Origin of the sequence: Collimonas sp. (assembly GCF_035566375.1) — a bacterium.
Classification (GTDB): Bacteria; Pseudomonadota; Gammaproteobacteria; order Burkholderiales; family Burkholderiaceae_D; genus Collimonas.
Window position 1 is genome coordinate 1 of the sequence record NZ_DATMRK010000035.1, and the last position, 57,671, is coordinate 57,671.

Genomic DNA, 57,671 nt, shown 5'->3' on the forward strand with positions numbered 1-57,671 from the left:
CTTCATCGCGAAACTTGACTCTGACCCCACATGACGGATTCGGAGAAAGGCAGAGCGCCCCAGGTGGTTTTGTTCTTTTTTAACGATAAGGCAGCTACTCCGTGGCCCGCTAAGTGGGGTCAGAGTGAAGTTTCTGCAAAAGGCGCGCAGAAAGTTCACTCTGACCCCAGTTAGCTCCGACCCCAGTTAGCTGCGTTTATTTAGTGCGGTGCGAAAAAGCTTTTGTCGGCCAGCAGGCTAAGATTGCCGCCTAGCTGCGGATTGCGGAACGGCGCTTGCGCCATCAATGGTTCCGACAGCGGAACCAGGGCCGGATCGGCTTTTCGGTAAAACGCTATCCAGCCAAGAATGCTTCCTTTCGGTATTTCCTGCTGCGCTCCGGTTTTTTCGGCGAACCAGCTTGGATCGGCGATGCCGCTCAAGACCCGGTGCGCCAGCTTCTCCAGGCGTGCGTTGCGGCGCTGATACCAGTTGTCGTGATTCAGGTAGGCCAGTTGCGCCATCATCACCAGCGGCGCCAGCGCGTAGTTGTGATAGGACAGCGCGCGGCCGGCGCGATTCAGCTCCAGCGGCAATGTACCGTCGTCGCTGATGTCGTTCAACGCGGCGTCGTAAATGCGGCTGGCGGCGTTGATATATTTCTGTTCGCCGGTGGCCATGCCGGTCGCCATCACTGCCAGGCCAACCCAGTAATAATGGTTATTGCGCGGCTGGTGGCCGTTATCTGCAAACGCCAGTGCGGCGTCCGCCAGTTGCGGCAGCCATGCTTCGATGTGTTCACGTTGCGCCGGCTCGGCTTGCGGCCGCAGTTTGAGATAGGCCAGCGCGACCCCGGCCAGCGTCCATTTGCGCTCGTATTGGGCCTGGCTGGTGACGACCTTCCCCAGCATTGCGCCATCCACCGCCCAACGGTCCAGCCAGCTCAGCGCACATTGCGCCGCCGCAGTATCGCCGCTGGCGATGTAGCGATCGGCATTGGCGCTGACTGCGCTCAGGTAATCGCTGAACGGTTTCACCGCCGCCTCTTCCTTGGCCTTCAACACCGGGTCTATGACCGAATAATGGGTGTCGGTGTAATAACCGTTGGCGTCGATATCGCGCAAACCGGCCGGCGCAGGCGGACAGGCCGCCAGTGCGCTGCCGCTGCATGCACAAAGTGTCAGGAACAACTTGGATAGATGGCGCTGCATTCGATTTCCTCCGAAGGATTGGCTCAATTAGTCTGTGCGCTGTCGGCGTTGTTCATGCAAGCCCGGCGCAGCGTTGTAATTTAAGCATGGTTATTCGAGGGAAACCAGCCAGTGAATCTTTTTGTTGCAATTTTCTACCAGGGCGTCATGCCGGCGCAGGATTGGGCATCTGCCTTTGCTCGGTTTACCTGCACGCATTTTGCGTATAGGCCCTTGCTGTTTTACTATTTGAGCTCTACATTGATAGCAACGAACATTCGGTACAACCATCCGGTACAAACGATATGCCTGCAGCAACCCTTACCCGCGACGAAGTCGTCGAACGCATTCTGGCCGCTTTCCGCCGCTATGGTTATGAAGGCAGCAGCCTGTCGCGCCTGTCGGAAGCCACCGGCCTGGGCCGCTCCAGCCTTTATCATTATTTCCCAAACGGCAAGGAGGACATGGCGAGTGCGGCAATGGCTGCGGTCGGCGCCTGGTTTACCCAGCATGTGCTGTCGACGCTGAATGGCCACGAGGCAGCCGCCATCCGCTTGCAGCGCTTTGCCGGCAAATTGACGGAATATTATTCCAATGGCATGGCGCCTTGCCTGATGGATGTGTTCACCATCGGCGAGGCCGGTTCGCTGTTCCAGCAACATCTGGGCGGCCGCATGCGGGCGCTGATGGCCTTGCTGGCGGCGGTGGCGGAAGAGGCCGGCGTCGATAAGGTGGAGGCGGCCATGCGTGCGGAAAATGCCGTGGTGGCGATCCAGGGATCGCTGATTGTTTCGCGTGCTTTGGATAGCAACGGCCCCTTTTTGCGCATGATTGAAAGTTTTCCCGCCATCCTGCTTGGCTCTCAAGCAGCCGAATAAATACCCTGGATTTCCCGTTTTTACTTGACAGGGTGGTTTTGCCTTTGTATTGTACCGATTGTTCGGTACAGAACTGCGTAATTTTCCTTGTGCATTATTTACGATGCATTTTATTCAAGCCAAACAGGAGCTCCGCCATGTCATTCAGCCGCCCAGTCCAAGCAATTCGTCTTTACCGCGCCGCCTTGTCCGGCCATGCTCATCGGGTTCAATTGTTTCTGTCTTTGCTGGATTTGCCGTTTGAAATGATCGATATCGATCTGCGCGCAGGCGAACAAAGAAAACCTGAGTTCCTGGCGAAAAATCCGTTTGGCCAGGTGCCGGTGATCGAAGACGGCGACATCACGCTGGCCGATTCGAATGCGATCCTGGTCTATCTGGCTAGCAAATATGGCGCGGCCAGCTGGCTGCCGCGCGATCCTCTGGCAGCGGCAACCGTGCAGCGCTTTTTGTCGCTGGCGGCAGGTGAAATCTTCCGCGGCCCGGCCAGCGCCCGCCTGGTGACCTTGTTCGGCATGCCGCTGGACCATGCAGCGGCCTGCGCCACCGCTGAACAGCTGTTCGCGATTCTGGAACCCCATCTGGCCAGCCAGGCGTTCCTGACAGGCCCGCAAGTGACGATTGCCGATGTGGCGGCATACAGCTATATAGCGCATGCTCCGGAGGGCGGCGTTGCGCTGGACGCTTACCCGAATATCCGCGCCTGGCTGGGCCGGGTCGAAGCCTTGCCTGGTTTTGTTGCCATGCAGGCCAGCCGGCCGGCGTTGGCCGCTTAAGAGCACGCTCCGATCGGTGCGCCGATTGGAGCGTTCATCAAGGAGACAAGACATGTCCAATCTTGAAATCACGGCAGCCAGCTCTGCGGACACTTTCGCAGATACCCCCTTCCACAGCGGTGAACGCGCAGTCCAGCAACGCGTCGGCGTGCTTGAAAAGATGGCTACCCGCGGCCAACTGATCCGCAGTTTCATGCCGGACCAGCATCGCGATTTTTTTCAGCAGCTGCCGTTCATGATCGTCGGCAGCGTCGATCGCCGGCAACAGCCGTGGGCGTCGATCGTGACAGGCGCACCCGGTTTCGTGACGTCGCCGGACGCCGGACATCTGGCGATACACGCGCCTCTGTTGCCAGCCGATCCCTTGCAACAAACCCTGGTTGAACATGCTGCGATCGGCCTGTTGGGCATCGAACCGCATACGCGCCGCCGCAATCGCATGAACGGCAAGGTCGAAAAATCAGACGCGGCAGGATGGACGCTGAAAGTCGAGCAAAGCTTTGGCAACTGTCCGAAATACATCCAGGCGCGCCGCCCCAGTCTGGTCGAAGACGCTGACGCAGCGGCGCCGGTGGTCCATCGGAGCGGACAACTCGATAGCGCGATGCAAAAGCTGATCGCGGCGTCAGACACTTTTTTCATTGCGACTGCGTATTTTGGAAAACCCGTGGATGAATCTGCGGTTGCCAGCACAGCCAACAATCGCCAGCACGGAGTCGACGTCTCCCATCGCGGCGGTAAACCCGGCTTTGTCCGCATCGACGATGAAAAGACGCTGACGGTGCCTGATTTCGTCGGCAATTTTTTCTTCAACACCATCGGCAATCTGGTTGAACATCCCCGCGCCGGTTTGCTGTTCATCGATTTCGTCAGCGGCGATCTGTTGTATCTGGCAGTCAGCGCCGAGCTGATCTGGGATGGCCCTGAAGTCGCCGCCTTCAAAGGCGCCGAACGTTTGCTGCGCTTTCATGTGGAGCAGGCGATACGGGTCGAAGCTTCATTGCCGCTGCGCTGGAGCGAGGCGGAATTGTCGCCGGCGCTGGCGCCTATGGGTTCCTGGCAAGCATGAAAAAAAGCCGGCTGCTTTTTCCAAAGCAGCCGGCTCTCTTGGTTTCCTGACTGAGCGCCGCTCCATGACAGAAGCGGCGCTCTGCCAGCGAATTACTCTTGCGGGACAGGTGTCAATGCACCAGTCAAATCACCCATTGGCTTGCCACCGTTGGCCACCAGCGCCTTGTCGCGCGCGGTGATGCCAGGCAGTACCGGCAACGCATAACGCTTGGTGATGAAGCGCAGGATGGAAGCGGTATCGTACTGGGTGTGATCGACACTTCCTTTCTTCACATACGGCGACACCAGGATAGCCGGCAGACGCGTGCCCGGGCCCCAACGGTCGCCTTTCGGCGGCGCTACGTGATCCCAGAAACCGCCGTTTTCATCGTAGGTCACCACGATCAGCATGTGCTTCCACTGCGGGCTGGCTTGCAACTTGGCGATGACATCGGCGATATGCGCATCGCCATCGGTCACGTTGGCATAACCGGGATGCTGATTCAAATTGCCTTGCGGTTTGTAGAACGCCACAGCAGGCAGGGCGCCGGCCGCGGCATCTTGCAGGAACGAAGCGTCGAAATCCTTCAGATGGCTGGCGCGCTCGGCGGCGCCGGTGCTGGTGGCTGGATCGAAGCGGCTGTAATAGTTGAACGGCTGGTGATGCGGCTGGAACTGGATCTTGCCGGAATAGATCACGCTGCGGCTGGCGTTCGGTGCATCCGCCACGGCGGCATTCCAGGCGCCGGCATACCAAGCCCAGTTGACGCCCTTGGCGGTCAGCTGGTCGCCGATGGTGGCCTGGGTCTGAACCGGCAGGGTAGTGGCCTTGCTTGGGTCGGCATAGCCTGGCACCGTGGCGACGGCGTTACCGCTAGGCTGATACGGCGGCTGCATGGTGTTGACCGCGTAGAACATGCCGGAGGCGTCTTTCGGCGTGATGGTGCTGTCCTTCAGATAAACCGGGGCGCCGTTCAATACCGAAGTCGGCATGCCGGTGCCGGCGGTCAGGCCGATCAGGTTGCCGTTAGCGTCGAGATCGACGGCCGAAATATTGTTCTTGGCAGGCGAAGTAGCGGCGTCGGCGTTCGGATAGGTCGGGGCGCAGGCGCAGATCAGGTATTGATGGGTCAGGAACGAGCCGCCGAAAGTGCCCATGAAAAAATTATCGGCCAGTGCGTATTGCTTGGCGATGTTCCACAGCTTCATCTTGCTGCCGTCGTAATAACCCATGCTGAGGCCGCCGGCGTCCGAGTAAGCGGTGAATTTATCGTTCTTGCCGCCGTTGATCTGCATCTGGTTATTGTAGAAACGATGCACCAGATCGCGGGTAATCACCGCCGACGGCATATAGATCGGGCTGTTGACATCGTCGATCTGGAACGGCTTGTTCGGCAGATTGGCCGACTGCGCCTGAGTGATGACAGTGCTCTGGCCAGCCAGGGTCATACCGCCCCAGGTCGGTGGCAAGACTGGCAAGGTGCTGCCGTCGAAGTCTTTTTGCGGCACGTAGCTGGAGGCGGAAGTCGGATTGACGCCAGGGATGCCGTTAGCGCCGGGGAACAAACCATACAGATTGTCGAAGCCGCGGTTTTCAGCAAAGATCACCACTACGTTCTGGATTTTTTTCCGCGCCAACGCGCCGTTCAAGGCCCGGCCGAAATCATCGTCGCCGCCTTGGGCCACAGCATCTGCAATGGCGTCGTTGATTTCCGCCGCTTCTGCCTTCAGCTTGGCCTGGTCAGCGCCGCTGAGTTTGTTGATGTCAGCCAGCAGGTTGGCTTCGGCGGTGCCGATCTTGGCTGCCAGCTTCTTGCTGGCGTCGGCGAAATCGCCGCCGTTGGCGTCCATTGCGGCTGCCAGTTCGGTCGAGATGGCGCTGACAAAAGCGCTGCGTCCGGCAGGTGCGCGGAATACCAGTTTCTGCGTCACGGCGCTGCCTATGTCGCCTAGCGCTTCATGACGCACCACGCTGGTATCGATGGTGGCCACTACCGCGCCCTCGCCTTTAAGTGAATACGAACCGTCGGCGCTGGTCTTGACTAGCGGCGATGCGGTATCGCACGTGGCTTTCTTGATCTTGTCTTCGAAACAGACTTGCGCATTTTCATAGTAACTGCCGGTCACCTGGCCGCGAGTCACCACGCCGCCGATATCGTTGGAGGCGCCACCGCCACCGCCGCCGCATGCAGTCAAGCCCGCCGCTAATGTTACCGTTGCTGCCGTCACCGGCAGCCATTGCATGGTCCGTTTCATAAGCCCTCCCCAGGCGATAAAAAGCGCAATCGTATGCCTCGAATATTTCAACTGTGTGAAATGGCAGCCGCTAAGCAATCTTTATTTTTTACCAAAGGGCGTGTCATCGTTCTGTCACAGAGCGGTGCTAGTCTTTGCTCCCGTTCCTTGTCCAGCGTGCTATGCAACACTGCGCTCGCCACCAGCCGTTTTATCTAATTCTATGAAACCAGCGGTCATTGCATTCCTCAGCGTTACAGTCGCGCTTCTCGTGAACGGCTGCGGCCAGCAGCGCGCAGGCGCCGAGGTAGCAGCCGCCAAACCAGCCACTGCGGTCACTCCGGCCTACGTCGGCGCCACCTATGCGCCGACGCTGAAAAAGCAGCCGTCAGTGGCTGCCATGACCGCGCTCGGCCGCACCATGTTTTCCGATCCGTCACTCTCGGCTTCGGGCAAGATGTCTTGCGCTAGCTGCCATAGTCCCGACCATGCATTCGGCCCGCCGAACAATCTGGCGGTCCAGCTCGGCGGCAAGGAAATGAAAACGCTCGGCACGCGTGCAGTGCCTTCATTGCGCTATATACAGAATGTACCGGCCTTCACCGAACATTTTTTCGACGACGACGGCGACGACAGCATCGACGCCGGCCCCACCGGCGGCCACAACTGGGACGGCCGGGCGCCGTCCACTCACGACCAGGCGCGGATCCCGCTGTTGTCGGCGCACGAAATGGGTAACGCGAACGCCGCCGAGGTGGTGGAAAAATTGAAGAAGACCAGCTACGTCGCGCAATTCCGCGCAACCTTTGGCGAGGATATTTTCGACAATCAGGAGCAAGCCTTCAAATGGGCGCTGATGGCGCTCGAAGTATTCCAGGAAAGCCCGACCGAGTTTTATCCGTACAACAGCAAGTACGACGCCTTTTTGCGCCAGCAGGCCCAGCTCAGCAAGCAGGAGTTGAACGGCTTGCGCCTGTTCAACGATCCGGCCAAAGGCAACTGCGCTTCATGTCATATCAGCGAAATCTCGGCCAGCGGGGCGTTTCCGCAATTTACCGATTACGGCCTGATCGCCATCGGCGTGCCGCGCAACAAACATATCGCGGCCAACGCCGATCCAAAATATTTCGATATGGGCTTATGCGGCCCGGACCGCACCGATCTCAAGGACAAGACCGAGTATTGCGGCAGGTTCAAGACGCCCTCTTTGCGTAACGTCGCCACGCGCCAGGTGTTTTTCCATAACGGCGGGTTCACCAGCCTGGAACAGGTGATGAAATTTTATGTGCAGCGCGATACCCAGCCGCAGAAATGGTATCCGCGCGACGCAGACGGTAGCGTGCGCAAGTACGACGATCTGCCCAAGGAATATCGCGGCAACGTCAATCTCGAAGCGCCGTTTGATCGCAAACCCGGCGACCAGCCGGCGCTGACAGATGGCGAGATCAAGGATGTCATCGCCTTTCTGAAAACCTTGAACGACGGTTATAAACCTTAAGACCGGACCTTAAGACCGGACCTTAAGATCGGCCCTTAAGACCGGCCGCCAGCTTTCTCAAATTGCTCATGGTATTCCAACGCCAGTTTGCGAATCGCCTTGCCGATGTTGGCATAGTCGTATTCGTTCAGATTGGCCAGCGAAACCCGGGCCGACGGGTGCGCCGTGCCAAAGCCGCGGCCTGGCAGCAGGATGACGCCGGTTTCTTGCGCCAGCCGGAACAGCGCTTCGTTCGGTTTCAAACGCTGCACCATCCACTGGGCGAAATCGGCGCTGTACATCTGCGTCGCCAGCGTTTCCATATCGAGCAGGTGGTAATAGCTGACCGAATCGGCATCGACCGGCAGCGGCAGGCCCAGCGCCCGGTACAACGCCTCCTTGCGGCGCAAGACGATGCGCTTCATCGACTGCTTGTAATTCTCCGGCTCGTCCATCAGCGAATACAGAGAGAACAGCGTCATCTGCGCCTGCACCGGGGTCGATAAGCCGGCGGTATGGTTGAGCGCCACGGTGCGGCTGTCGGCCACCAGGCGGTCGATGAATTTCAGGGCGCGCGGTTCGGTGGTGATCGAGTTGTAGCGCTGATCCAGTTCCTTGCGGCGCGCCTCCGGCAGGGCGGCGATCTTGTCGTCCAGGATATTCTTTTCGTGGGTGGCGATCACTCCCATGCGCCAGCCGGTGGCGCCGAAATATTTGGAGAACGAATACACCAGGATGGTGTTGTACGGGCAAATCGCAAACAGGGAGACGAAATTGTCGGCAAAGGTGCCGTAAACATCGTCCGTAAGAATGATCAGGTCAGGGCGTTGCTTGATGATCTCGGCGATATATGCCAGCGTCTCGTCATTGATCTTGACCGACGGCGGATTGCTCGGATTGACCAGGAAAAACGCCTTGACCTTGGGATCGAGCAGCTTGTCGAGCTCGGTCTTGGTGAACTGCCAGTTGTTCTCCGGCGGCGCATCGATCAAAAGCTCGACCAGCTGGTAATCGTTCAAATGCGGGATTTCGATATACGGCGTGAAGATCGGCATGCCGAGCGCGATGGTGTCGCCGGCCTTGAGCAGATGGTTTTCGCGCAGGCTGTTGAAGATGTAAGTCATGGCAGCGGTGCCGCCTTCGACTGCATACATATCGAAATTGCCAACGAATGGCTGCTCGCCGATCATCTCGCGGCGGATGTACTGGCCGACGATCTGCTCGCTCAGGCGCAGCATGCGGTCTGGCACCGGGTAGTTGCAGCCGAGGATGGCTTCGCACATTTCGTAGATGAAAGCGCCCGCCGACAAGCCCAGCTGGTCGCGCACATAGGAGACGGCGGCTTCGATGAAACGAATCCCGCTGACGCCGGCATTGGCCTTGGTGAAAATCTCGAAACGCGCCTCGATGCCGTCCCGTTGCGGGAAGCCGCCGACGCCATCCATATAGATATAGGAACGCTCGGCTTCGCTCATGGCAAACAGGCCGAACTGGAAAAAACCGTGACGCGGCGTGGTCGCCAGGAAATTCGGATTGCCGCGGCCGGCGTTGAGCATGGCGCGGTCGGCGTTCGAGGCCACCTGGATCAAGGCGTCTTTCAATTCAAACGGGCTAAGCAGGGCGAGTTTGTCAGGGTTGCTAAAGTCCATGCTGGTACTCCTTATTCGATAGATGGATCCGCCGCAGCGGATCGGGACATTGAAATTTTGACGATGCTGAATAAATCAGACCAGGGCCACCACCAGCGGCCCCAATAAGGTCAGAAACACATTGGCCAAGGCATAGGTGATCGCAAACGGCACGGTAGGAATCGCGTTTTCCGCTTTATCCAACACTTCGCCGAAAGCCGGATTGGCGCTGCGCGAACCGCTGAGAGCGCCGGCGAACACCGCCGTATTGTCGTAGCGCAGGATGTAACGCCCGATCAGCATGGTCAGGATCATCGGCAGGATGGTGACCACCACGCCGACCCCAAAGATGGTGAAACCCTGTTGCCTGACGGTCTGCACCGCCTGCAAACCGGAAGACAAGCCGACCACCACCACGAAACCGGCCAGGCCAAGGTCTTTCAGGATTTGCACCGCGCCGGCAGGCATGGCGCCGAAAGACTGGTGCTTGGAGCGGAACCAGCCAAACAGCAGGCCGGAGAGCAAGGCGCCGCCGCCGCTGCCCAGCGTCAGCGGAATCGAGCCGACCTTGGCCACCAGCAGCCCCACCAGCAAACCCACCACCAGGCCCGCGCCGAGATAGACGAAGTCGGTCTTGGCGCTCGGCACGATCACATAACCGACGACATCGGCAACCCGCTTGACGTCTTGTTCGGCGCCGTAGATAGACACCACATCACCCAGTTGCACGATGGTTTCAGGCAGGATCGGCAGCACCTGTCCCATGCGGCTGATCTGCACCACGTAGATGCCGTGGCGCACGCCGCCCGCGGTCTGGGCGCGGATATCGGCCACGCTTTTGTTCTGGAATTCCTTGTTGGTCAGCACCACCTCCCGATGCTGCATGGTGAGTTCCATGCCTTCCACCGCATACACTTCCCTGCCCAGGAAACCGGAAGTGCTGACCACCGCTTCACGGCGGCCAACCACCAGCACGATGTCATGCGGCAGCAGCAGCAATTGCGGGCTGACCTGAATCACCTGGCCGCCGCGCTTGACGCGCTCGATGGTGATGGTGGTATCGGGGTCCAGATTTTCCACTTCATCGACCGAGATCTTGCCTTGGGTGATTTCATACAAGCGGCCGACCAGTTCCGGCAACGCTGCTTGCTGTTCCGGCCCCAGCACCTTGACCCCGGTTTGCAGTGCCGTCTCGGCCTTGATCGCATCTTCGCGGATGGTGCGGCCCATCAGCTTCGGCAGGATATTCACGCAAACGATGATCGCCCCGAAAGAGCCGAAGACATAGGTCACTGCATAACCCACCGCAACATTGCCCTGCAAGCGCGCCACCTCGGCCGCATCCAGCCCCAGCTTGGTGATGGCGTCGCCAGCAGTGCCGATGATCGCCGATTGCGTCAGGCCGCCGGCGGCAACGCCTGCCGCCAGACCCTTGTCGAGACCGAACAGCTTGGCCATCACCACCACCGTCGCCAGGCCGGTCAGCGCCAGCACCGCCGCCAGGACGATTTCGCGGATCGACTGCTTGCCTAGCGAGTTGAAGAATTGCGGGCCGCTTTCGTAGCCGACCGCATAAATGAAGAGGGCGAACAACACTGCCTTGACGCCCGGATCAACATGCACCCCGACCTGGCTGACCAGCACCGCCACCAGCAAAGAGCCGGCGACACCGCCAAGCTGGAACTTGCCGAACTTGATCTTGCCGACGCCATAGCCGATTGCCAACGATAAAAATAGCGCTATTTCTGGAGATCTCTTGAATAAGTCGTGCAGCCATTCCATAGGGGAAATCCTTTCACGATGAAAATACAGATTGCTCTGCCACAGACGTCGCCGCCAGAGCATCCAATGCAAGTTGAAACCCGGATAGGTTGCAAAAAAGTATTTTCATGATAGCAGATCGCTATTTCCAAAAAGAAATAGCGATTGCTTTAGCCGGCAGGAAAGGACAATGAGGGCAGTGAGGACGGTGAGCGGATAACTCTGAGCAGGGCGATGAAAAACGGGGGGAGGTGGGTAATGCCCAGCGCCGGCTTGCAGCCTTGGCGGCTGCTTGCCGGTTTTACATGATTTCAGGTCACCATGAGTTCTTCTTCAAGCGTAGTCTGGCGCCACGCATCAAGTTCTTGCACACGGCTGAACCAGGCTTGCAAATTAGCGTACTGCTGCAACGGCACACGGCCCGGCTCGGCCGCCATCAGGGGCGCGGCAATTGCCAGGTCGGCCAGCGTCAGGCCGCTTCCGGATACCCATCGTCGCTGCGCCAGATGGCCATCCAGCACGCCGGCAAACCTCTCCAGATCGGCAAGCCCGCGCCGCAGTTCGACCGGATCGGGCCGTCCCGCGCCGATCAGCCCTTTGATGAAATTTTCCCAGTAAAAAATACTTATCGCCGGCGCAAAGTGTTGTGCCGACCAAAACATCCAGCGATTGACATCGGCCCTGGCGCGCAACTCGGTTGGGTAAACCGTCTGGCCCGGCGTCTTGTCCGCCAGGTATTGCATGATTGCGCAGGATTCCCACAGGATGAAATCACCATCCACCAGTACCGGGATTTTCTCGTTCGGATTAAGCGCCAGCAAATGCTTGCGCTGCTCGCCGCTGGAGAGGTCTAGCAATACCAGGTCAAGCGGCAGCTGGAGATGGTGCGCAGTCATGACGACCCGCCGTGCATTGGATGAAATTGGATGATGATAGAGGCGCATGACGACGATCTCCCAGAGGTTGTTGATGCAATGCGTGCATCTTAGTCCCGAGCTACTGACAGTCTGTGTCAGTAGTCTTTAAGGAAGAAAAAATTGCGGAAATCGTCAGGCGTTAGCGGCGTGGACAGGCTATTGCATCAGGCTGTTGCAGCAGATAGTTACAGCAGGCTTTACATCTGCCGGTAGGCGTAGCTGTGGCCATTTAAAAATTCCGTGCGTGCACGCGTCCTTAGTTCCAGATGCGCCGGTTTAAGATCCTCGCCACTCAGCAATTTGAGTCGCGGCGGATTGGCATTGATAGCGCCGACAGCCTGATCAAGGGCGATTGAACTTGGCTGGTAGCCCCGCAGGACAAATATCTGCATGATTTCGCTGCGCATGTAGGCGAACCTGTCGTGCCATTGGAAATCGTATTCCGACCAGACCGATATGTGCGATTCGGTATGCGCAAAATTATTTGCAGCGGTATCGTAGTAGGAAAATTCAGGCGCTACCACGATGATATATCCGCTGCGATACGTCAAAAAATTCAGCAGATCCAAACCACGTGACTTTGGCATGTGCTCGATACAGTCGCCGATCAGCACGCAGTCGAATAATTCGTTGCGCGCCTCTGGCAGATAGGGCAGATCGCCGGCGTCGCCAATCCGCACCTCACTGTACTTATTGCGCAGGTCGAATTGATCCACATACGTGGGATCGATTTCGAGTGCGACTGTGTACGCGTTCAGTTCGGCCTGCGCCATCAAGGCCGCATATTTTCCCTGTCCCGGCCCAATGTCCAACACGCGCTTGGGTTGAATCAGCTTAAGCAGCTGGATAATCATTTCGTCGTAGACGTTGGCAGACATTCCGGACATAAAATATGGCCCCTGGTTAGTGGCGGATTGAAAATAAGATTAAAAATAAGATTAAAAATAAGCGCGTACAAATATCCAGCGTCCGACAGACATATTTTTAAAACGGGTAACCAACCTCGCGCTTGATCTGATCCAACGGCGTCGCCGCTATCCAGTGTGCGTAGTGATTGATCTTGCTGCGGTCAAGGGTTCTAAGATCCGTATTCTGATACGCGCCTTGCCGATACTGGCTCTTTGAAAAATGTTCGTCGGTAGGCACTGCATGGATGTGCATCACCAGGCTATCGATCGGGTAGGGCAGCATGCTTTCCATATCCAGGATGCGATGATAGGCATAGCGCAGATAGGTATCGTAATTTTCGTTGGCGGCAATTTCAGCCGCATACATCGTGATCACGCCGGCAAACCAGCCGGGCCAGGTGCCTGGGCCGTACTCCTTGAAGTGATCTTGCAGTTTCTCGCTCCAGAACAACTGGCGTCGGAGCAGGTGCAGCACCAGCTCGGATTTTGCCATGAGCGAACTGCCGCAGCCGAACACGCCGCCATGCCGGACGCCGTTGGCCGCACAGAATTCCGCCATTTTTGTCCATACCTCAGAACCTTCCGGATGGGCATAATTACCCCGTCCTTGCACTACTACGGATGGCCGGAAGTTGACCAGGTTGGCAGTCAGGAAAACATCGGCGTCGGTTCTCAACAGCCAGGTGTATTTGCCGACCAGGGCGTCGGTATGAGGGCCGGACAAGCAGCCGATTGAATTGATGAATTTATAACCCTCCCAGCGGCTGCCAGGCACAGCCATCGGCTCGGCCACCATTTTGACGAGACCGGGATCGTTCGAGGGAAGCTTGTCGATCGCATCTGGATGGCAAACTGCAATCAGGTCCGAAGTACGCCAGTTCCCCGAATAGATCCAGCTTTTGTATATCCAATCGAACTCTTGATACATGGTTGAATTGTCATCGATGTAGATCAGTATGCCGAGGTCTATCATGGGGATTTCTCAGTAAAGTCGTATCTGATTGAATGATTGTTGCCAGATCGTGGTCATTCGGAGAATGGATTTTCGCGCCGCCAGTTTTGTAGCAGTATTTGACGCTGCGCCGGATAACGAATCTTGCTAGCCGTCAGCTGAGTAATCCGATCGCTACGGAAATGCCGAAAACCGTCGCGCAGTTCGCACCAGGCCACCACCAGCCGCGTGCCCTCGAAGAACGCCAGGGCGATCGGCCAGATCAGCCTTTCGCTGGTTTTGCCATGCTCGTCCGTGTAGCAGATGTTGAGCTTATGCTGGCGCCGGATAGCTTCGCGGATCAGCCCCAGAGCAGGGCCGGATGGTTTTTGATCGCCGGCGGCCCACAAGCCCGTGTTCTCCATGCTGTCGCGCAAATCGGTCGGCGCCGCCGTGGCAATCTTGCTGATGGCGTTCGCCGCCGCCAGCGCCAAAGCATCGTCGCCCTGGCGCTGCACCCAACGGGCGCCTAGCACCAGCGCTTCCAGCTCGTCTTCGTTGAACATCAGCGGCGGTAGGAAAAAGCCGCTGCGCAGCACGTAACCAAGGCCGGCTTCGCCTGCCACCGGCGCACCCAGCTCGATCAGGGTTTGCATGTCGCGGTAGATGGTGCGCACCGAGACCGACATATCCTCGGCCAGCCGAGCCGCGGTGACCGGCCGCCGATGGCTGCGCAAGGCGTCCATCAGCATGAATAATCGTCCGGTACGGCTTGCTGCTTGCGCCAACCCTGTCTCCTTAGTAAGCGGCAGTGCTTGCCAGAGCTGACTTGCCGCTTCTTCTCATGCGGCTAGCGCCAACTCCATAGGCTGTGTGGAGATCTTACTTCGTCAATGTCAGCAAAGTCTGCTCGCCCTTCCTGAACGTATAAATCGATAGCGTGCCGTTCTTGATATCGCCTTTATCGTCAAAGGCGATCTTGCCGGTGACGCCGGTGTACTGGATCTTGCTCAGTGCCGGCAGATATTTTTTAGGATCGACCGAGTTAGCCTGTTGCATGGCTTTGGCGAAGATCATCACGGCGTCGTAGGTATACGGCGCGTACTGGACGATGTCGGCATTGTATTTTTTCTTGTAAGCCGCCTTGAATGCATCCAGCGGCCCCGTGTCTTCGACCCCGCCCGCGATCGCGCAATAGACCTTGTCGTCGATCAAGCCTTCGCCGGCCAGACGCGGCAAGGCTCCGGTGCAGATCGCATCGCCGCCCATGAAATTGGCGGTGATGCCCAGTTGCCGCATCTGACGCAGCATGGCGCCGGCGCTGGCGTCAATCCCGCCGAAGAAAATCAGGTCCGGCTGCTTGGCCTTGACGGCAGTCAGGATGGCGCTGAAGTCGGTAGCTCTATCGCTGGTGTACTGGGTGGCGACAATCTCGACGCCGCTGGCCTTGGCGTCTTTCAGGAACTCCGTGGCCAGCCCCTGGCCGTAGGCGGTGCGGTCATCGATCACCGCGATCTTTTTTGCGTGCAAGGTATTTGCCGCGTAACGTCCCATCGCAGCACCGAGCTGAGAATCGTTGGCCACTACACGGAAGGTGGTATTGAAACCCTGTTCGGTATATTTGGCGCTGGTCGCGGAAGGGGAGATTTGCGGGATGCCGGCGTCGAAATAGATTTTCGAAGCGGGAATCGAGGTGCCGGATTGCAAATGGCCGACCACCCCCGCCACTTTGGCGTCGACCAGCTTCTGGGCAACGCTGGTGGCTTGTTTCGGATCGCTGGCGTCGTCTTCCGCCTGCAATACGAATCTGATCTTCTTGCCGCCGATGACCAGATGCCTGGCGTTCAAATCGTCAATCGCCATGCGCGCGCCGTTTTCATTGTCCTTGCCGACGTGGGCAACCGGGCCGGTGATCGGGCCGACGTGCGCAATCCTCACCACTTGTTCCTGGGCCTGCGCGGTGCCGGCCAAGGTCAAGGCAATGGCGGCAGCGGTAGTGAACAACGTCGTTTTGGCATGGTTCTGCATCTGTTCTCCCCTTGGTTTGAATTTGGCTGAAGTGCGGCAATTATCCCAGCCTCTTGGCAACTGATCCACGCTTACGTGGATTTATCTTGCAGCTGCTGATTTTGCCCGACTATAGGCTAAAAAGGCGCCCCGGAGAGTCATTGGCCTAATTGGCCTTTCACGCCGACGGCAATGCCGTTCCAGGAAGTGCCGCGGCATTTACCGGTCTGACTCAGCAACCAGCCCTGTAACTGCTTGCCGACCACCACCGGACTGCTGCTGAAACACTCGCCTTGAGGCGGTACTTGCATCTGCCGGACCGATACGAACAGCGGCCCCTTCGGTTCGATAATCGGCTCGCTGCCACGCACTTTCCCAGTCCCCAGTTCGGCGTTGCAATCGTAACGGCGGCCTGAAGTGTCGGCGGTGACGATGCCCACCATGCCGCGGTTCATCGGATAGACGTTTTCAACAAAAATACTCCCGCCTTTCGGATGTTTCAGCAGGCAGGCATTGACGGCTTGCATGACATCCTTGTCACCCAGCATGTCGCCGATAGACATCGGCATATCGTCCGCCAACACCAGGTCGGAGACCAGCAACGCGCCAAACAACAAGGGAATCACGGACATTTTCATGGCTAGCTCAGCTTTTATTTTCCGAACGCAACACACTAAATCATGCGGCGCAATGGATGCCGCACTCTAAACGATTCGTTGTTTTTCAGCAAACTTCACATTTCTGACATCCGGCAGTCACATTTCCTTGTGACAATAGAAAATTGCTCAGATGCATGCTCGTTTGCCTGAATCGACAGCCTTTGCTCTGACAACCCTGACTCCAACAATCACTAACAAACAGGATAATTTCATGAAACCTCGTTCCCTGGCGCTGGCATGCGCAACGCTAGTCTATCTAAGCGGCTGCAGCGGCGGCGGCAATTCGTCTGCCATAGGCGGCGCCACGGTAAGCGGCGTCGCTGCGAGCGGTAAAGCCTTGGCAGGCGTCACCGTCACCATCACCGACAGCAGCGGCCAGAACGTACAGACCACGCTGACCGACGCCAACGGCAATTTCAGCCTGACGCTCATAGGCAGTGCGCCCTTCATCCTGACCGCGCCATTTAACGACGCCGACGGCAGCGCCGCCACCCTGTCCTCCGTCATCAATCCGAGTTCCGCCGGCAGCACGGTGCGCGCCAATCTGAATCCGCTGACCTCGCTGATCACCCAGCGCGTACTCGGCCTGATCCCGAACGGCAGCCCGAGCGCGGCGCAAATCAGCGCCGCCAAAATCAGCGCCGCCAGCATCTCGCAGGCAGTCAACGACGTCTCCTCGCCGCTGCAACCCTTGTTCACTGCGCTCGGCGTTCCTGCCAGTGAAACCAGCGATCCGATCGGCAACACGGTATACCAGGCCAGCGCCAGCGATCCGCTCGACAACCTGTTCGACCTGGCCCGCTTCACCGTGCATACCGGCCAGATCGCGGTCGGCGCCGACGCCAACCGGGCGCTGCTGACGATTCCGGTCAGTGGCAATATCAGCGGCACGCTGCCGGCCAGCGCGATCCAGTCGCTAGTAGCGCTGAACAATGGCCCGACCACCACTCCGATCCAGAACGTCATCGTGGTGGTCGGTGAAAACCAGACCTTCGATGCAGTATTTGGCGCGTACCAGCCGCCACAAGGGCAGACAGTGAAGAATTTGCTGTCCCAAGGCATCATCAACGCCGATGGCACGCCCGGCCCGAACTTCAGCCTGGCGCTGCAAAACCAGGGCGCAACCCAGACTACCTATACCATCAACCCGGCCCGCGCCGGCGCCTACGCCACGCTGCCGCAACCGACCGCGATCGGCGAACTCACGCCGCCCACCTTCCAGGATCCGGGCGGCGTGCCGGATACCCGCTTCCCCGGGAATCTGCCGAGCGGGCCGTTCCAGCTCACCAAATATGTTCCTTACGGCACTGCCAACAGCGCCCAGACCGGCGATCCGGTGCACCGTTTCTTCCAGATGTGGCAGCAGACCGGCGGCGATAATTCCAAGCTCGATCTGTTTACCTGGGTTGCCGCCAGCGTCGGCATGGGCGGCGACACCAAAGGCGTCACGCCCGCCAATCCTGGCCAGGGCGGCGAGCTGATGGGCTTCCTCAATATGGCCAGCGGCGATGCGCCGTTCTTCAAATCGCTGGCGCAGCAATATGCCTTGAGCGATAACTACCATCAAGGCATCATGGGCGGCACCGGCGCCAATTTCTTCACCATCGCCACCGGCGATCTGCCGTACTTCAATAGCGGCGGCGCGGCGGGCGTACCGCCGGCGAACCAGATCGAGAACCCGAATCCGCTGGCGCAAACCCCGAATTTCTATATCCAGGACGGCTATCAGGGCGGGTCTTACGTCAACTGTTCCGACGCCGGCCAGCCTGGCGTTGGCGCTATCTTGAATTTCCTCGGCGCTAAAAAGGTCAAGAGCAATTGCGACGCCGGCAAATATTACCTCGTCAATAATTACAATCCCGGCTACGACATGAACGGCGCGCCGCAGCCGATCGGCCCTAACAATTACAATTACCCGCCGCAAACCGTGCCCACCATCGGCGAAGGATTGGCCAAGAAAAACGTCGGCTGGAAATGGTATACCGGTGGCCGCGACATAGCCGACGTGACGGCAGACGCCGCCGCTCTTGGCTTCTCGGCCGCGGTTGCCCAAGCCGTGCAATACAACGCCATCGGCGATCCGTTGGTAGCCTCCAGCAATGTCATGAACGGCAGCCTGAAATCGAATCTGGCCGGCCTGACTACGTTCTATGGCGACGTCGCCAAAGGCACTTTGCCGGCGGTATCGTTTGTGGTGCCGAAAAACCTCGACAGCGGCCATCCCGGCTATTCCGCACCAGCCCGCTATGAAGCGTTCCTGCAAGACCTGATCGCCAAGGTCAAGGCCAATCCGACGCTATGGGCGCATACCGCGATCCTGGTCACCACCGATGAAGGCGGCGGCCACTTCGATAGCGGCTACATCCAGAACGTCGATTTCTTCGGCGACGGCCCGCGCATTCCGTTCCTGCTGGTATCGCCTTACGCCCGCAGCGGCTTCGTCGATCACACTTACTACGATCACTCGTCCGTGTTGAAATTCATCGAACGCAACTGGCGCCTGCCACCGCTCTCGCCGCGCAGCCGCGACAACCTGCCCAACCCGGTCAGCCTCGCCGCCGATCAATACCGCCCGGTCAACACCACCGCCATCGGCGACCTGATGGCGATGTTCAACTTCTAAGCACCCATCAATTGGGGTCAGAGTCGAATAAATAAGCAAATTAATTTGACTCTGACCCCAATTGAATTATTGAAATGGATTGAAAGTTTTGAGTAGCAATCTTGGTTGGCTGGTTGGTAAACACTGGCGTGCCGGTGTGGCGCTGTTGGCGGCTGCGCTGCTGGGCGGCTGTCACGACGCCGAAACGCCGGCGCGGGTTACGCATGCGGATGCTGCCGTAGCGGCGCCCGCTGCAGCGCCGGCGACGGTAAAACCGTCCTTGAAAAGGTGGGTGCGTTACCCTGAGCCGCCGGCTGCCTTGAGCGCGGCGGCGAGCCTGGGGAAACAACTATTTTTCGATGCTTCGTTGTCGGCTTCGGGCAAAATGTCTTGCGCCACCTGCCATAGTCCCGATCATGCTTACGGTCCGCCCAACGGCCTGGCGGTGCAACTGGGCGGCGCCGACATGCAACGGCAAGGCACACGCGCCGTGCCATCCTTGCGCTACCTGGGCTTCACTCCCAAGTTCACGCGCCACTACTATGTGCCGGGGCCGGACGAGACCGAGGACGAAGGCCCTACCGGCGGCTTTACCCACGATGGCGCGGTTGATTCGCTGCATGAGCAGGCGCTGATTCCGCTGCTCAACGTCAATGAAATGGCCATGCCAAATCCGGCTGCGGTGGTCGCCAGATTGCAGAAGGCGGCCTATGCCGAACAGTTCCGGCAAGTCTATGGCGTCGACATTTTCGAGCATCCTGCGGCAGCGCTGCAACAGGCGACGCTGGCGCTGGAGGCGTTCCAGACCGAGGACCCGAGCTTCCATCCCTACACCAGCAAATTCGATGCGGCGATGGCCGGCAACGCCGACTTCACGCCCGCCGAATTGCGCGGTTACGGTTTGTTCAATAATCCCAACAAGGGCAATTGCGCCAAGTGTCATATCGATACGCCGGGGCCGGGAGGGCGGCCGGCGCAATTTACCGATTTCGGTTTCCAGGCGCTGGGCGTGCCGCGCAACCCGGAGATCGCTGCAAACCGCAATCCGAAGCACGCCGATCTCGGCATCTGCGGCCCTGACCGCAAGGACATGGCGCAGGAAGCGGAGTTCTGCGGCATGTTCAAATCACCCACCTTGCGCAATGTGGCGACGCGCGAAGTGTTCTTCCATAACGGCCGTTTCCACACGCTGCAAGACATGCTGCATTTTTATGTGGAACGCGATACCGATCCCGCCAAGTGGTATCCGAAAGTGAAAGGCAAGGTCATCAAATTCGACGATCTGCCACCGCGTTATCGCGCCAACATCGATAGCCTGGACGCGCCGCTGAACCGCAAGGCAGGCGACGCGCCGGCCCTGAACGAGGAAGAAATCGGCGATCTGATCGCTTTCCTGAAAACCCTCAACGACGGTTATTCGGCCAGGTCTGGCGCTGCACGCAGCGAGTGACGCCGTCAGGGATGCTGCGCGGGCGCCAGCGGATACGGTGGTTTGCTGTCACCCGGCCGGCGCAGGTTAACGATCACTCGCTCCACATCGGGTTCGGTCCGGACAAAGGCTTCCAGCGCGGCGGCATCGATAACCCGATCCGCGCTGCAACCCTCGACCCAGACGAAGCGGCGCTGGAACGTCAGCCACAGGCTGCTGTTACGGGCGAATCCCGGCTCGGCGGCAAAATGCGCCTGTACCGAGCGGGCAATCGGCGCATCGTATAGATAGGAGTTAGGTTTGCCGCATTTGCCGGCCAGCCAGCAGGTGGTGCCGCGTTCAGTGCGCCAATGCGATTCTTTACGCGCTTCTTCTGCGCTGACCAGCGGCCCCAGCGGCTGTGGACAATCCGGTACGGCGCTGCGCACCTGGATGAAGGGATCGTTGAACCAGTTTTTCAGGATTTCGCTGTTGGCCGACGTCGTCGTCGCCATCATGCCGGCCGCCGCCAGCCATATCGGCAAGCCGTATCGCAAGCGAAGCGGTCGTGACATACCGGGCCTCCTGAAAATCATGACATCGCTACGGCAAGAGTCATCTGGGGTCAGAGTCGACTTTCGCAGTGTTTCATCGCGAAACTCGACTCTGACCCCACATGACGGATTCGGAGAAAAACAGAGCGCACTACGCGGTTTTGTTCTTTTTAACGATGAGTCAGTACTCCGTGGCCCGCTAAGTGGGGTCAGAGTGAAGTTTCTGCAAAAAGCGCGCAGAAATTTCACTCTGACCCCAGTTAGCTGCGTTTGTTAAGCGCAATCGGGCTAGGGCGTTGTCATGCGCATTGTCATGTTTCATGAAATTCTCATTAAGCCGCAAACTTGTCCGTCGCCAGAATCAGCTGATGCAGAATACCCGGTTCACTATACGCGTGCCCGGCGTCCGCCACCATGTGCAGTTCCGCCTCAGGCCAGGCTTTGTGCAAGGCCCATGCGGTGCTCGGCGTGCAGCAGACGTCGTAGCGTCCTTGCACGATGACGCCAGGAATGTTGCGCAGTTGCGCCACATCGCGCAGCAACTGGCCGTCTTCAAAAAAGCAGCCGTGGGTGAAATAGTGATTTTCGATGCGGGCAAAGGCGATCGCAAATTCCGGTTCGTCGTGGGCCTCGGCCAGCGCCGGATCGGGGATCAGCTTGACCGTGCTGCCTTCCCACACGCTCCAGGCTTTTGCCGCTGCCAGCTTGGCGATTTCATCAGTGCCGGTCAGGCGGCGGCTGTAGGCGGCCACCATGTCATGCCGCTCAGCCGGCGGAATCGGCGCCAGGAAATCTTCCCACTTGTCCGGGAACTGGCGCGATGCGCCGTCCTGGTAATACCACTGCACTTCTGCATGGGTGCCGGTAAATATGCCGCGCAACACCAGTTCGCTGACATGCTGCGGATGCTTCTCGGCGTAGGCCAGAGCCAAAGTGCTACCCCAGGAACCGCCGAACACCAGCCATTTTTCAACGCCAAGCATCTCGCGCAAGCGCTCGATATCGGCCACCAGATCCCAGGTTGTGTTGGCTTCCAGATTAGCGTGCGGCGTCGAACGCCCGCAACCGCGTTGATCGAACAACATGACGCAATATTTTTCCGGATTGAACAGACGCCGATGATCGGCGTTGCAGCCGCCGCCAGGGCCGCCATGCAGGAAGACCGCAGGCTTGCCGTCCGGGTTGCCGCACAATTCCCAATAAACACTATGGCCGTCGCCAACTTCCAGCAAGCCGGATTTGAATGGTTCCAGCGGCGGATAAAGACCGCGTAATGGGGAAGCAACGGGGGCCTCAACGGGAGATGGCACGGCAGGCTGCGCAGCGGATAGGCTGTTGGTCATGGCATTGTTTCCTTTTGGGAGAGAAATGACTGCTTGTAAAACGATGATCATAAGCAAGTCTGGCGTTGCCGTCCAGCCGGGTGCTGCGGTACAGCGGAATCAGGCGCTTGCTGTCTGCGTACAGAGCTGGCGCCAGCGATTTCGATAACGATCCCATCCGGAGATGGCAAGCGGCGCAACCGGCTGCCGCACCACCTCGCGCTGCCGGCCCCAGTGACGCAACAGCCAGCCGCCATAGGTGGTGCCGCTGCTGTCGTCGGATACGAACACTGTCTGCTGCGGCCGCAGCCCCGCTAGCAAAGCGGCGAAATGCGGATTACCGGTAAAGCTGCCTTCGATCACCAGCGCGCCTTCGGCATGCAGGACGTCCAGACAGTAATCGGTCATCAAGACGCAATATAAAGTGGCCAGCGCGTAACGCTGGCGGGGTGTCTGCGGCGTCTTGCCGACGATGCTGCCGCTGCGGCCATAAAACGGCCCGCCGGCGCTGGCGAAACAAGGCAGGGCCAAGCTGCCTTGATCGATCAGCAACTGCAAATCGGCGATCGTGCAAATCTCGGCAACCGCAGCGGCGCCGGCCAGCTCGGCAAACTCGCGGCCGCCCATGAAACGCATGCACGCCACCGCTTGTCCCAGCACGTCGACGTTGGCCAGCATGTCGGCCGACTCTTGCAACAGGCCCAGATCGCCATCGAGCGCGGCGGCGATGACCCAGGTGCCGGTTGACAGCACGGTGCGCGGCGTATTGCGGCCTAAGTCAGGGTTGCAGAGCGGCCTGTTGACCGGGTTGCACACGTACTGCAGCAAGGAGGCGTTGCTATCGTGGATGCCGCACAGAATCTGGCATTCCGGCCTCACACCGGTCGCTGCCGCCAGCGCTGGATGCACCGTGCCAAGCGCCGCCCAGGCCGGATATTGCGGCGGCAGCAGGGCGTTCCATTGCAGGCGATCGACCAGGCTGGAAGGGCGTCCGGCCAATGGCTGCCAGAGATCGGTGTGACAGCCCATCGAAGTCACCTCGGTCGCCGCCACCCCGCACAAACGCCAGGCCCAGTACTGTGGATAGGCCAGGATATGGCGGGCGCGGGCGAACTCGGCGGGATAAGTGCGCGCCAGCCAATATAGTTGCCGCCCCAGGTTCAAGCCGGTCGGCAACGAGGGCGAATAGGTTTCGGCGAAAGGCGGGCGTAGCGCTTCATAATCCGCATCCAGCTGCGGATCGAGTGCGAACTCATAATCCAGCACCGGCAATACCAGCCCGTGCTCATCCACCAGCGCGGCGGTAGCGCCGTGGGTAATCGGCACGATGACTGTGATACCCGCCAGCGTTGAAAAATCACGCAGGGTGGCCAGCAGCCAGGCCCAGATACCATCCACATCGTGCCGCGCATACCGATAGGGGCCGCCATGCAGCGGCTGATTGGGCCGCCGCCGCTCCGCCAGAGTATTGCCGGCGGCGTCCAGCAGGCTCAGTTTGAGATTGGTCTTGCCGATGTCCAGAACTGCCAGTGCGTCTTGCATATTGTGATTCAATCAATCCAGGTGAAACATGGGCGTCAAAGGCAGGCTGAGCGGCGCCGAATCCAGCCCGGGACCGGTTTCCATCAGGTCGGCCATGCTGTCCCACCAGCGCCGCATCAGCGGATGGCTGGGCAAGTCGTCCATGCGATGATTTTCGGTGCGGCGCAATACCGCAAACAGCGCGCCACTCTGCGGTTCCAGGAAAATGCTGTAATCGCGGATTCCTGCATCCCGCAGCAGGGCGCTCAGCTCAGGCCAGATAGCATCGTGCCTGGCTTTGTAGGCGTCGATATGGCCTGGCTTGAGTTGCATTTTGAAAGCGATTTGTTGCATGCCTGACCTTAGTGAAAATGTGATCGTGGGTTCAAACTACCTGCACCGTTTCCATTCCGAGCAAGGCGCCCAGTTTCTTGATGCGGTCAGCTAAATGGCCGACGCCAATCGCGCAGTGATGCGCCGGGCCTTGTGCGTTCCAGTCTTCGACAAAACGACGCGCGCCGCAGGCAAAACGATAGCGCGTATTGGTATTGCCGATGGCCAGGGTCGGCCCCGGCACCGCTTCGGCTTGCGCGCATAACAGCATCAGCTTGCCGCCGCTTTGTTCCAGCACCGACAACAATGTCACCGGGCCGTAGCGCAACTGCATCTCGACGCTCAAGCCGGCGCCAACCTTGCCGTGATACACCTGCAGCGGCCTGACCTTGGTCTTGCCCTCGGCAATGCGGCTGTGACCGGGGCCGTCATGCCCCATCAGCACCACGTCATCCTTGAAATCGATGGCAAAAAATTCGGTGAACGAGCCGCCGGCGCCGAAAGCGTCCATGATTTTCATCGCCTGCACATTCTTGACTTCGTATTCGCCGGCGATCGCGACGCCGCCGGAGGTCAGCAACGACGCTCCCAATATCATCGAGGTGATGACATCTTCATGTTCGTGGCCCGGCAGCGATTCGTAGTAATACGCCATCGAGCCCAGCTGATGCTGCTCGACCAGCCGCTCCAGCGCCACCGAGGTCCTGGCGGCGCGCGCCAGCTCCAGCGGATCGCAATCGTGCTGGATCTCGAACTCTTCGGCAAACAGCGTCAGCCGCTGCTGCACATCCGCCGCCGTCACCTGCCGCCGCAGCGCCGCCAGCTGGTCGATCTCCAGCATCTCGATATGGCCGCCGAAGGTAGTGCATTGCAAGGTCAGGTCGCTATAGATATCCAGCATGCCGTTGTAATAGCGCCCCATCAGGCCGAGCCGGTTGTGCGCCATGCAGTGGGCGACGCCGGCTGCCGCCAGCCAAGCGTCGACTTCCAGCCAGACTTGCGGATCACCGTTCAGCACGCCGGTGATCTGGTGAAAGGGCAGCCCGGCGCGCTTGAAAACATTGGCCAGCTCCGGCACCGGGCAGGCGCCGCAATAGGCCAGCCATTCGCCGGTCATCTGGCGTCGATCCATGCGATTCAAACGGTCGTAATCGAGCGCCGCCTCGGGCTGCAGGTTCAGGATCACGACCGGCGCCCCGGCCCGCTGCACCACAGGCAGCACGGTCGACGACAATGCGTAGGTGGTGGCGTAGAGGAAAATCAGGTCGACATCGGCCTGCCTGAAAGCATGTCCTGCGACCAGCGCCTTGTCCGGGTTGTCGATCATGCCGAGATTGACCACCTCTACCTCGGGCCGGCTCAGTTGCTGCTGCACCTGATCGATATAGCCAATCAGGCGCTGCTCCAGCCCGTCGAACTGCGGCCAGTAAGTGGCGTGGCCGATGCCGAACAAGCCGATTTTCAAGCGTTGTTTTTGCATGAGCGTCAGTAGTTGAATTCGTCGATATTCGCCGTCGTAAACGTGGTCGGCAAACCGAGGATCACTTCACCATTGACGCCTATCGTGTACTTGCCCAGTTTACCGGCTGTGAAAGTCTCACCCTGCTTGCCGCTGATATTGCCCGAGGCCAGTTGCGCCGCGGCATAGGCGGCCAGGTAACCGAGGTCTTTCGGATTCCATAACTGAAAGGCCTGGACGGTGCCGTTCTTGATGAACTCGCGCATTTGATTCGGCGTACCGAGGCCGGTGATAATCACCTTGCCCTTGGATGGCGAGGTCGACAAATAGCGCGCTGCGGCCGAGATGCCAACCGTGGTCGGTGAGATGATGGCTTTCAGATCGGGATAAGCTTGCAGCAAGCCCTGGGTCTCGACGAAGGATTTTTGATCGTCGTCATTGCCGTAGGCAACCTTCACCAGCTGCATGTCCTTGTATTCCGGTTTTTTCAACTCCACTTCCATCCACTTGATCCAGGTGTTTTGGTTGGTAGCGTTGGGCGTCGCCGACAGGATTGCGAATTTACCCTTGCCGCCCATCAGCTTGGCCAGCAACTGCACCTGCGAACGGCCGATGCCCTCGCTATCGGCCTGGTTGATGAACATCGCCCGGCCCTCGACACCGACATCGGAATCAACGGCAACCACCTTGATGCCTTGCGCAGCGGCTTTTTTCAGATAGGGCAGTATGGCGTTGGGATCGTTGGCCGAGATCACAATCGCATTTTGTTTTTGCGTGATCAGGGTATTGATGTAAGACACTTGCGAAGACGCGCCGGCGTCGGAGGCGCCGACCATCTTGCCGCTGCCCTTGAATTCCTTGACGCCCTCGGTCACGCCGCTGCCGGTAATCACGCTGTAAGGGTTATTGATCTGCTTGGGCAGAAAAGCGACTTTCAAGCCGGGCTTGATTTCTTGCGCCTGCACTGTCAACCCCGCCATGCATAGGACTGCCATGCCGAAAATGAGCGCTACCGTTTTCAAATTGCATTTCATGATTGATGTCTCCTTTGGTTTTTTGAACTTTTTTTACTGATGAGGCTGATAGCCTTGCCGCTTGCGCTATCAGGTAATGACCGCCGCTGCAGTTTTGCGGCGTGATTCTTTCCAGCGTGAGATCAGATTCGGTAACAGCACCGATGACAGCAACAGCAAACCGGTAACGATGGTGAGGATTTCGTTGGAGACGTCGTATAGGGTCAAGGCGTTGTTCAAGACACCCATGATCAGCAAGGCCAGCAGCACCCCGGTGACACTGCCGCGACCGCCGAAAATACTGACGCCGCCGAACAGCACCGCCGCCACCACGCTCAACTCGAAGCCCATGCCGTTATCCGCGCGGGCGCTGGAAAAGCGCAGGGTGTAGACAATCCCGGCCAGCGCACTCATGGCTCCCGACAAGACAAACAGCCAGAACTTGCTGCGCGCAACGTTGATGCCGGAAAATTCGACAGCGGTGTGGTTAGCCCCGATTGCGTACACCATGCGGCCGAAGCCGCTGTGATGCAGCAGCAGGATGAACGCCAGCGCCAGCGGGATGATCAGGAAAACATAAGTCAGCGGCAGGAATGTGCCATCCCAGTTATTCATGGCGAACTCGGTATAAGCCTGCGGAAAACTGGCGACCGCCTGATCACCCAGCATGATGTAGGTAATGCCACGGAACAGCGCCATGGTGCCGATCGTCACCGCCAGCGACGGCAGCCGCAAACGCGTCACCAGCAAGCCGTTGAAAGCACCGGCGGCAATCCCCATCAGCATCACCAGCAACAGCGTCAGCGGCATCGGCACGCCGGCCTGCCACAACACGCCGAGCAAGCCGCTGGCCATGCCGAGTATCGACGCCACCGACAGATCGATTTCGGCCGCCACCACCAGCAATGTCAGGCCCAGCGCCATGAGTGCGTATTCGGAAATCCCGGCTAGCAGATTGCCAAGATTATCGTTGCTGAGAAACGCCGGCGACAGCGCATGGCCGAAGATCAGGCTGAGCGCCAGCATCAGCACTAGCATGCGGTCCCATGAAAGAGAGAAACGCCGCTTACCGGGTTTATCGGATTTGATGCCAGGCAGCGCACTAGACATGATTATTCCTCCGCACGGTTTGCCGGGCCAACATGCGCGACAACAGGGTATCGCCGGTAATCGCCAGCAGGATCAGCGCGCCCTGGATCGCCAGCTGCCAAAATCCCGACACATGCAAGATCACCAGGGCGCTGGCGATCACCGCCAGCAGCAAGGCCCCCAGCGCCGCCCCCAGCACACTGCCAGAACCGCCGGCAATCGAAACGCTGCCAACCACCGCCGCTGCCACCACCTGCAATTCGATACCGTTACCGCTGCTGGCGTTCACCGAACCGAAGCGCGCCAGCCACAGCACACCGGCTAGACCTGCGATGGCGCCGCACAACAGGAAGCCGGAAAATTCGCGATAGGCGACATTGATCCCGGCCAGGCGCGCGCCTTCATGATTGGAGCCGATTGCATAAAACTCGCGGCCGCCACGGAAATTTTTCAAGTAATACGCCAGCAACAGCAACAGGCCAAACGCGATCATCGCCATATACGGCAAACCCAGAAAACTGCCGGAGCCGAGCACGGCAAAATTTTCGGGCAGGACGGTGGCGTTGATCTCGCGGCCGCCGACCCAGGCATAATCGATGCCGCGAAAAATGTACAAGGTGCTGAGCGTCGCCACCAGTGATGGCACCCGGCCCCAGGTCACCAGCAAACCGTTGACGGCGCCGGCCAGCAAGCCGATCAAGACGCCGATAGCGATCGCCGCCGCCACCGGCACATGGGGGAAACGGCTAAACAGATCGCCGACCAGGAAGGCGCTCAAACCGAGCGTCGAGCCGATCGACAGATCGATATGGCGCATCAGCATCACCACCGTCAGGCCGACCGTCAGCAAGGCGATGATGGAGACATTCAAGATGATGTCCTTGATACTTTGCGCGCTGAGGAAATTGGGGTGCACCAGTGAGGTACCAAGCACGATAACCAACAGCACCGCGCTCAGGCTGGCTTCGCGGTGGCGCAGCAGCCAGCCCAGCCAACGCTGTGATTGCGCTGGTTGCGGCGGCTTGACCGGCAAACTCAATATGTTTTCCATAGTCATACGACACTTTCCTCTTGTCCCAAGGCGGCTGCCATGATGGTTTCCTCGTTCATCTGATCGCGGCTCAGTTGCGCCGCGATCCGGCCTTCATTGAGCACGATCACGCGGTGCGCCATGCCCAGCACTTCCGGCAGCTCGGACGAAATCATCAGTACCGCCAGGCCTTGCTCCAGCAATTGCGCGATGGTGTGATACACCTCGGCCTTGGCGCCGACGTCGATGCCGCGCGTCGGTTCGTCGATGATCAGTACACTGGGGCCGGTTGCCAGCCATTTGGCCAACACCACTTTTTGCTGATTGCCGCCGGACAGCGTAGCGACGTTAGCGCCGTAGTCATGCGCCTTGAGCTTGAGCTTTTTACCCCACTCGGCGGAGGTCTGCATTTCATCGGCGACCCGCATAAAGCCGCAGTGCGACAGACGTCGGATCATGGTCAAGGTCGCATTGCGGGCGATCGACGCGGTCATCACCAAGCCTTGCTGACGCCGGTCTTCCGGCACCAGCGCCAGGCCGGCATCCACCGCTGCGCCCGGATGGCCGAGATTAAGCGGCAAGCCATTGATCCAGACCTCACCGGCATCGGCCGCATCGATGCCGAAAATCGCCCGCGCCACTTCCGAGCGGCCGGCGCCGACCAGGCCGGCCAGCGCCACGATCTCGCCCTTGCGCACTTCGAAGCTGATGTCCTTGAATACGCCGCGCCGGCTCAAACCCTTAACCTTCAACGCTACCGCGCCGGGAACGGTATCCGGGCGCGGATAATAATTGCCGAGATCGCGGCCGACCATATGCCGCACGATCAGCTCCGCATCCATCTGCGCAGTCAGGCCGGTCATTACAAAAGCACCGTCGCGCATGATGGTCAGGCGCTGGGTCAAAGCAAACACTTCTTCCAGCCGATGGGTGATGAACAGCAGCGCCACACCCTGTTCGCGCAAACGACGGACGATGGCGAACAGGCGTTCGACTTCCAGCTTGGAGAGCGCCGCGGTGGGCTCGTCCATGATCAGGATATGTGCCTGCTGCGAGAGCGCCTTGGCGATTTCAACCACCTGCTGATCGGCAATCGACAAGCCTTGCACGATGCGCGCCGGGTCCAGGCTCACGCCCATCCGCTGCAATAACTTCTCAACCTCGGCGCTCATGGCGCGATGCTGCAGGCGGCCGAAGCGGTCGGTCAACTGCCGCCCCATGTAAATGTTTTCGGTGATCGACAATGCCCCGAACAGCGTCGGTTCCTGGTAAATCACGGCGATGCCGGCTCGCCGCGCATCAGCCGGAGTCTTGAAACTGACCGCTCTGCCGTCAACCTTCAGCACGCCAGCGTCAGGTGCATGGACACCGGCCAGGATTTTGACGATAGTCGATTTGCCGGCGCCGTTTTCACCCAGCAAGGCATGCACCTCGCCCGGCAGCATGTGCAGCCGGGCGTCGCGCAGCGCCGCCACCGCACCGAACGATTTACGCGCGGCCAGCAATTCCAGAGCCGGCGCGAGATTTGGCGTCAATGCGGTTGACGCCGCAATTGCTTGCATCATTGCTTGCTTCCTCAAATAGGGAGATGATCGATGGAATCAGCTCAGCGCATGCGCCAGCTCATGTGCCACATCGGGCGCAACACCGCGATCCGGCATCACGGTAATCACCTTGACGCCGGACTGCTCCAGCATCTGCACCGCGCCATCCGTCACATTGGTATCGGTAATCAAACAAGAAACCTGGCCCAAACCGCACAGTATCAAGCCGGCTTTCTTTGAAAATTTCGAGCTATCCATCAATACGATCAGTTGCTCGGCCTGGCTCAGCAAGCGCTTCTCCGCCTGGATCAGGAGCGGATCGGCTTCCATCAAACCCAGCGACGACAAACCGTACACGCCCATGAACATTTTGCCGGCGTAGTGATGCTGGGTGATGTCGTTGTCGAAAGGGCTAAGGATGACGTTTTGTTCGCGATAAATCTGACCGCCGGGAACGATGATTTCATTCTCGCTGGTGGTCAGCAGACGTTCCGCCATCAGGAAGGAATTGGTCAGGATTTTCAGACGTTTCTCAGCCAGGAATTCCGCCATCATGAAGGTAGTTGTACCGCCATTGATGATGATGGTTTCGCCATCGGCGCACAGACTGGCGGCACAGCGCGCGATGGCGCGCTTTTGTTCGGGGAAACGCTTGAGACTATTCTGAAACGTATCACCCGACAGCGAGAAATTGTTCTTCTTCGGCTGCAACAGTTCGGCGCCGCCGCGCACCCGGTTCAGCAACTTGCGTTCCGCCAGCCAGGCGATGTCGCGCCGCACGGTGGCGGGCGAGGCATTCAGCCAGCCGCCCAACTGTTCGACACTGGCGCTGCTGTGCTCGGCCAGTAAGCCCAGCAAGCCTTTGCGCCGCTTGTGATTGATCATTTGTCGGTCTCCATGAAGCTATCGCAGTACGCTCTCGGCAGAGCATTTCATGCTTTGTATTTATGACTCAAGGCTAAGCACTCATCAAAAACAAGTCAACGCTCAATCAATCAACTTGATGATTATTTGAGTTTCGCTCAGCAAGTTGATTGGAGATCGATTGACACTGATTTTCAGCTGCTTTCTACTGGAGACTCTGCAATTGCATGCGCGCTTGATCGATGCAAGCGCGAGCAATCCACCTTTTTCACGCCTCTTTCATTGACTAATCAAAACCTGGAGATCCATATGAGCCTGTCGCCGACACCACAACCGCTTGTTTCCGATTGGGACGACAGCTACGCCGCCCAGCTTAGCGAGCCGGAATTGCTGCTGTACCGCTCCAATCTGCTGGGCGCCGACAAGGCCATCACCAACTTCGGCGGCGGCAACACCTCGGCCAAGATCGTGATGACCGATCCGCTCACGGGCGCCACAGCGGAAGTGTTGTGGGTCAAGGGCTCCGGCGGCGATCTGGGCAGCATCAGGCTGGATGGTTTTTCCACCTTGTACATGGATAAATTACAGGCCCTCAAAGCGCGCTATCGCGGCCTCGAACATGAGGATGAGATGGTTGGCTATCTGCCGCATTGCACTTTCGATCTGAATCCGCGCGCGGCCAGTATCGACACCCCTTTGCACGCTTATATCCCGCAGCGCCACGTCGATCACATGCACCCCGACGCCCTGATCGCGATTGCCGCCTGCAAGAACAGCCAGGCGCTCACGCAAAACATTTTTGAAGGCGAACTGGGCTGGTTGCCTTGGCAACGTCCCGGCTATGATCTTGGCTTGAAACTCGAACAACTGGCACAAGCTCAGCCGCAACTGAAAGGTATCGTGCTGGAAGGCCACGGCTTGTTTACCTGGGGCGATTCCGCCAAATCCTGTTACCTGACCACGCTCGCCATCATCCGCCGCGCCACTGCCTGGCTGGCCGCCAACAGCAAAGCGCCAGCCTTCGGCGGCAGCAGCTGCGAACCGCTGACAGCACCGCAACGCAGCGCACTGGCGGCGCGCCTGATGCCTGTGTTGCGCGGCAAGATCGGCCAGCAGGAAGGAAAACTCGGCCATTTCGACGATAGCGCCGCCGTGCTGGAATTCGTTTGCAGCCGCCAATTGCTGCCGCTGGCAGCGCTCGGCACCTCCTGCCCGGATCATTTCCTTCGCACCAAGATCAAGCCGCTGGTGCTCGATTTCGATCCAAAGGAACAGGATTTCGAGCGTCTGTTGCAGGGACTCGTGCAGGGACTCGATAATGCTCTCGACGCCTACCGCGCCGACTACAGCGCCTATTACCAACGCTGCAAACGCGCCAACAGTCCGGCCATGCGCGACGCCAATCCGGTGATTTACCTGATCCCCGGAGTCGGCATGCTGTCCTTCGCCAAGGACAAGGCGACGGCGCGCATCGCCGGCGAGTTTTATGTCAATGCGATCAACGTCATGCGCGGCGCCAGCGCGGTCGACACCTATGTCGGCTTACCCGAACAAGAAGCTTTCGATATCGAATACTGGTTGCTGGAAGAAGCCAAACTGCAACGCATGCCGAAGCCGAAAAGCCTGGCAGGACGCATCGCCCTGGTCACCGGCGGCGCCGGCGGCATCGGCCAGGCAGTAGCGCGCCAGTTGCTGCAAGAGGGCGCTTGCGTAATGCTGACCGATATCGACAGCGCCGCGCTGGAAGCCGCGCAGCAGGATTTGTGCAAGCAGGCCGGCCCCGACAACCTGGCCGTGATACGCGGCGACATCACCAGCGAAGCCGAAGTGGAACAAGTGTTGAACGCGGTGACGCAGCGCTTCGGTGGCATCGATTTGCTGGTATCGAACGCCGGCATCGCCTCCGCCGCACCACTGGAAGACACCAGTCTGGAACTCTGGCAACGCAATTTGTCGGTGCTGGCGACCGGTTATTTCCTGGTCAGCCGTGCCGCCTTCCGCTTGATGAGCCAGCAAAAACTGGGCGGCAGCATGGTGTTCGTCGCCAGCAAGAATGGGCTGGTGGCGTCGGCCGGCGCTTCCGCCTACTGCACCGCCAAGGCTGCCGAAATCCACCTGGCGCGCTGCGTTGCGCTGGAAGGCGCGCCGCACGGGATACGCGTCAATGTCGTCAATCCGGATGCGGTGATTCGCGGCTCGCGCATCTGGGATGGCAAGTGGAAAGAAGAACGTGCTGCTTCCAATAAAATCGAAACGGAAAATATCGAAGATTTCTATCGTCAGCGCAGCATGTTGAAGCGCAGCGTTTTACCGGAAGATATTGCCGAGGCGGTGTATTTTTTCGCCAGCGATAAATCTGCGAAATCCACCGGAAATATTCTGAATGTGGATGCAGGGAATGCGGCTGCATTCACACGTTAACCTCGCACGCTAACCTCACACGTTGAAAATACATCCAGATAGATAACGATCAAAGAACAGGAGACCTCATGTCGTACGCCATCAATCAAAATTTCATCGCCGAACACAACGCCAAGCACGCCGCGGAGGTTCAAGCTGACTACGACGCCTTAGCGACATCGTTGGCGCGGCGCGGCCAGGATATCGAAGCGCTGACAGCATTGGCGCAGACTTTCGCCGTCGCCTTGCCGAGCTGGGGCGTCGGCACCGGCGGCACCCGTTTCGCCCGTTTTCCCGGCGTCGGCGAACCGCGCAATGTCTTTGAAAAGCTCGAAGATTGCGCCACCATCCATCAATTGACACGCGCCACGCCGGCCATCTCACTGCATTTCCCTTGGGATAGCACCAGCGATCCACGTGCATTGCGCGAACTGGCCGACGGTTACGGTTTGCACTTCGATGCGGTCAATTCCAACACCTTCCAGAACCAGCCCGGGCAAACCCATTCCTACAAATTCGGCAGCCTGACCGCCACCAGCGCCGTGGTACGCGAGCAAGCGGTCACGCATAACATCGCCTGCATAGAATTGGGCCGGGCGCTAGGTTCGAAGGCGTTGACCGTCTGGGTCGGCGACGGCGCCAACTTCCCGGGCCAGCACAATCTGCGCCAGACGCTGGAACGCTATCTCGACAGCATGCGCCACATTTATGCTGCGCTGCCACCGGACTGGCAAGTGTTGATCGAACACAAATTGTTTGAACCGGCCTTCTACGCCACCACGATTGCCGACTGGGGCACCAGCTTCGCTTGCGCCACCGAGCTTGGGCCGCAGGCAAAATGCCTGGTCGATCTCGGCCATCACGCACCGAATACCAATATCGAAATGATCGTGGCGCGCCTGGCGCAATTCGGCAAACTGGGCGGCTTCCATTTCAACGACAGCAAATACGGCGACGACGATCTCGACGCCGGCAGCATCGATCCGTTTCAGTTATTCCTGGTATTCAATGAACTGGCTGACGCCCATGTGCGTGCCGGCGACAGCTTCCGGCCGGCGTACATGCTGGATCAATCGCACAATGTCACCGACCCGGTGGAAAGCCTGATCAACAGCGCGATCGAAGTGCAACGGGCGTTTGTCCAGGCAGCCCTGACCGATCGTCAGGCGCTGGCTTTCCATCAAGAGAGCAACGATGCGCTGATGGCGGCGCAAACCCTGAAGCAAGCGTTCCGCACCGACGTCGGGCCGATACTGGCGATGGCTCGCCTGCGCAGCGGCGCGGCGCTTGATCCGATTGCCTGCTACCGGCAGAGCGCTTATCGCGATAACAAACGGGAAGAGCGGCCGGCGAAGGCGGAGGCTAGCAGCAGCGGGATTGTTTGACCGATGGCGGCGGCCGGTTTCTACAACGCCGCCGCCAGTTCCGCGCCTTCGCGTATCGCCCGCTTGGCATCCAGTTCACTAGCGAACGAAGCACCGCCGATCAGGTGGTAGCGTGAACCGCCATCCGAACCACTACCATTTCGCAGCGCTTGAGTCTTGACCGGCTGGCCCGCTTTGCCGGGCGCGATGGCGGCGGCCGGGACCAGTTCGTACAGCGACTCCTGGCCAGCGCAAATCACCACGTTATCCACTGCCAGCAAACGGCTTTCGCCGCCGACGCTGATATGCAAGCCCTGATCGTCGATCCGCTGATAATCAACGCCGGCCAGCATCTGCACCCGATTACGCTGCATCACGCTGCGATGCACCCAGCCAGAAGTTTTGCCGAGGCCGGCACCGACTTTGCTTTGCTTGCGCTGCAATAGATGGATTTCGCGCAGCGGCGTGGCCGGCTCGGGCCGGCGCAAACCGCCGGACTCTGCGGCCAGCGGATCAACACCCCATTCATCCATCCAGTCCGCAATCGATATGGGCAACGGCAGTTGCGGATCATGCAGCAAAAATTCACAGAGATCGAAACCGATGCCGCCGGCGCCGATCACAGCGACCCGCTTACCAACCGCGACCTTGCCTTGCAACACGTCGAGATAGGACAGCACCATCGGATGCTCGATGCCAGGGATGCGTAGCTTGCGCGGCGAGACGCCGGTGGCGACGATGACATCGTCGAAACCGAGCGCTTCCAGCTGCTCCCGGGTGACGCGCTGATTGAGTTTGACTTCGACCCCGGTGCGTTGCAAGCGGTGCTTGAAATAGCGGACGGTTTCGCGGAATTCTTCCTTGCCGGGAATCCGCATGGCGATATTGAACTGGCCGCCGATTTGTTCAGCAGCTTCGAACAAGGTGACTTGATGGCCGCGTTCAGCGGCGACGGTAGCTGCAGACAAGCCGGCCGGACCAGCGCCGATCACCGCCACTCGCCGCACTTTTACGCTAGGCCGATAAACGAGCTCGGTTTCATGGCAGGCTTGCGGATTGACCAGGCAGCTGGCGCGCTGATTCTTGAAAGTGTGATCGAGGCAAGCTTGATTGCAGGCGATGCAGGTATTGATTTCATCGGCGCGATTTTGCTGCGCCTTGAGCACGAATTCCGGATCGGCCAGGAACGGCCGCGCCATCGATACCATGTCGGCGTCGCCCTCGGCCAGGAGCTGTTCCGCCACTTCCGGCGTATTGATGCGATTGGAAGCGATCACCGGGATCTTGATAGCGCGCTTGAGGCGCGCCGTCGCTTCACGAAAGGCGCCGCGCGGTACCGAGGTAACGATAGTAGGAATGCGCGCCTCATGCCAGCCGACGCCGGTATTGATCAAGGTCACGCCGGCTTGCTCCAGCGCCTGCGCCACCGCCACCACTTCGGCGCCGGTATTGCCGCCTTCCACCAGATCCAGCAAGGACAAGCGGTACATGATGATAAAGCGCTCGCCGACCGCCTCGCGCATGCGCCGCACGATTTCCAGCGCCAGCCGCATCCGATTGTCGATGCTGCCGCCCCAGCGATCCTGGCGATGATTAGTGCGCGGCGACAGGAACTGATTGAGCAGATAACCTTCGCTGCCCATGATTTCCACGCCGTCGTAATTGGCGCGTTGCGCCAGCACGGCGCTGCGCACGTAGGCCGCGATGGTGGACTGGATGCCGCGCTCGCTCAATGTGCGTGGCTTGAACGGGGAAATCGGTGATTTGATGGCCGAGGCCGAGACCACGAACGGCTGATAGCCGTAGCGTCCCGCATGCAGGATCTGCATCACGATCTTGCCGTCTTCTTCGTGCACGGCGCTGGTGAGCCGCTTGTGGTTATGGATATCGCCGATGCTGTTCATGGTGCCGCCGAACGGCAGCAGCCAACCCTGCCTGCTGGGTGAAATGCCGCCGGTGACGATCAGGCCGACACCGCCTTTGGCGCGCGCCCTGAAATATTCCGCCAGCTTGGCATAGTGAAAGAAACGATCTTCCAGGCCGGTGTGCATGGAGCCCATCACCACCCGGTTTTTCAGTGTGGTGAAGCCGAGATCGAGCTCGGCCAGCAGATGTGGGTAGACAGGATGGGGAGCGGAATAGGGAACGGAATGAGACATAGGTTTTTCCAGGAGGCCGTGGCAATTATCGAGCACAGGCCGGAATCTACCTGAAAAATGCCGGCTGATCGCTGAAATCGCCCTGTTTTAGCGGCGATTAGAGCTTCTAACCTATTTCGGCGCATCCTTGCCGGTCAGTACACGAAGATCGATTGCCTCCGCCATGGCGCGGTAACCGCGGTCGCCGGGATGCAGGTGATCGCCGGAATCGTAGGCCGGCAGGAAGCGCTGGGGATGCTGGGGATCGCGTAGCGCGGCGTCGAAATCGATGACTGCGTCGAACTCGCCGCTGCTGCGTATCCATTGATTCACCGCTTGCCGCATCTGTTCCTTGGCGGCGGAATAGTAACCGCCCAGATCCGTGTCTTGCAGCGCGCCGCCGAACGGCGTCAGGGTCGCGCCGACTATCCGCACATGGCGCACATGCGCGCGCGCTATCAATTGCCGATAGCCGGCAATCAGTTGCTCCACGCTGGGCGCCGGGTCGTGCGGGCCGAGGCTGCTGCCGGGCCAGCCGATATCGTTGATGCCGATCAGCACAATCACCGTGTCCAGATTAGGCTGGTTCAGGACATCGCGGTCGAAGCGGGCCAGGGCGTTGACGCCCATCTTGTCGCTCAATAACCTGGCGCCGGAAATACCGGCGTTGATCACCGCGACCTGTTGCTTGACCAGCCGTTGCGCCAGCAGATCGGGCCAGCGTTGATTGCTGTTCGAAGTGGAGCCGGCGCCGTCGGTAATCGAATCGCCAAAGGCCGCCACCACCCGCGGGGGCGGGGTGAGCGGTGCGTCCACCAGGATCGCGCTGAGGAACAGCCGTGCTTCTAGCGTGGTGCCGGTCTTGATCTGAGAAGCTGCCCCCCGGTTGCCCGGCGCGATGTAAGCGCTCTGTTTGCCGTCCCAATGGAAGGTGGTAAGCGGCGTCATCTTCGGCAGGAAAATACTGACCGCCACCTGCGCCAGCGGCGCCAGCTCCAGATCGATCGGATCGCTGACAGCCGGTGCGCCCGCTGCGATCGTTACCTCGCTACGACCGCCGAAGGTGAGGCCGCGATCCGAAGCAGCGACGATTGCCGAGCCGCCGGCGGCCAGCGCGATGTGCGCCGCGCCTATCGTCAACGGCGTTGTACCGTATTCGTTGGACAACACCACCCTGGCGTGCTTGCCGCCGATGCTAAGCCTGGCGATCTGGCGCACGGTCTGGTTCGACAAGCTGGCCGGGATATTGGTCGGCAAGGCAAAACCGGCTTCCCAGATTGGCTGCGGAGCGGCGGTCCAGCTGGCGTTCCAGTGCTGTGTAGCGGTCGGCACTGCGGGGGCAGGGCCGGCTTCAGCCGCCTGCGTTGCGGCGGCAGGCACACTCAAGAACGACAGCAAGCTTAGCGTCGCGGCGATTTTCGAATAGCGTATCGGGAAACCCATGCAATGACTCCTTGGTTAATCAAGAATGTGGCGCAAATGAATCTGACGCAAGTACGCGATGCAAGTCAGCGATGCGGTCAGCCATGCAGCCAAGATATACCCTTCCCAATACGCATGGTAGAAGCCATAATTGACTATTACTTATTCCAAAATGGAATGACATGGATCACATCAAGGCAATGCGTAGTTTCGTGCGGACGGTTGAACTGGGCAGCTTGTCGGCGGTTGCGCGCGAGCAGCGCAGCACTCAACCGACCGTCAGCAAAACCATCGCCGCTCTGGAACAGGAACTCGGGGTGCGTTTGCTGGAACGCAGCACCACCAGCCTGACCACCACCGAACAGGGCAAGCGTTTCTACGAACGCGCCAAACGGGTGCTGGAGGAATTCAACGAAGCGGTCAGCGATGCCCGCGGCTTAACCGGGAAACCGACCGGCCTGTTGCGCGTCAACGCCCCGCTCGGGCTTGGCCAGTTGCGGCTTAACGCGCTGGTGCTGGAGTTCCTGGAGCTGTATCCGGAGATAGAGGTGGAGTTGATACTGAACGACCGCTTTGTCGATCTGGTGGAAGATGGCGTCGATGTGGCGCTGCGGCTTGCCGGCGCGCTGCCGCCGAATATGATTGCGCGCAAAATCGCTAGCGCACAACGCTATCTGGTGGCCGCGCCGGCCTATCTGGCGCGCTACCCGCAGATCCGGCGCCCTGAAGATCTGGCAAAGCACCGCTATATCGGCTTTGCACGGCCCGCCAACGGTGAAATAAGCCAGCTCAGCGGCCCTGGCGGTACGATCGAGATTGCCACTCGCAGCCGTTACCAGGTTAACAGCTCGTTGGCGATACGTGAGAGTTTCGTCGCCGGCGCCGGCCTTGGCATATGTCCATCCTGGCTGGTGCACGATTTGCTCGAATCGGGCCGGTTGCAGCGCGTTCTTCCTGAGTGGAGCGCGCCGGGACAGGAAGCTTCTTTGCTGTATCCATCGCGCCGCTATCAATCCTTGCGCGCCACGATTTTCATGGAATTCATGACGCAGCGGATTCCGCAGCTGCCTGGTTTCGCCGCGCCCAGCTTCGGACGCTGACGGAATATTCCAGAATCTTATTTTTTTGCAGTTGCGGCAGTTGCCATCGTTGCCGCAGCCGCCTTCTTGGCTTGATTGAATACCGGCCCCCATAGCGGGTGGCCCTTTTCGCCAGGCGTCAGATCAAAGTTGGCGTCGAGTTTCAGTGCTTTTTCAAATTGCTGTCTGCACAGCTTCTTCCTGGATGTCACGCAATAGCTGAACGCCATATATTTCAGGGCTTCGGTCTGGAACGAAGTCTCGGCCGACCAGATTTCCGGCGCATTGGCAAGACGCTTGATCGCTGCACTATAGCTGCCCTTGTTGTACAAGGAAATGCCATCGTTCAAGGCGGTTGGCGGCGCCGGCGTTTCAGGCGCAACAGACGCCGCCGCAACCGGGGTTGATGCGCTTGGCGTCGGATCGGCCGTGACCGACTTTTTTATGGCTTCGAAACTGTCGCAGCCGCCAAGCATGACGGCTGCAGCGAGCAGGGCGGCGCTGCCGATACGGTGAAAAGAAGTGGTCAAACAAATGGACATAAGGCGTTCTTGGCTGAAATAGTTTTAGTGGGACGAAAAATCGTAGTCGATATTACGCGATTTTTTCGAGTTGACATCGATCTCGAAAACGCGATCGGGAAAACTCGGATTGACCACTTTGATCTGATGCTTTCCTTCCGCCAGAACCAGTTTTTTCAAAGGCGGACTGACGCCCTTCATACTGCCGTCGACCAGCACGTTGCCCCACGGTTTGATGGTCAGCAAGACGACGCCGGTCGGATCGACTGCCTTTACATCGGCGGCCTTGTTCTCAGCTGGCTTGGCGGTAGCGGTTGCCACTGCGGTCGCGGGTGCATTGTGTTCCGGGCTCTTGCTCTGCAATTCCGCCAATCTGACCCGCGCCGCTTCCGCATGCGGGCTGTTCGGGTACTTCTGCAAGAAAGCGCTGATCTGCTGCGGCGTCACATTGTTCAGCTGTTTCAGGGTTTCCCAGCTGATGGTTTCTTCATCAAGGATTTGCTCGGAGGCGGCAGCGGCAACTTTTGGCGCAGGCGCGAGCACGGCAGTTGCGGCTTTAGCCGGGGCCGCATGCGCGTGGTTCGAAACCGCCGTCGGCGGCGTCGCCGGCAGGTGCGCCGGCTTGAGCCATAGATAGGATCCCAGCGCCAGCACTGCAACGCTGGCGCTAGCCACTATCCACCAGGCCCGGGGCGTCAAAGGCGTGTCCAACAGCTTGGATGGCGGCGCGCTACGTTTGTGGCTGGCGTGCTTGCCACCGGCAGCCTCTGCCTGCGTCTCCTCCGACCTTTTGCCCGGCTTGTGACTGGCGAGGCGAAACGCGATGGGGCCTGCGGCGTCATTGTCCGGCATCGGCATTGGCACCGACAACTCCAGATCCAGCAACTTGCGGAATTCTTCTATCGATTGCGGCCGCTCATCCGGCTTGACCGCCAGCCCTTTGTCGATGGCAGCCAGGAATTCTTTGCTGAAACCGCTGTGCTGACCGTCTTGCAAAGGTACGATCGGATCCGTGATCATGCGCGCCACCGAAGTCGGCGGCGCGCTCTTGACGATCGCAAAATAGATCACCGCCGACAGCGAATAAATATCGGTCCACGGTCCCTGCTTCATCTGAGCGTCATCGGCGTACTGTTCGATGGGCGCGTAACCCGGTTTCAAAATCACCGTCAACGAATGCGTCATGTCGCCGATAATCTGGCGCGCCGCGCCGAAATCCAGCAATACCGCTTCGCCGCTTTTCTGGATCATGATGTTGTCGGGCGAGATATCACGATGCAGTATCTGTACCCGGTACATGGCGTCGAGCGCTTCCAGCATCGGCTTCAGCATGCTTTTCAGCCAGGCTTCGGTGATCTGGGCGGGAGAATTCTGCACCACGCTTTTGAGAGTGCGGCCTTCGTAATAGCGCATCGCCATATAGGCGGTATTGTTTTGTTCCCAGAACCGGTAAACCTTGATCAACGCCGGGTGGTCGAATTGCGCCAGCAGGCGCGCTTCCTTGATAAAACTCTTGAGGCCGATGGTGAAGGTCTCGCGGTGCCGCTGTGAGCGCACCACGACTTTTTTATCCGGTCCACGTCCGGCAAACGCGCCCGGCATGTATTCTTTGATAGCTACCATGCGCCGCAACGACCTGTCGAAAGCAAAGTAGACAATCCCAAAACCGCCTTCGCCAATCACGCCGATGATTTCAAAATCGGCCAGGCGAGTACCTTTAGGCAAGCAGTTTTCGACAGCCGTTGCTGATATTTCATGCTGATCAATCGGCTTGGCGTTTTGCATATTCAATTGGATTCGGTGTTAGTCATATTATTCTGGACAATTATTAACACTAACAGTTCGCAGATGGTGATGTTCGGGGATCGGCGATATGAATCGTAAACGCGGTGCAGTTATCAAGCGGGATATTGGAGGCGCTGCCGTTCTTTTCTACAATGGCGTGCATCAGGTCCAGCCATTCTTGTGCTGAACCGGCTTGCACCGCCGCCTGCTCCATCTCCGCTTCGCTGATCCATTCCCAGAAGCCGTCGCTGCACATCAGGAAGGCGTCGCCGTCCTGCAGCTGGGTTGCGCTCTGGGTCACCTCTGCGGGCGCACTACCCTCGACGCCAACCGCGGCAGTCAGGATGCTGCGGCGCGGATGCCGGCGCAATTGTTCGGCCGAGCAATGGCCGGCGTCGACGAATTGCTGGATCAGGCTGTGATCCTTGGTGACGCTGTGCAGTTCATTGCGACGGAAAAGATAGCTGCGGGTGTCGCCCATGTGCGCCCATAGCGCGCAACGGTTTTTTTGATCGATCAACAACACCGCAACGGTCGAACTCATGTCTTTCAAGCGCGGGATCTGGGCTTGACGCCGGTTCAGTTGCGTCACCGCATGTTCGATATAGGATTGCAGGGCGCGCGGACCGAAGGAAGCTTCTTCAACGAACATTTCCATGATCGAGTGGACCACGATATTCGAGGCGATCTCGCCGCCATATTCGCCGCCCACGCCGTCAGAGACAATGACGCAAGCCAGATCTTCCTGCAGCACGCTGCCCCAGGAATCCTGGTTGACCTGGCGCCCGCCGGCGTGACTCAGTTGCGCCAGGCTCAGGACCAACGGCAGCGTAGTGTCGCTTAGTAGCGACGATTCAGGCATGCGGCGTCTCTTTCCTCAGTTTTTCGACTTTTCTCTCGTAAGCCAGCAAGAATGCCTTGCCAAACAAGGTCTGGAAATCGTCTTGCGAGGATTCCGCAATAATCCGTTGATAACGCTCGGCATAGGCGTCCCATAACTTCGCTTTGCGGGACGATGGCAGCAACGCATCCAGCATGCCGCCTTTTTTCAAGCGCTTCTCCATCACTTCCGGATTAAAGCGTTGCAGCGTCTCGTTCATGGTCGCGCGCATGCCGGAGACCACGCCTGCCTGGTGCGCTTGCAGATCCTGGTAAGCGTCCTGCATGGCTTCTGTGGCGCCCATGAAACCCGGCATTTTCTTGCGCAGCATCTGGATCAGCACGGTCTGGCTATCGGCAAAAAACTTCAGCGGATTATTGTTTCTGACCACCACCTTGGTCACATCCGCATGCGCTTCTTTCTTGACCAACGCACGCGTTGCATTCAAATCTATGGTGCCCTGCACCGCCGTCGCCAGCAACTTGCCGACGGTCTCCATCAATTCTGGCGTCAATTCCGCCGCCAGAGTCCCGGCCGGCAAACCGGCGCCTTTGATGAAAGCCTGGACCAGTGCTTCACTGGAGGCGGACGGCACGGCAGCCTGATGGCTATCGTCGCCAGCGCTGACCGTGACCGCTGCCGGCGCAGGAGTTGCGGCGGTATTCTGCGCCGCGCTCACCGGGCGCGCCGGCGTTGCGGATGCTTGCAATGATGTCGGCAAAGCTGCATTAGCAGTCGCCGCCAATTCCAGATTCAATTGCGCCAACGCCGCCAAGCGGGTCTCGGATACGCTCATTAATGGTTGTTTGCTGGGTTGTTTGCTGGCATTTGGCCGGCGCGCCGAATTAGCCGCTGCCTGGCCTGGCTGATTGATCATGTCAGGGTTTTCTTTCATCAAGTTGAGCTGCGCTTCGGCGCGCAAGAGATACAGGCCGATCTGGATTTCATCGCCTATCTGTAAATCGTATTCACGTTCGGCGTCGATCTCATGCCCATTTAACAAGATCGGATTGGCGCGGCTGAGATTGGTGATGGTTTGGCGGACGCCGTCGCTTTTGATCGCCGCCTGGGTCCGCGATACAAAATTCCTGGGATCGGCCAGCACGAAATAGTTCTCTTCGCTGCGGCCCAGGGTTTTCGGCTCGCGGCCGAATACGGCCGACAGGGGCAGCTCGGGCGCCACGTTGTTGTAAGAAACGACACTAATTTTTATCATCGGATTGATTTCCTGCCGCGCGTCATTTGCGCAAATTACCTGAGAGCATTATTGCATGCTTGGCAGCAAGTTCCATGCCCATGAGGCGTCTACTTAAATCGGTCTGAGAAACCTGGAAAACCCGTGGGAAAACCACAAAAAACCTTGAAATTTGCAGGTCTGCAACCTGCAAAACTGCCCTCTCTTGTCATTCGTGGTGACGTTTTCTGTCAGCTGCGGAGCAGATCGGTTAGGCAGGTGTAATTTTGGAAGTGTAATTCTGAAAATAAGGGGATAGAGCGAGGCTCTATCCCGCAAGCCGGACGAATGCCGTTCAGGATAGCCGCAACATGGCCTTGATGCCGCGCACCGCCTGCCGTATCCGGGCTTCGTTTTCGATCAGAGCAAAGCGTACGTACTCATCGCCGTATTCACCGAAACCGATGCCTGGCGAGACGCAAACCTTGGCTTTTTCCAGCAGCTGCTTGGAAAATTCCAGCGATCCCAGATGACGATAGGCTTCCGGTATGTGCGCCCAGATATACATCGACGCCTTCGGGATATCCACCATCCAGCCGGCCTCGTGCAAGCCCTTGACCAGCACATCGCGCCGGCTCTGGTATTTCTTGCAAATATCGGTGACGCATTGCTGATCACCCTCCAGCGCTGCAATCGCCGCCACTTGCACCGGCGTGAAACTGCCATAGTCGTGATAGCTCTTGATACGCGCCAGCGCCGCCACCAGCTCCTTGTTGCCGACCATGAAACCGATACGCCAGCCAGCCATGTTGTAACTTTTCGACAGCGTGAAAAACTCCACCGCCACATCGCGTGCGCCCGGCACTTGCATGATCGACGGCGCCTGCCAGCCGTCGAAGACGATATCGGCATAGGCCAGGTCATGCACTACCAGGATGTTGTGTTCCTTGGCCAGCTTGACCACCCGCTCGAAAAATTCCAGCTCGACGCATTGCGCGGTCGGGTTGGACGGGAAACCCAGCACCATCATTTTCGGTTTCGGATAACTTTCGCGTATCGCCCGTTCCAGCTCGGCAAAGAAATCCACGCCCGGGCTCATCCGCACCGAACGGATATCGGCGCCGGCAATCACTGCGCCGTAGATGTGGATCGGATAACTGGGATTCGGCACCAGCACCGTATCACCGCGATCCAGCGTCGCCAGCATCAGATGCGCCAGCCCTTCCTTGGAACCGATGGTGATGATCGCTTCGGTATCCGGATTGAATTCGACGTCGTAGCGTTTCTTGTACCAATGGCTGATCGCCCGCCGCAGGCGCGGAATGCCCTTGGAGGCAGAATAGCCGTGAGTGTCGGGACGCTGCGCTACCTCGATCAGCTTGTCGACGATATGCGGCGGCGTGGCGCCATCGGGATTACCCATCGACATATCGACAATATCTTCGCCACGGCGGCGCGCCGCCATTTTCAGTTCGGCGGTGATATTAAAAACGTAGGGAGGCAGGCGATCGATGCGCGAAAATCTGCGCGGAGTTGGGGATTCAGACATGGTTTTCTTTCACGTTAGCGCCCGGAACCGTCCGAGCGACGTTGGAACAAGTTTTCCATTTGCGTGGAATGTTCCAGCAACGATTCTAGTGAACATCCTGCGATTCCGCAATAACGGCCAGCATCCCAATGCTCAAGCCGGCATTGCCGCCAGTTTCGCGCACTGGCTGCGCACGCCGCCGAGAATCGCGTCAGACAAGTCTTCCGGAAAATCGGCGGGCAACTTTGCGGCCACGTCTGTCAGCACCGCCTCGGTCGCCGCGATCAATTCGGCGATGACCTCCTCTGCGCTGCCAGCCCCCAAGCCAACCTGGCGCGCCTGCGCAGCCCAGTGCCTGCGCTGGATCTGGCCGAGCAGGTAGATGTTGTGGCTGTTGCCGCGCACGGCCATCGCCAGCTTCGCCTTTTGCGGCGCGATCCGGTTGCGTCCGCTACCCAGAATCGGATGCGCCGAGAGAATATCGTAGAGCGGGGTCGAGCAATAACGGCCGCCGGGCAGGTGCGCTATGCTGAAATTCTTGGCATGGCCGTCGGTCGCCGCCAGCAGCCAGAACACCAGTTGCGCTTTAAAGAAATTGCGCCGATCCTGTTCTGCCTGTTCCGAACCCCTCAATACCTCCATGATGGCGGCAATGCCGGGGCCGCCATCCGCCTGGTATTTGGCCAACGGCCAGGTGCCGGTAGCCTGGCAAAAATCCTCCTGCGGGAGACGCACAATCCAACTATCGTCACTCGCCGGTTTGCGATCAAAGCGTTGAACGATCAGTACCTTTTGCTCTTCAAAGTGCGCTATATCGCAATGCGCCACCGCGAGGCCATAGGCGGCGACCAATCTGGAACACAGCCATTCGTTTTCTACCGAAGTCCGCATATCGGCCTGCATATTGCCAACCAGGCCTAACGGGAGTTTGAAAATATGCGTGGTCGGCGTACTGCCTTGCGGGCGCATCCATTGCCCTGCATGCAACAGCAGCGCGGTTTTTTCCTGGGCGCCGGCAATCGACAGGCGCAGATCGGCATCATGGCCATGTTGTCCGAGCGCCCCGCCTGCGGTACTGTCGCGCAGCTGCTGCGCTACCTGCGCGCTAGTCAGCGGCTGGCCTTTGAGCGAATACAGGGAATTGGGCTGCTCGTCCTCTGGCAGCAATTGCAGAGCGCCGACGCAATCTCGCCCAAGCGCAGCCAAAAGATCGAACGGCGCCACGCCGGCTACCTGGTAACGCTGCGCCAGACGACGCCGGATGGCGTCGCTGTCGGGCAATAGATTATCGAAGAAAGCGCTGACCAGTTGTCCTTTGTAGACCTGGTTTCCCGGTGTAAACGGCAGGGACAAGGAAAGCGGCCGCCCCTGTTCGTCAGCTACCCACTTCTCAAAATAGCGCAGGCTTTCTTCCTGCGGAGTGCGCTGCCAGACACCGACCGGGATGCCATTCATCCAGACATGCAGCTGCTGCTTTTGCGAGCGGCGCCCCATGCTTACCAGCTTTCTTTTTTCTTTGCCGTAGCACGGGCCGGTCCGGCTTTCTTTGCCGATCCTTTAACCGATTTGCCCTGAGTCGGTTCGCCCGAACCACCGGGCGCATATGACGAGGACAATTGACTTGCCGCAAAATCCTGCTGTCCCGGCGTTGCTGTGGCGCTCGCATAGGAGGCGCCCGACGCGAATGGCGCATCGCCGCTCAGCACCAGATCGACTCCCAATACTTGCAAAACCCTGAATAGTCTGTCAACGCTGGCCGCAGCCGGATTAGCCTCCAACTGCGCGTAGCTTTGCTGCGTGATGCCCAGCTTATCTGCCAATGCCGCCTGGGTCAGGCGATTGGTCTTACGAAATCCCTGGAGGATGAGGCGCAATTGACTAAGTGTCTTGATTGAATAATTCATGGCAAGCTCCGTTGTTGCTCATTACTGATTTTACATACTATCTTCTGTAAATCAATAAAACAGTCTATTTATTGTATTTAAATAATACAACTCTTAAGCTGTAAAATATAAATACAACCCAAAGACTGTTATTGCACAACTTTAGCACTCTGAATCATCACCGCTTCGGTTTTTCGACGGCTACCTCTGTTCCTTGCCAGCTTGCTTGACTTTGATATTGCAATTCTCTTTCAAGAATTTCATGGCGCGCGTGTATTTGAGATCATCTTCGTCGATCAGGTATTCCTGCGCATCCGGCAAGAACTCGTCCTCCCACAAAGACAACAGATTGTCCTTGATCTCGAATGGCGCCGAGCTCTTGATGAAAGCAGAGACCGCCTCGCTATCGAAGCCATGCTGGCGAACTTGCCGGATCATGGCCCGCGCTTCAGTCTCCGACACGGTGGTCTTCGGTTTTGCAGCCGTCGCAATACACATGAAAACAGTCAAGCGTGAGTAGGGATCTTCCTTGCCCTTGGTGACCTTGTGCCATTCCTTCGACACCAGGGCGTCAAAACCTTCGACGTCTTCCAGGCCACCCTCTTGAACAAAGTAGCGCAAGTCGACAAGATTGAGCAAAGTATCGAGCGCCACCGCAGGATCTGCCAGCGCGTCATGTTTCTCGATTTCGCGCCGGACCTTAGCTGCGATATCGCGATATTCCAGCGGCACATCGTCCAGTAATTGTTTGGGAAATTTCAACTTCCCGCTACCCGCGCTATCGCTACGCACCGTAGCAATCAATTTGGCAAAACCCAAGCGACCAGGAAATTCTTCAGCGCCGCCAAGGCGCGCCAGCAGCGCCGTGCGGATCACCGTTTCAGCCCCCGCAAAATCGAGCGCGGCACGGTCCAAACCCATGTCATCGGCAAACCAGAGCGCCGTAGCGAGGACAGCAGCGGTTTCTTCGCGCGCCTTGCACTCTTTCCGATAGGCGCTGAGGGAAAACGGCTTGGCCAGCGTGCGCTCATCCTGGAATTCCTTGAGCCCCTGGCCCTTGGTATCGCCGAAGACGGTGGAGTCAGGCAGCGCATGCAGTGCCTTGAGCATCTCGTTGCCACCGCGCGAATGCGACAGGAACGAATTGTCGCGCAGAGATTCCGCTGCTTTTCGCAGATCGCCGTTGCAGGTGTGTTCGAGGTAAAGGCTGATCAGATTGACGATGCGTTGCCGCGCATTTTCAAGATCGGTGTGGAGATGGCTGGTGCCGAAGAACGCGGCCACCTGCACCGTGCCCTTGGCGGCGTCGGCTATCATCGCGCGGCATTTTTCCTGATCGAGGATGGCGTTCTTGAGACCAAAAACAAGCGCCTTTTCAAAGAAAGGGCGCTTGTCGATTACGTCGATATTGCGCTGCTTTTCAGACATGGGATGCGTAGGTTTCTGGAACGGTTAGAACAGACAAAGCGCAGATAAGGCGAGCGCTTACAGTGCCGACTCTTCGTCAGGATCGACGGCGGCAGCGGCGGCTGGCGCAGCAATGGCCGCAGCCACCGGGCGTTCTTGCGGCTCCAGCATTTTCTGCTCCGCCAATTCCAGCTCGGCCTCGCGCCGCAAGCGTTCCTTCATGCGTTTTTTCAGCACCGGCCAGATCTGCTCGAACATATCGGCGTGCTCATGCTTGAGCAGCCAGGTCAGCTCTTTCCAGTCGCGATCGCTGATTTCCGATTTGTCGACTTCATCGCCTTCTTCGGTGCGGTTGACGTTGAAAGTGTCATACGTGACGAAATGCACCACCTCTTCGTCGCGGTCCGACAGATAGTCGATTAGCGCTTCGCAGCCGCCGTCAACTTCGCCGATCGCTTCGATGAATTCGCCGGTCTGGGTATCGTCGCGGAACAACACCGCATTCACCATGCCGCGCAGGCGCACATGGCTATGGTCGCCATACAGTCTTTCCATGACCACCGCGCGCGCGAACTGCTCCGGCGTCACCAGCAAATTGACCACCGATTCTTTCGATGTATCGTATTCGCGGATGACGGCCAGCAGATCTTTCGGCGGCAGCGTATCGAGCGCCGCTACCAATGCGTAATCGCCCTCGGTCTCGGCCAGGCTGACCAAGGCGAATTCGGCGCCGGCGATATCGCCGTTGCGGATCAGGTTTGCTGCTTTTACTACGAGCGCGTTTGTCATGGAATCACTGTATTAAAAATGTCTAAATTTGTTCAGCCGAGGCGTTCGAAGCCTTGCTCCGCCAGCCAGTCAGCGCCTTCAATTTCCAGGTCGCGGCCGTCTTCATCGTCGTCGCTCTCAACCTCATCCACCGCATCGTCCGACTCGCCATGCGCGGATTGATGGGCGCCCTGGTAATTGCCGTTGCTTTTCTCATGCAGATATTCGAGGCAAACCGTGGTGATCAGAAAGCGCTCGCCGCCTGGTTCCTGCAAGGCGATGTCCGCCAGCTTTTGCGCCCACGATTCAAATTGCACCGCATCGGCAACGTCTGTCCATGATGGGAAATCATCGGGTTCGTCCGATAACAACATGATCAGCGTCTGCGGATTGGTAAAGTCGATACCGCCGTGAAAAGCCACCGCGACCATTTCGGGATCGGTTTCTATCATCGGCATCATCAAGGCAAACTGCGAGCGCTTGCTTTTCAGGCGCGAAGTCAGGATGTCGTTACCCTCGGAATCGCTTTGCAAGTCTTCCAGTTCAGCCTGGTAAGCCTTGGTCAAATCCTCGAAAAAAGAAGAAAGCATCATTGCAAAACCTTGTTCATATAAGTGGTCCAGATTTGTTGGGCGGTTTCCAGCGGGTTTTCCAGCAGGCTGCGGCGCCGGTTTTCGTCGTATTCCTGGCGTTTCACCGCATCCGACAACAGGTCGTAAGCTTCCTGCACTTCCCGGAAGCGGGAGGGCGCATCGGATGCTGTGTTTCTGTCGGGGTGAAACTCTGAGGCTTTCTTGCGATAGGCGTTTTTCAACGCGGCTATCGATGCATCACTGTCTATGCCGAGAACGGCGTAATAATCCTTCATGCGTCCTCACACGTTGGCGTTGGCGATCACCGGCGACCGTCGTCTTGTTGTTACTGATGGAATACTTGTGGAATAAGTCTTTGTTGCCGAACGCAAACAAACACTTTAGAAGAGACCGTGGAGGATACACGAGCGGCGGCAGGAAGTCGATGGCAAAGGTAACCAGCAAACCACGATTTTTAGTGCTTCCCATAGGCAAGCTGCTGTCCCACAAAGCCGTTAAATGCCGCCAGCAAGGACTGATATTTGTTCTCATCCTGCTCTAACTGCATCAAGGCGTAACAAGTTGCTTCCAATGTGGAAAGTTGCCCTGGGCTGTGGGCCTTACGGATCAGGTACTGGGACGCCGGCGGATTGCGTAGCGGCAGGCGCGGCAATTGTTGCAATAGCGGGTTGAGATAAAGCATTTTCCGGCTCTTGCGCCAGGTGCCGTCCAGCACCACCAAACGCAATTGCGCCGGTTCACTCAACCAAGCCTGATCGAGGACAGGCGGTGTGGCCAGGTTCAGCCCTTTGTCGTCGGGACTATCCGGATACAGCAGGATGGTGCGTCTGGCGGCGGGTGTATGCAGCAATGCGTGCAAGGTCTGCTCCGCAAAAACTTCACCGACGACCAATTCACTGTGCGGCAAACTCAGCTGGAGCAAGCGCGCGCTGCCTTTTGCCTGATGCACTTCCAATGGATGCTGCAAGATCAGCACTTCAACCGCATTCTCTACCGGAGTAACCCAGGCGCAGATACAACTGCGTTGGGGACGCGAGCACTTGGGGCAGCTGAGGCGTTTGAGGTGGTCTGGCGGCGTCATGAGGCGAAAGAATCGATAGCAGCCACAATTCTAACCACCGTTTGCAGCAATCTGAGCAGGATGCCCAGGATTCAACACAAAAAATTACTTGAAATCAGTTCCAGCAGAAAATCCGGCTGCAAATAGGCCCAAAAACAAGCCGCCAGCAAGGCCAGCAACAAGGCCCAGCCGAGCGAGGCGGCTAATAATCTTCCCGCGCGCATGGACGACGGCTCAGGCATGAGCAGGCTCGAACTGAACCGCTCGGTCATCGATCGGCAAACTGATGATGGCGGCGACGGCGCTGAGACCGATCGCAATCGCCCAGACCGCCTGGTAATTGCCGGTCAGGTCAAACAAGACGCCGCCCAGCCATACCCCGAGAAAACTGCCCAGCTGATGGCTCAGGAAGACAAAGCCATACAGCATCGAGATATATTGATAGCCGAAGATCTGACCGACCACGCCATTCGACAACGGCACCGTGCCGAGCCATATCAAGCCCATCACCGCCGCAAATACATAGGTCGTCAGCGGCGTTACCGGCAGCATGACAAAAGCGGCGAGGGCGATGCCGCGTACCACGTAGATCGCTGCCAGCAGATATTTCTTGCTGAATTTTTCACCGAAATAACCGCATAGATAGGTGCCCAGGATATTCGCCAAAGCCACGATCGCCAGCGCCGTCACGCCGACCGCAGGCCGCAATCCCTGATCCGACAGATAAGCCGGCAAATGGGTGGCGATGAACGCCAGTTGAAAACCGCAGGCGAAGAAACCCAGCGTCAATAATAGAAATCCCCGGTGCCGGAATGCCTGCCTGAGCGCCTGCCCCATGCTTTGCCCTGTGGCCTCGGCTTTCGCGGTTGCCGCCGCCGAAGTACCGAACGCCAACACCATCATGAGCAGAGATGCGCCGCTGCCGATCAGCAGGGCATGCGCCCAACCCAGATGGCCGATCAATGCCTGACTGGCGGGCAGCATCGCAAATTGTCCCAGTGAACCGAAGGCGCCGACGATACCCAGCGCCGTGCCGCGCTTTTCAGCGCTGACTATTTTGCCGACAGCGCCGTAGACAATGCCGAAGCCGGTGCAACTCTGGGCGATGCCGACCAGCAGCCCGGCGCTGGCGGCAAGGCCGATACCGGTGCTGGCTTGCGACATGCCGTACAAACCGAGCGCATAACAAATGCCGCCGACAATGAAAATCCGCCGGGCGCCGTAGCGATCGGCCAGCATTCCGGTGAACGGCTGGCTGACGCCCCACACCAGGTTTTGCAAAGCGATGGCAAAAGAAAAAGTGGCGCGGTCCCAGCCCAGGTCCATCGTCATCGGCCGCAGGTAAAGGCCGAAGCTATGCCGCTGACCGATGCAAAGAAACAGGATCATGCCGAAGCAGGTCAGCATTATCCAGCTGGCGCGTGAGTTGGCATTTGTTTTGGCAATCATGCTTACCCCTTGGTTACACCCAACAATGCAGCAGTGGATAGCCTGCTATCGGATACATGATTGTAGGCGCGCCAAAGAGACCGGATAAGATGGCTTGGAAACGCATCAGTGTTGAAACAGCTTCAACAATGGCATGATTTCCGCGGTATTCACCTGGATCGGCAGCTAGCTGCGCCGGCTCAGGAAATCGATCAGACGCTTGACCCGCAGCGGCATCATGCGCCCCGGCAGATGCAAGGCATAGGCTTGGTCGCCAAATCCCGCGCTGACCTGCCAGTCTGGCAGCAGTCGCAGCAAACGGCCCGCCTGCACGTCCTGCCTGGCATAGTAGTCAGGCAAGACTGCCATGCCTAGGGATCGTATTACCGCATCGCGGACAAATTCAAGCTCGTTCGACACCAGTACCGGCGCGCGCATCGCAAGCAGCTTTTCCTCACCGCGCGTCAGCGTGATTTCATGCAACTGGCTGGCACGGGCAAAACCTGCAATCGGTATCGCTGACAGATCGCATGCGGCCAGATCGTCGGCAAAGCGTGAAGCCAGTTCCGGGCTGGCGCACAGCCACCAGGAGACGTCGAACAATTTTTTGGCGACCAGATTCTCGGGCGGTTGCGAGGTCACGCGGATCGCCAGGTCGAACGGGTCTTTGATAATGTCGACGCTGAATTCACTCAAGCGCACATCGATGCTGACCAGCGGATTGGCCTGCATATACGCCATCAGCAAAGGCCGCAGCCAGACCGAGCCGAGGCCGGACGGCGCTGAAATGCGCACCAGGCCGGCGGTGTCCTGGTTCAGGCCGTTGGCCAGCAGGTTGGCCTCGCTCAGGGTCTCGGCAATCCGGCTCGCATATGCGGCTAGCCGATAGCCGGCGTCGGTCAGGCCGATGCTGCGAGTGGTGCGGATCAGCAGCTGGCAGCCGAGCCGCGCTTCAATCGCCTTGATCCGGTGGCTGAGCGCCGAACGCGATAACGCCAGCGCCTCGGCTGCCTTGGTCAGGCTGCCGCTGCTGGCGACTTGATGAAAAATGATCAGGGAATTGGCATCGAGATTGTTCATATTGGTGAGTTTCGCTCAACAAAGATATGCCGGCAGCATACCTTATGCGCAGACCTTTTGCTCTCTACAATCGGGGCCATACAGACCGCCAGGCTTGACCAGAAAATGTCCCCCACAATGCCCCCCGCAGTGCAACCCAAAACGCACATAGAATCGCCGATCCAGATCCCGGCCACCGACGGCTATCCCTTAAGTGCGAACTTGCACTACTCGGATGCATTGCACGTGCCGCAAACGGTGGCGATCATCAATTGCGCTACCGGCGTCAAGGCAGCCTATTACGCGCGCTACGCGAAATTCCTGGCAGCCAGCGGCTACCTGGCCATCACCTACGATTATCGCGGTATCGGCGCCTCGCGGCCGCCATCGCTACGCCGCTTGAAAGCGACCAAATTCGACTGGGGCAGCAAGGATTTCGAAGGCGTCATGTTTTGGGTGATGAAGAATTTTCCCGACGCGAAAATCGTCGTGATCGGCCACAGCATCGGCGGCGTTTTGCCCGGCTTCAGCGCCTCGAACTGGCGCATAGACCGCTTGCTGACGGTGGGTGCGCAGTTCGCCTACTGGCAGGATTATGCAGAAAATGTGCGCTACCGGATGCTACTGAAATGGCATGTGCTGATGCCCCTGGCGACGAGTCTGGCAGGTTTCTTTCCCGGCCGCCTGCTGGGTTGGCTGGAAGATCTGCCGGCCGGTGTGGCTTATGAATGGGCGTTTCGCGGCGCGACGCTGGGTAGCCGCAGCGACAGGGCCAGTGATAAATCTAACGATAGGGCCAATTCAAGCAGCTCTGCCAATGCGGTAAAACAACGCAACGATCCCACGCGTTATTTCCCGCAATTGCAATGCCCGTCGCTAGCCTACAGCATCAGCGACGACGAGTTCGGCACACCGGCAGCGGTGTTGCGGCTGTTGCGCTATTACCGCGGCAGCGATAGAACCCATGTGGTGGTGACGCCGGCAGAATTCGCGCTCTCCGAGATCGGTCATTTCGCTTTTTTCCATGACCGCTTCAGCCGTAATCTATGGCCAGAGTCGCTGGCCTGGCTGAATACCGGTTGCGTGCTGCGCCCGGCTGCGAACTTCTTGCCGTCCGAAGCGCCGCCGGTTTCCTGAAGCAGGCGCCGGCTGCTTACGGTGCTTTTTTACGTGCTTGATTACGTTCCTGAGTAAGTGCTTGAGTCTTAGGCCCCGCCGATTTTTTCGCCGGCGCCGCATCCAAGGGCGCGAGGATGGATGGCGGCGTGTTCGCCGATTCCTGCAGGACGCGCACTTCCTCATGCAGCCAGCTGCGCAATTTTTGCAACGGCGTCCAGTCGCGCAATGCGGGGGGATAAACCAGGAAATAAGTTGCGTAATCGGCGTCCGGCGCCAGCCTTTGTTCGGACAGCCGCACCAGCAAGCCGTCGCGCAAGGCGTCGGCCACCATGAACTCGCGCCCCAGCGCGATGCCCAAGCCTTGCTCGGCGGCTTGCAGCATGATGCCGGCGTCGTTGAAACTGGCCACGGGATTGGTCCTCAGCGTCAGCCCGGCCTGGCTGAACCAGCGATCCCACAAATCGGCGTCGCCCAGCAAGGCTTCGTGCGCCAGCGCGGCCACACCACCGCCCTGCAAGCGGCGCGCGGTAGCCGGCGAAGCCACCACCACCAAGGGACTGTCGAACAGACGTTCGTCGCTCAGCCCCATCCAGCCGCCGCGCCCTTGCCGCAGCGCTACGTGAAAACCGTCACGCTGCAAATCCATCACTTGCTGCGAAGAGTGCAGCTCCAGCGCGATATCGGGATGACGCTCGCGCCAGCTCTGCATGCGCGGCAACAGCCAACGCTGCAAGAAAGACGGCATCACCGTCAGCCGCAGCCGTTGCGCAGTGCCGGTCGCGGTGGCGGCGGCGGCCAGCACGCCGGCGTCCAGCTGGGCCAGCGCCGACTCGACACTGCACAGCAGCGCCTGGCCCGCCTCGTTGAGTACGATGCGGCGGCCGCGCCGCTCGAACAAGGCGAAACCTAGCTGTTGCTCAAGCACGCCGATCTGTTGGCTGACGGCGCTGTGGGTGAGGTGCATTTCGAGCGCGGTAGCGCGCAAATTCTGCGACAGCGCGGCGCTGCGGAAGACCGGAAGGGTATGGAGTGGGAGTCGGTTCATGCTGGTAAGCATAGCTGACCAAGATGGTTAGAACAAGTCGTTTCCCTAAGTGGCTTTGGTTGGATATTCTAACCAACATAGAAAACGTTCCCGACAATCAACTTGTGAGGCTGCTATGAACTGCGTATCGACACCCAACCAAATCGCTACAACATTGCCACGTCCGCAAAGTCTGCTGGACGACGTTTTACAGGTCCTCAAGAGCAGCTGGAAGCGGCAACACCTGGCTCCGGTGCAAGCGGCAGCAACACAGCCAAGGGATCTGCTGGATACCCGCGATATGAACGATCACCTGTTGCGCGACATCGGTTATATCGATTCCCTGCCAACCCGCGATTACGGACGCCGCGATGCAAATTATTGAAGCTGGACGGAGCGCCGGCAGGAGCCATATGTCGGCCTCCCTCAATCGATGAATCCACGTGCTCCCTGCATGCCGCCGGTGTGCACCGCGAGCACCCGTTCATCGGCATGGAAGGCGTGCGCCTGCTGCATTTCTCTGAGGGCGTGAAATAATTTCCCGGTGTAGACCGGCTCTATCGGCATATCGAATTCCTGCGAAAAATCGCGGCAGAACTGACGCAACTCAGGCGGCGCTTTGCCGTAGCCGCCGTGATGCGCATCGGTGATCAGTTCGTAATTTTGATAGGCGGGGTAGCCCGCTTCCTGTAGCAAGCGGACAATCTCTTGATGCAGATATGCGGCATTCTTGAAAACGGCGATGCCGACCACCCGGCTGCGGCCTTGCAAACCCGCCAAAATGCCGGCCAGAGTCGCGCCGGTGCCGCAAGCGGCCATGATTACCTCGGGAATGAAGGGTAATTCATCCACCAGTTCGGCGACACCGCGCAAGGCTGCCGGCGCACTGCCGCCTTCCGGCAGCCAGACATCGCTATCGTGGTCGACAGCCAGGTGCCGGCGCCAGGCTTGCGGGTCTTCGCGCAGCTGGCGATAATCCTCGCGTGATACGAACTGGGTCTGCATGCCCAGGCGTCGGCAATCGTCCAGCGTGGCGCTCGCCAGACCGGCCGCGCCGCGCACCAATCCTGTAGTCGGCCAGCCGCCCAAGGCGCCAGCATGGGCCAGCGCGTGTAAATGATTCGACCACGGGCCGCCCATGGTCACCAATCGCGGCCTCTGCCCTTGCAGCATCAGCAGCGGATATTTGAGTTTGCGGAATTTATTTCCGGATACTTCGGGGTGCAGCAGATCGTCACGCTTTACCCAGATATCGCGCCCAAGGAAAGGCGCGCTTTCCAGATGCTGGCAGGGCGAAGACAAACTGGAGAAGGGGAAGGACATGCGCATCAAACCGATGTCTAAATGCGCGACATCTAAATCCGCTCCACGCTGCGCGCAACGTCGGCGATGATTTCGTAGGAATGCAGCCGCGCCTGGTGCTCGAACACATCCGACACGATCATCAATTCATCAGCCCCGGTACGCAGCAGGAATCGCTCCAGCCCCTCGCGCACGGTTGCCGGCGAGCCGATGATGGAACACGCCAGCATGTGCGAAGCCTGCGCCTTTTCCAGCGGCGACCAATACGTTTCAATATCGTCGATAGGCGGTTTGCTCAGGCCGCGTACGCCGCGATGCATATCGGTGAACGACATTTGCTGGGTAGTCGCCAGGCGGCGCGCTTCGGCGTCGGTATCGGCGGCAATGATATTCACGCCCACCATTGCATGCGGCGTGGCCTGCTGTGCGGACGGCTTGAATTGAGCGCGATACAGTTGCAGCGCCACTTCCAGCGAATCCGGCGCGAAATGCGAAGCGAAGGCGTACGGCAGGCCGAACTCGGCGGCCAGGCGCGAGCCGAAAGTACTCGATCCCAAAATCCACAGCGGCACCTGGCTGCCGTGGCCCGGCACGGCGACGAT

Annotated in this window: 51 protein-coding genes (1 of these 51 running past the window's edge); 11 read left to right on the plus strand and 40 right to left on the minus strand. The window is 58.8% G+C overall.

What is annotated here, in order from left to right; translation table 11 throughout:
- Nucleotides 1–200 precede the first annotated feature (200 nt).
- Complete coding sequence (locus tag VNZ60_RS10620; protein WP_325658889.1) at nt 201–1,190, minus strand: alginate lyase family protein; 990 nt, start codon at nt 1,188–1,190, stop codon at nt 201–203.
- Nucleotides 1,191–1,474: 284 nt separating this feature from the next.
- Here VNZ60_RS10620 and VNZ60_RS10625 point away from each other — a divergent pair, with 284 nt between their 5' ends.
- The 3 genes from VNZ60_RS10625 to VNZ60_RS10635 all read left to right on the plus strand — a co-directional run bounded on the left by VNZ60_RS10625 (nt 1,475) and on the right by VNZ60_RS10635 (nt 3,892).
- Nucleotides 1,475–2,047, plus strand: a complete 573-nt coding sequence (locus VNZ60_RS10625) for a TetR/AcrR family transcriptional regulator (RefSeq protein WP_325658891.1) — start codon at nt 1,475–1,477, stop codon at nt 2,045–2,047.
- A gap of 137 nt (nt 2,048–2,184) precedes the next feature.
- The gene (locus tag VNZ60_RS10630) at nt 2,185–2,823 is read left to right on the plus strand and encodes a glutathione S-transferase family protein (RefSeq protein ID WP_325658893.1); all 639 of its coding nucleotides are present in this window, start codon (nt 2,185–2,187) and stop codon (nt 2,821–2,823) included.
- A gap of 52 nt (nt 2,824–2,875) precedes the next feature.
- Complete coding sequence (locus tag VNZ60_RS10635) at nt 2,876–3,892, plus strand: pyridoxamine 5'-phosphate oxidase family protein (protein WP_325658895.1); 1,017 nt, start codon at nt 2,876–2,878, stop codon at nt 3,890–3,892.
- Nucleotides 3,893–3,984: 92 nt separating this feature from the next.
- Here the strand turns inward: VNZ60_RS10635 and acpA are convergent, their stop codons facing one another.
- Entirely contained in the window at nt 3,985–6,129 is a 2,145-nt protein-coding gene (acpA, locus tag VNZ60_RS10640) for an acid phosphatase (protein WP_325658896.1), read from the minus strand.
- A 202-nt stretch (nt 6,130–6,331) separates the two neighbouring features.
- Between acpA and VNZ60_RS10645 the strand changes: the two genes are divergently transcribed.
- On the plus strand, nt 6,332–7,606 hold the full coding sequence (locus VNZ60_RS10645) for a cytochrome-c peroxidase (RefSeq protein WP_325658898.1): 1,275 nt from the start codon (nt 6,332–6,334) through the stop codon (nt 7,604–7,606).
- A gap of 35 nt (nt 7,607–7,641) precedes the next feature.
- On the opposite strand, the gene VNZ60_RS10650 is transcribed toward VNZ60_RS10645, so the two are convergent.
- From VNZ60_RS10650 to VNZ60_RS10685, 8 genes are all read right to left on the minus strand, one after another.
- Nucleotides 7,642–9,234, minus strand: coding sequence for a bifunctional aspartate transaminase/aspartate 4-decarboxylase (locus VNZ60_RS10650; RefSeq protein ID WP_325658900.1), 1,593 nt, complete (start codon nt 9,232–9,234; stop codon nt 7,642–7,644).
- A gap of 75 nt (nt 9,235–9,309) precedes the next feature.
- Nucleotides 9,310–10,995 (minus strand): aspartate-alanine antiporter, encoded by a 1,686-nt coding sequence (gene aspT / locus VNZ60_RS10655; protein ID WP_325658901.1) that lies wholly within the window; start codon nt 10,993–10,995, stop codon nt 9,310–9,312.
- Between the two features lie 290 nt (nt 10,996–11,285).
- Nucleotides 11,286–11,918: a glutathione S-transferase family protein gene (locus VNZ60_RS10660; RefSeq protein WP_325658902.1), complete on the minus strand. Its 633-nt coding sequence runs from the start codon at nt 11,916–11,918 to the stop codon at nt 11,286–11,288.
- A gap of 170 nt (nt 11,919–12,088) precedes the next feature.
- Nucleotides 12,089–12,778 carry a class I SAM-dependent methyltransferase gene (locus VNZ60_RS10665; RefSeq protein WP_325658903.1) on the minus strand — a complete coding sequence of 230 codons (690 nt, stop codon included), beginning with the start codon at nt 12,776–12,778 and terminating at the stop codon, nt 12,089–12,091.
- A 97-nt stretch (nt 12,779–12,875) separates the two neighbouring features.
- Nucleotides 12,876–13,772 (minus strand): DUF7164 domain-containing protein, encoded by an 897-nt coding sequence (locus VNZ60_RS10670; protein ID WP_325658905.1) that lies wholly within the window; start codon nt 13,770–13,772, stop codon nt 12,876–12,878.
- Nucleotides 13,773–13,825: 53 nt separating this feature from the next.
- Nucleotides 13,826–14,518 (minus strand): helix-turn-helix transcriptional regulator, encoded by a 693-nt coding sequence (locus VNZ60_RS10675; RefSeq protein ID WP_325658906.1) that lies wholly within the window; start codon nt 14,516–14,518, stop codon nt 13,826–13,828.
- A 94-nt stretch (nt 14,519–14,612) separates the two neighbouring features.
- Nucleotides 14,613–15,758: a branched-chain amino acid ABC transporter substrate-binding protein gene (locus tag VNZ60_RS10680; RefSeq protein WP_325658908.1), complete on the minus strand. Its 1,146-nt coding sequence runs from the start codon at nt 15,756–15,758 to the stop codon at nt 14,613–14,615.
- A 137-nt stretch (nt 15,759–15,895) separates the two neighbouring features.
- Nucleotides 15,896–16,375, minus strand: a complete 480-nt coding sequence (locus VNZ60_RS10685) for a hypothetical protein (RefSeq protein ID WP_325658910.1) — start codon at nt 16,373–16,375, stop codon at nt 15,896–15,898.
- Nucleotides 16,376–16,607: 232 nt separating this feature from the next.
- Here VNZ60_RS10685 and VNZ60_RS10690 point away from each other — a divergent pair, with 232 nt between their 5' ends.
- Both VNZ60_RS10690 and VNZ60_RS10695 read left to right on the plus strand, forming a co-directional pair.
- Nucleotides 16,608–19,019: an alkaline phosphatase family protein gene (locus tag VNZ60_RS10690; RefSeq protein WP_325658912.1), complete on the plus strand. Its 2,412-nt coding sequence runs from the start codon at nt 16,608–16,610 to the stop codon at nt 19,017–19,019.
- Between the two features lie 79 nt (nt 19,020–19,098).
- Nucleotides 19,099–20,448 (plus strand): cytochrome-c peroxidase, encoded by a 1,350-nt coding sequence (locus VNZ60_RS10695; protein WP_414648813.1) that lies wholly within the window; start codon nt 19,099–19,101, stop codon nt 20,446–20,448.
- 5 nt (nt 20,449–20,453) lie between these two features.
- On the opposite strand, the gene VNZ60_RS10700 is transcribed toward VNZ60_RS10695, so the two are convergent.
- From VNZ60_RS10700 to VNZ60_RS10745, 10 genes are all read right to left on the minus strand, one after another.
- The gene (locus VNZ60_RS10700) at nt 20,454–20,981 is read right to left on the minus strand and encodes a BON domain-containing protein (protein WP_325658916.1); all 528 of its coding nucleotides are present in this window, start codon (nt 20,979–20,981) and stop codon (nt 20,454–20,456) included.
- Nucleotides 20,982–21,292: 311 nt separating this feature from the next.
- On the minus strand, nt 21,293–22,303 hold the full coding sequence (gene pip / locus VNZ60_RS10705) for a prolyl aminopeptidase (RefSeq protein ID WP_325658918.1): 1,011 nt from the start codon (nt 22,301–22,303) through the stop codon (nt 21,293–21,295).
- 99 nt (nt 22,304–22,402) lie between these two features.
- Nucleotides 22,403–23,824 (minus strand): FGGY-family carbohydrate kinase, encoded by a 1,422-nt coding sequence (locus VNZ60_RS10710; protein ID WP_325658920.1) that lies wholly within the window; start codon nt 23,822–23,824, stop codon nt 22,403–22,405.
- Nucleotides 23,825–23,836: 12 nt separating this feature from the next.
- The gene (locus VNZ60_RS10715; protein WP_325658922.1) at nt 23,837–24,157 is read right to left on the minus strand and encodes an L-rhamnose mutarotase; all 321 of its coding nucleotides are present in this window, start codon (nt 24,155–24,157) and stop codon (nt 23,837–23,839) included.
- A 31-nt stretch (nt 24,158–24,188) separates the two neighbouring features.
- Nucleotides 24,189–25,616, minus strand: a complete 1,428-nt coding sequence (locus VNZ60_RS10720; RefSeq protein ID WP_325658924.1) for a hypothetical protein — start codon at nt 25,614–25,616, stop codon at nt 24,189–24,191.
- A 5-nt stretch (nt 25,617–25,621) separates the two neighbouring features.
- Nucleotides 25,622–26,590 carry a rhamnose ABC transporter substrate-binding protein gene (rhaS, locus tag VNZ60_RS10725; protein ID WP_325659196.1) on the minus strand — a complete coding sequence of 323 codons (969 nt, stop codon included), beginning with the start codon at nt 26,588–26,590 and terminating at the stop codon, nt 25,622–25,624.
- A gap of 108 nt (nt 26,591–26,698) precedes the next feature.
- Entirely contained in the window at nt 26,699–27,718 is a 1,020-nt protein-coding gene (locus tag VNZ60_RS10730) for an ABC transporter permease (RefSeq protein ID WP_325658926.1), read from the minus strand.
- Nucleotides 27,711–28,754: an ABC transporter permease gene (locus VNZ60_RS10735; protein WP_414648814.1), complete on the minus strand. Its 1,044-nt coding sequence runs from the start codon at nt 28,752–28,754 to the stop codon at nt 27,711–27,713. Before VNZ60_RS10735 ends, VNZ60_RS10730 begins: the two co-directional genes overlap by 8 nt.
- Nucleotides 28,751–30,292 (minus strand): sugar ABC transporter ATP-binding protein, encoded by a 1,542-nt coding sequence (locus VNZ60_RS10740; RefSeq protein ID WP_325658928.1) that lies wholly within the window; start codon nt 30,290–30,292, stop codon nt 28,751–28,753. Before VNZ60_RS10740 ends, VNZ60_RS10735 begins: the two co-directional genes overlap by 4 nt.
- A 36-nt stretch (nt 30,293–30,328) precedes the next feature.
- Nucleotides 30,329–31,156: a DeoR/GlpR family DNA-binding transcription regulator gene (locus tag VNZ60_RS10745; RefSeq protein WP_325658930.1), complete on the minus strand. Its 828-nt coding sequence runs from the start codon at nt 31,154–31,156 to the stop codon at nt 30,329–30,331.
- A 288-nt stretch (nt 31,157–31,444) separates the two neighbouring features.
- Between VNZ60_RS10745 and VNZ60_RS10750 the strand changes: the two genes are divergently transcribed.
- Together VNZ60_RS10750 and rhaI are read left to right on the plus strand one after the other, a co-directional pair.
- On the plus strand, nt 31,445–33,556 hold the full coding sequence (locus tag VNZ60_RS10750) for a bifunctional rhamnulose-1-phosphate aldolase/short-chain dehydrogenase (protein WP_325658932.1): 2,112 nt from the start codon (nt 31,445–31,447) through the stop codon (nt 33,554–33,556).
- A 68-nt stretch (nt 33,557–33,624) separates the two neighbouring features.
- Nucleotides 33,625–34,920: an L-rhamnose catabolism isomerase gene (rhaI, locus tag VNZ60_RS10755; protein ID WP_325658934.1), complete on the plus strand. Its 1,296-nt coding sequence runs from the start codon at nt 33,625–33,627 to the stop codon at nt 34,918–34,920.
- A 20-nt stretch (nt 34,921–34,940) separates the two neighbouring features.
- Here the strand turns inward: rhaI and VNZ60_RS10760 are convergent, their stop codons facing one another.
- On the minus strand, nt 34,941–37,058 hold the full coding sequence (locus VNZ60_RS10760) for an NADPH-dependent 2,4-dienoyl-CoA reductase (protein WP_325658936.1): 2,118 nt from the start codon (nt 37,056–37,058) through the stop codon (nt 34,941–34,943).
- 111 nt (nt 37,059–37,169) lie between these two features.
- Entirely contained in the window at nt 37,170–38,480 is a 1,311-nt protein-coding gene (locus VNZ60_RS10765) for an SGNH/GDSL hydrolase family protein (RefSeq protein WP_325658938.1), read from the minus strand.
- A gap of 161 nt (nt 38,481–38,641) precedes the next feature.
- Here VNZ60_RS10765 and VNZ60_RS10770 point away from each other — a divergent pair, with 161 nt between their 5' ends.
- The gene (locus VNZ60_RS10770) at nt 38,642–39,559 is read left to right on the plus strand and encodes a LysR family transcriptional regulator (RefSeq protein WP_325658940.1); all 918 of its coding nucleotides are present in this window, start codon (nt 38,642–38,644) and stop codon (nt 39,557–39,559) included.
- Nucleotides 39,560–39,576: 17 nt separating this feature from the next.
- On the opposite strand, the gene VNZ60_RS10775 is transcribed toward VNZ60_RS10770, so the two are convergent.
- The 15 genes from VNZ60_RS10775 to VNZ60_RS10845 all read right to left on the minus strand — a co-directional run bounded on the left by VNZ60_RS10775 (nt 39,577) and on the right by VNZ60_RS10845 (nt 53,645).
- Complete coding sequence (locus tag VNZ60_RS10775) at nt 39,577–40,080, minus strand: TssQ family T6SS-associated lipoprotein (RefSeq protein WP_325658942.1); 504 nt, start codon at nt 40,078–40,080, stop codon at nt 39,577–39,579.
- A gap of 24 nt (nt 40,081–40,104) precedes the next feature.
- Nucleotides 40,105–41,784, minus strand: coding sequence for a serine/threonine protein kinase (locus tag VNZ60_RS10780; RefSeq protein ID WP_325658944.1), 1,680 nt, complete (start codon nt 41,782–41,784; stop codon nt 40,105–40,107).
- Nucleotides 41,785–41,893: 109 nt separating this feature from the next.
- Nucleotides 41,894–42,706, minus strand: a complete 813-nt coding sequence (locus VNZ60_RS10785; RefSeq protein WP_325658946.1) for a PP2C family protein-serine/threonine phosphatase — start codon at nt 42,704–42,706, stop codon at nt 41,894–41,896.
- A complete protein-coding gene (gene tagH / locus VNZ60_RS10790; RefSeq protein WP_325658948.1) occupies nt 42,699–43,940 on the minus strand; it encodes a type VI secretion system-associated FHA domain protein TagH in 1,242 nt (413 codons plus the stop codon). Before tagH ends, VNZ60_RS10785 begins: the two co-directional genes overlap by 8 nt.
- A gap of 313 nt (nt 43,941–44,253) precedes the next feature.
- Nucleotides 44,254–45,447, minus strand: a complete 1,194-nt coding sequence (gene alaC, locus VNZ60_RS10795) for an alanine transaminase (RefSeq protein WP_325658950.1) — start codon at nt 45,445–45,447, stop codon at nt 44,254–44,256.
- 132 nt (nt 45,448–45,579) lie between these two features.
- On the minus strand, nt 45,580–46,920 hold the full coding sequence (locus VNZ60_RS10800) for a type II toxin-antitoxin system HipA family toxin (RefSeq protein WP_325658952.1): 1,341 nt from the start codon (nt 46,918–46,920) through the stop codon (nt 45,580–45,582).
- 2 nt (nt 46,921–46,922) lie between these two features.
- Nucleotides 46,923–47,330: a helix-turn-helix transcriptional regulator gene (locus tag VNZ60_RS10805; protein ID WP_325658954.1), complete on the minus strand. Its 408-nt coding sequence runs from the start codon at nt 47,328–47,330 to the stop codon at nt 46,923–46,925.
- A gap of 180 nt (nt 47,331–47,510) precedes the next feature.
- Complete coding sequence (locus tag VNZ60_RS10810; RefSeq protein ID WP_325658956.1) at nt 47,511–48,737, minus strand: hypothetical protein; 1,227 nt, start codon at nt 48,735–48,737, stop codon at nt 47,511–47,513.
- Nucleotides 48,738–48,794: 57 nt separating this feature from the next.
- Nucleotides 48,795–49,505: a hypothetical protein gene (locus VNZ60_RS10815; RefSeq protein WP_325658958.1), complete on the minus strand. Its 711-nt coding sequence runs from the start codon at nt 49,503–49,505 to the stop codon at nt 48,795–48,797.
- 32 nt (nt 49,506–49,537) lie between these two features.
- On the minus strand, nt 49,538–50,077 hold the full coding sequence (locus VNZ60_RS10820) for a hypothetical protein (RefSeq protein WP_325658960.1): 540 nt from the start codon (nt 50,075–50,077) through the stop codon (nt 49,538–49,540).
- The gene (locus VNZ60_RS10825; protein ID WP_325658962.1) at nt 50,074–50,352 is read right to left on the minus strand and encodes a DnaJ domain-containing protein; all 279 of its coding nucleotides are present in this window, start codon (nt 50,350–50,352) and stop codon (nt 50,074–50,076) included. The genes VNZ60_RS10820 and VNZ60_RS10825 overlap by 4 nt, the downstream gene beginning before the upstream one ends.
- A gap of 179 nt (nt 50,353–50,531) precedes the next feature.
- Complete coding sequence (locus tag VNZ60_RS10830) at nt 50,532–51,158, minus strand: tRNA-uridine aminocarboxypropyltransferase (protein ID WP_325658964.1); 627 nt, start codon at nt 51,156–51,158, stop codon at nt 50,532–50,534.
- 71 nt (nt 51,159–51,229) lie between these two features.
- Entirely contained in the window at nt 51,230–51,379 is a 150-nt protein-coding gene (locus VNZ60_RS10835; RefSeq protein ID WP_325658966.1) for a hypothetical protein, read from the minus strand.
- Nucleotides 51,372–52,586, minus strand: a complete 1,215-nt coding sequence (locus VNZ60_RS10840; RefSeq protein WP_325658968.1) for an MFS transporter — start codon at nt 52,584–52,586, stop codon at nt 51,372–51,374. Before VNZ60_RS10840 ends, VNZ60_RS10835 begins: the two co-directional genes overlap by 8 nt.
- Nucleotides 52,587–52,751: 165 nt before the next feature.
- Nucleotides 52,752–53,645: a LysR family transcriptional regulator gene (locus VNZ60_RS10845; protein ID WP_325658970.1), complete on the minus strand. Its 894-nt coding sequence runs from the start codon at nt 53,643–53,645 to the stop codon at nt 52,752–52,754.
- A gap of 105 nt (nt 53,646–53,750) precedes the next feature.
- Here VNZ60_RS10845 and VNZ60_RS10850 point away from each other — a divergent pair, with 105 nt between their 5' ends.
- The gene (locus VNZ60_RS10850) at nt 53,751–54,761 is read left to right on the plus strand and encodes an alpha/beta hydrolase family protein (protein WP_325658972.1); all 1,011 of its coding nucleotides are present in this window, start codon (nt 53,751–53,753) and stop codon (nt 54,759–54,761) included.
- 16 nt (nt 54,762–54,777) lie between these two features.
- Here VNZ60_RS10850 and VNZ60_RS10855 read toward each other — a convergent pair whose 3' ends face one another.
- Nucleotides 54,778–55,800 carry a LysR substrate-binding domain-containing protein gene (locus VNZ60_RS10855; RefSeq protein ID WP_325658973.1) on the minus strand — a complete coding sequence of 341 codons (1,023 nt, stop codon included), beginning with the start codon at nt 55,798–55,800 and terminating at the stop codon, nt 54,778–54,780.
- Between the two features lie 103 nt (nt 55,801–55,903).
- On the opposite strand from VNZ60_RS10855, the gene VNZ60_RS10860 reads away from it, so the two are divergent.
- Nucleotides 55,904–56,152 (plus strand): hypothetical protein, encoded by a 249-nt coding sequence (locus VNZ60_RS10860; protein ID WP_325658975.1) that lies wholly within the window; start codon nt 55,904–55,906, stop codon nt 56,150–56,152.
- 41 nt (nt 56,153–56,193) lie between these two features.
- Here the strand turns inward: VNZ60_RS10860 and VNZ60_RS10865 are convergent, their stop codons facing one another.
- Nucleotides 56,194–57,090, minus strand: a complete 897-nt coding sequence (locus VNZ60_RS10865; RefSeq protein WP_325658977.1) for a 1-aminocyclopropane-1-carboxylate deaminase/D-cysteine desulfhydrase — start codon at nt 57,088–57,090, stop codon at nt 56,194–56,196.
- A gap of 32 nt (nt 57,091–57,122) precedes the next feature.
- Nucleotides 57,123–57,671 carry the 3' portion of an LLM class flavin-dependent oxidoreductase gene (locus VNZ60_RS10870; RefSeq protein ID WP_325658979.1) on the minus strand. It continues 447 nt past the right edge of the window, so the window shows 549 of its 996 coding nt (coding positions 448–996); its start codon lies beyond the right edge, outside the window; its stop codon occupies nt 57,123–57,125.

Bases quoted from the DNA above. Each gene is read 5' to 3' on its own strand.
- VNZ60_RS10700 (WP_325658916.1), bottom strand. From the start codon at position 20,981: ATGTCACGACCGCTTCGCTTGCGATACGGCTTGCCGATATGGCTGGCG.
- VNZ60_RS10635 (WP_325658895.1), top strand. From the start codon at position 2,876: ATGTCCAATCTTGAAATCACGGCAGCCAGCTCTGCGGACACTTTCGCA.
- VNZ60_RS10770 (WP_325658940.1), top strand. From the start codon at position 38,642: ATGGATCACATCAAGGCAATGCGTAGTTTCGTGCGGACGGTTGAACTG.
- VNZ60_RS10805 (WP_325658954.1), bottom strand. From the start codon at position 47,330: ATGAATTATTCAATCAAGACACTTAGTCAATTGCGCCTCATCCTCCAG.
- VNZ60_RS10825 (WP_325658962.1), bottom strand. From the start codon at position 50,352: ATGAAGGATTATTACGCCGTTCTCGGCATAGACAGTGATGCATCGATA.
- VNZ60_RS10730 (WP_325658926.1), bottom strand. From the start codon at position 27,718: ATGTCTAGTGCGCTGCCTGGCATCAAATCCGATAAACCCGGTAAGCGG.
- VNZ60_RS10850 (WP_325658972.1), top strand. From the start codon at position 53,751: ATGTCCCCCACAATGCCCCCCGCAGTGCAACCCAAAACGCACATAGAA.
- VNZ60_RS10785 (WP_325658946.1), bottom strand. From the start codon at position 42,706: ATGCCTGAATCGTCGCTACTAAGCGACACTACGCTGCCGTTGGTCCTG.
- VNZ60_RS10865 (WP_325658977.1), bottom strand. From the start codon at position 57,090: ATGTCCTTCCCCTTCTCCAGTTTGTCTTCGCCCTGCCAGCATCTGGAA.
- aspT (WP_325658901.1), bottom strand. From the start codon at position 10,995: ATGGAATGGCTGCACGACTTATTCAAGAGATCTCCAGAAATAGCGCTA.
- VNZ60_RS10690 (WP_325658912.1), top strand. From the start codon at position 16,608: ATGAAACCTCGTTCCCTGGCGCTGGCATGCGCAACGCTAGTCTATCTA.
- pip (WP_325658918.1), bottom strand. From the start codon at position 22,303: ATGACCAACAGCCTATCCGCTGCGCAGCCTGCCGTGCCATCTCCCGTT.
- VNZ60_RS10670 (WP_325658905.1), bottom strand. From the start codon at position 13,772: ATGATAGACCTCGGCATACTGATCTACATCGATGACAATTCAACCATG.
- VNZ60_RS10840 (WP_325658968.1), bottom strand. From the start codon at position 52,586: ATGATTGCCAAAACAAATGCCAACTCACGCGCCAGCTGGATAATGCTG.
- acpA (WP_325658896.1), bottom strand. From the start codon at position 6,129: ATGAAACGGACCATGCAATGGCTGCCGGTGACGGCAGCAACGGTAACA.
- VNZ60_RS10630 (WP_325658893.1), top strand. From the start codon at position 2,185: ATGTCATTCAGCCGCCCAGTCCAAGCAATTCGTCTTTACCGCGCCGCC.
- VNZ60_RS10745 (WP_325658930.1), bottom strand. From the start codon at position 31,156: ATGATCAATCACAAGCGGCGCAAAGGCTTGCTGGGCTTACTGGCCGAG.
- VNZ60_RS10735 (WP_414648814.1), bottom strand. From the start codon at position 28,754: ATGACTATGGAAAACATATTGAGTTTGCCGGTCAAGCCGCCGCAACCA.
- VNZ60_RS10720 (WP_325658924.1), bottom strand. From the start codon at position 25,616: ATGCAAAAACAACGCTTGAAAATCGGCTTGTTCGGCATCGGCCACGCC.
- VNZ60_RS10620 (WP_325658889.1), bottom strand. From the start codon at position 1,190: ATGCAGCGCCATCTATCCAAGTTGTTCCTGACACTTTGTGCATGCAGC.
- VNZ60_RS10685 (WP_325658910.1), bottom strand. From the start codon at position 16,375: ATGAAAATGTCCGTGATTCCCTTGTTGTTTGGCGCGTTGCTGGTCTCC.
- VNZ60_RS10860 (WP_325658975.1), top strand. From the start codon at position 55,904: ATGAACTGCGTATCGACACCCAACCAAATCGCTACAACATTGCCACGT.
- VNZ60_RS10855 (WP_325658973.1), bottom strand. From the start codon at position 55,800: ATGCTTACCAGCATGAACCGACTCCCACTCCATACCCTTCCGGTCTTC.
- rhaS (WP_325659196.1), bottom strand. From the start codon at position 26,590: ATGGCAGTCCTATGCATGGCGGGGTTGACAGTGCAGGCGCAAGAAATC.
- VNZ60_RS10835 (WP_325658966.1), bottom strand. From the start codon at position 51,379: ATGCCTGAGCCGTCGTCCATGCGCGCGGGAAGATTATTAGCCGCCTCG.
- VNZ60_RS10750 (WP_325658932.1), top strand. From the start codon at position 31,445: ATGAGCCTGTCGCCGACACCACAACCGCTTGTTTCCGATTGGGACGAC.
- VNZ60_RS10815 (WP_325658958.1), bottom strand. From the start codon at position 49,505: ATGACAAACGCGCTCGTAGTAAAAGCAGCAAACCTGATCCGCAACGGC.
- VNZ60_RS10715 (WP_325658922.1), bottom strand. From the start codon at position 24,157: ATGCAACAAATCGCTTTCAAAATGCAACTCAAGCCAGGCCATATCGAC.
- VNZ60_RS10810 (WP_325658956.1), bottom strand. From the start codon at position 48,737: ATGTCTGAAAAGCAGCGCAATATCGACGTAATCGACAAGCGCCCTTTC.
- VNZ60_RS10740 (WP_325658928.1), bottom strand. From the start codon at position 30,292: ATGATGCAAGCAATTGCGGCGTCAACCGCATTGACGCCAAATCTCGCG.
- VNZ60_RS10650 (WP_325658900.1), bottom strand. From the start codon at position 9,234: ATGGACTTTAGCAACCCTGACAAACTCGCCCTGCTTAGCCCGTTTGAA.
- VNZ60_RS10660 (WP_325658902.1), bottom strand. From the start codon at position 11,918: ATGCGCCTCTATCATCATCCAATTTCATCCAATGCACGGCGGGTCGTC.
- tagH (WP_325658948.1), bottom strand. From the start codon at position 43,940: ATGATAAAAATTAGTGTCGTTTCTTACAACAACGTGGCGCCCGAGCTG.
- VNZ60_RS10830 (WP_325658964.1), bottom strand. From the start codon at position 51,158: ATGACGCCGCCAGACCACCTCAAACGCCTCAGCTGCCCCAAGTGCTCG.
- VNZ60_RS10625 (WP_325658891.1), top strand. From the start codon at position 1,475: ATGCCTGCAGCAACCCTTACCCGCGACGAAGTCGTCGAACGCATTCTG.
- alaC (WP_325658950.1), bottom strand. From the start codon at position 45,447: ATGTCTGAATCCCCAACTCCGCGCAGATTTTCGCGCATCGATCGCCTG.
- rhaI (WP_325658934.1), top strand. From the start codon at position 33,625: ATGTCGTACGCCATCAATCAAAATTTCATCGCCGAACACAACGCCAAG.
- VNZ60_RS10765 (WP_325658938.1), bottom strand. From the start codon at position 38,480: ATGGGTTTCCCGATACGCTATTCGAAAATCGCCGCGACGCTAAGCTTG.
- VNZ60_RS10775 (WP_325658942.1), bottom strand. From the start codon at position 40,080: ATGTCCATTTGTTTGACCACTTCTTTTCACCGTATCGGCAGCGCCGCC.
- VNZ60_RS10845 (WP_325658970.1), bottom strand. From the start codon at position 53,645: ATGAACAATCTCGATGCCAATTCCCTGATCATTTTTCATCAAGTCGCC.
- VNZ60_RS10645 (WP_325658898.1), top strand. From the start codon at position 6,332: ATGAAACCAGCGGTCATTGCATTCCTCAGCGTTACAGTCGCGCTTCTC.
- VNZ60_RS10760 (WP_325658936.1), bottom strand. From the start codon at position 37,058: ATGTCTCATTCCGTTCCCTATTCCGCTCCCCATCCTGTCTACCCACAT.
- VNZ60_RS10710 (WP_325658920.1), bottom strand. From the start codon at position 23,824: ATGCAAGACGCACTGGCAGTTCTGGACATCGGCAAGACCAATCTCAAA.
- VNZ60_RS10665 (WP_325658903.1), bottom strand. From the start codon at position 12,778: ATGTCCGGAATGTCTGCCAACGTCTACGACGAAATGATTATCCAGCTG.
- VNZ60_RS10820 (WP_325658960.1), bottom strand. From the start codon at position 50,077: ATGATGCTTTCTTCTTTTTTCGAGGATTTGACCAAGGCTTACCAGGCT.
- VNZ60_RS10680 (WP_325658908.1), bottom strand. From the start codon at position 15,758: ATGCAGAACCATGCCAAAACGACGTTGTTCACTACCGCTGCCGCCATT.
- VNZ60_RS10800 (WP_325658952.1), bottom strand. From the start codon at position 46,920: ATGGGGCGCCGCTCGCAAAAGCAGCAGCTGCATGTCTGGATGAATGGC.